We start from the raw sequence: 54777 nt of genomic DNA on the forward strand, positions 1-54777 counted from the left end.
ACTAAGGCAGAACTGGATGGCCGCATCGGAGAAGGTCTCCGGTCGTCCGCGTTTGCCGCATCGCTCGGCGAACCAGGTCATGTCGCGGTCAAACCAGACCAGCAGAGAGCCGCGCTTTCGAAGTGATGCGTTATAGTTGGACCAGTTCGTTGTTCGATAGCGGGAAGAGGCAGGCTTCGGCATGCCGCCGATCTAACCTACGGGATTCGCAAAGTGAATCCTCTACGGCCTTTGTGCAACAACGCCGATCAAATCCGGCAACTACAAGGACTACAGCACTTCTCAGGAGGTCTTCATTGTCCAGTCCTTCATCGGATTCAATATCGAATAAATCGCAAAGTTTTTTTGCCCGCTCAACGACACTTAAAAAGGTATCGAGTGAATTTCCCAAATTTCAATTTCCTTGCTCAAACATCCAACTCCTCCACGAACTTCGCGTTTTCCTGAATATATTGGTAGCGGAGCTCGGGTTTTTTGCCCATCAACTGTTCGACCAGCTCGCCGGTCTCGCCGGGTTCGTCCTCGTCTATGGTGACGCGGATCAGCTTGCGGGTGGTGGGGTCCATCGTGGTCTCTTTCAAATCCTTGGCGTCCATTTCGCCAAGACCTTTGAAGCGGGAGACGTCGATCTTGCCCTTGCCGCCCAGACCCTTTTCCAGCCATTTGTCGCGCTCGGCCTCGTCCAGGCAGTAGACGCGGCGTGCACCCTGGGTCAGGCGGAACAGCGGCGGGCAGGCCAGATACAGGTGGCCGCCGTCGATCAAGGGCCGCATCTGGGTGAAGAAGAAGGTCATCAGCAATGACGCGATATGGGCGCCGTCGACATCCGCATCGGTCATGATGATGATCTTGTCATAGCGCAGATCATCAAGGTTGAATTTGGTGCCGGTGCCGACCCCAAGCGCTTCGCACAAGTCGCGGATTTCGGCGTTGGTGCTGATCTTGTTGGAGGCGGCTCCCAGTACGTTCAGGATCTTGCCCTTCAGAGGCAGCAGCGCCTGGTTGTTGCGGTTGCGCGCACCCTTGCCGGAGCCACCCGCCGAGTCGCCCTCGACGATGAACAATTCGGTGCCGGCGCGGTCTTTGGAGGTGCAGTCCGTCAGCTTGCCGGGCAGGCGCAGCTTCTTGGTGGCGGATTTGCGCTGGGTTTCTTTGTCCTGCTTGCGGCGCAGGCGTTCCTCGGCGCGCAGAACCAGGAAGTCGAGGATGGCGCCGGCCGATTTGGTGTCGGCGGCCAGCCAGTTGTCGAAATGGTCGCGGACCGAGTTTTCCACCATCTTGGCGGCAGCTTCGGTCGACAGGCGGTCCTTGGTCTGGCCGACAAAGGCGGGGTCGGCGATGAAGCAGGAGACCAGCGCGCAGCCGCCCGCCATCAGGTCGTCGCGGTTGATCTGGCCTGCCTTCTTGTTGCCGACCAGTTCGCCATACGCCTTGATGCCCTTGAGGATCGCAGCCCAGAAGCCGGTGACATGGGTGCCGCCTTCGGGCGTGGGGACGGTGTTACAGTAGGATTGGGTGAAGCCGTCGCGTGAGGGGGTCCAGTTGATCGCCCATTCGACATAGCCCGGCTCGCCGAATTTCTCACGGAATTCGATCTTGCCGGCAAATGGCGCGTCTGCATAGACGGCGGATTTGCCAAGGACTTCGGTCAGGTAATCCTTGAGGCCGCCGGGGAAATGGAAGGTGGCCTCTTGCGGGGTTTCACCGTCGTCGATTTCGGACTTCCAGCGGATTTCGACACCCGAGAACAGATAGGCCTTGGAGCGCACCAGGGTGAACAGGCGCTTGGGCTTGAAGCGGTGGGAGCCAAAGATCTGCTCGTCGGCGTGGAAGGTCACGAAGGTGCCGCGCTTGTTGGGCGCTGCGCCGATTTTCTCGACCGGGCCCAGTGGCAGGCCACGGGAGAAACGCTGCTCGAACAGTTCCTTGTTCTTGGCGACCTGCACCACCATGGAATCCGACAGCGCGTTCACCACCGAGGAGCCGACGCCGTGCAGACCGCCGGAGGTCTGATAGGCCTTGCCGGAGAACTTGCCGCCTGCGTGCAGGGTGCAGAGGATCACCTCCAGCGCGGATTTGTCCGGGAACTTGGGGTGCGGATCAATCGGGATGCCGCGGCCGTTATCCGAGATGGTGACGGCGTAGTCAGCATGCAGCGTTACCTCGATCCGGTTGGCGTGGCCTGCGACGGCTTCATCCATGGAGTTGTCGAGGATTTCCGCCACCATATGGTGCAGTGCGCGTTCATCGGTGCCGCCGATATACATGCCGGGGCGCTGGCGGACCGGTTCGAGGCCTTCCAGAACCTCGATAGAGGACGCGTCGTAGGTTTCCGATGCAGGCGTGCTGAGGAGGTCGTCGGCCATGTGCGGGAGCTGCTCTTCCTTGGTGTTGATTGCCAACCATTATGGCAGGTGTTGGGGGTGGGGGGAAGAGGCACGCAAGGGGCTGTGGATAAGATGGAGAGGCGCAGTAGGGGGCGCCGCAAGGCGGAGGCAGGCGGCAGGGCGGCCTGACCGGAACGCAGGGTTAATCGAACCAGAGTTTTCAGAATGCCGCAGTTTCGAGAATGTTGCTGCAGTTGCAGCTGTTGCAGGCTAAACCCCTGCCAAAGGCAGGCAAGAGGAGGGCGCGCAGGTGGCTGACAAAGGGATCAAGACGCAGGATTGGGCGGCGTTCCGGGTGGAGGCGCAGCGGATGCTGGATGCGGCGCTGGACCAGATGCAGGAGGCCGCACAGCGTCCTTGGCAGCCCGTGCCGGAGGATATTGATGCGCGCTATGCCGTGCGTGCCGAGGCGCAGGGGCCGCAGGCCGCGGTGAACCGGATCATTGCGGACGTGCTGCCCTATCATGGCGGCAATACCCATCCAAAGTTCTGGGGCTGGGTGCAGGGATCGGGGCTGGCCTCGGATCTGATCAGTTCGATGGCGGCAGCGGCGGTCAACGCCAATATGGGCGGGCGCGATCACGGGGCGAACTATATGGAACGCGCGGTGGTTGACTGGACGCGGGACAAGATGGGGATGCCAGAAAGCGCCAGCGGATTGCTGGTGACGGGCACCTCGCAGGCGACGGTGATTGCCTTTCAGGCGGCGCGTTTGCGGGTGTTGAAAGATGTGCGCAAGCAGGGCCAGGGCGATGTGCGGCTGACGGCCTATGCGGGCGAAGGCGTGCATAATGCGACGCTAAAGGCGGTGGAGCTGCTGGGCATCGGATCCGACAACCTGCGCAAGGTGCCGCTGAAGGACGGACAGCTGGACTGTGCCGCATTGGCGCGGATGGTGGTGGAAGACAAAGCTGCTGGTGCGCTGCCCTTTCTGGTGGTGGGCACCGCCGGGTCGGTGGATCTGGGGCTTTATGATGATTTGCATGCGCTGGCAGATGCGGCGGCGGATCTGGGGCTGTGGCTGCATGTGGACGGGGCCTTTGGCGCCTGGACGCGGATTGCGGCAGAACCCTACCGGTCTCTGTCCGATGGGATCGGCCGGGCCGACAGTATTGCGCTGGATTTCCACAAGTGGATGTATGTGGGCTATGACTGCGGCATGGCTTTGCTGCGCAACGAAGATGAGCATCGGGCAGCCTTTGCAGCGCGGCCTTCATATCTGGAGGGGGCTGAGCGCGGGCTGGCGGGCGGCGAGCCGTGGTTCTGCGACTATGGCATCGATCTGAGCCGCGGCAACCGGGCACTGAAGGTTTGGACGGCGCTGGAAACCTACGGCGAGACGGCATTCTCGGAGGCGATTACAGGAAATTGCGAGCTGGCGTCCTTTATGGCGGCGGAGGTTGAGGCGCAGTCCGTTATGGAGCTGGGGGCGCCGGTGGTGTCCAATGTCTGCGTGTTCACGGCGCGCAGTGACCTGCCGGAAGAAGCGCAATCGGCAGTGAATGCGCGGGTTGCTCAGACCCTGCAAGAAAGCGGTGAGGCGGTGTTTTCAACCACCAGGGCAGGCGGTCGGGTCATGCTGCGCGCCGCCATCACCAACCACCGCAGCCGCGAGGCAGATGTGCGCGCCGCCATTGCCGCGGTGGCACGTGAGGCGGCACGGTAAGGCTGCGTCCCAATCTTCTGTTGGCGTGGGCTGGCCAGAGCATACTTGTGTCTGCTCTGGCTCAGGACCGCTGCGGCATCCGTGAAGCCTGCGGCAGACCCGGAGCAAATGCCGCGCATAGGCCTGCATCTGGCCTGGCAGACAGGCGTCAGGCCGGTGTGCTTTCGTTGACAACGTCGGCGAAGGATTTGAAAAACTTCGCGGCAAGTTTCTTGGCGGTGCTCTGGATCAGGCGGCTGCCAAGCTGAGCGAGCTTGCCGCCGATTTCCGCCTTTGCCGCATAGCGCAGGATTGTTGTGTCGCCGTCGGCGGTCAATGTGACATCCGCGCCGCCTTTGGCATGGCCAGCTGCGCCGCCATTGCCTTGGCCGGACAGGGAAAAGGCATCCGGCGCGCCCGATTGGTCCAGGACGACATTGCCGCTGAACCGCGCCTTTACCGGGCCCATTTTCAGCACAACCTTTGCCTCCAGCTCTGTATCGGAATGTTTGATCAGCTCTTCACAGCCAGGGATGCATTGCTCAAGCACCTCGGGATTGTTCAGCGCCGCATAGACGCGCTCTTTGGGCGCATTTATGATTATTTCGTCGTTTAATTCCATGGGTTTATCCTTTTAGCAACAGGGGAATCTGATGTTTTTGGCGTGTTCCGGAGTCATTTCAACCTTCTTGAGCAGTCGCCGGATCCGCTTCAGGAATGAAATCATGTTGTCAGCTCCTGTGGCATTTTCATGAGCGTTGCGTTGGTTTGCGGACTGCCAGTATCCGCATGAAACCCGGGTGCGGACAGCGGTGCGCCCTGCAAATGTACAGGGCGGCGGGTGAAACACAGGCAGCCGTGTCAGCCACGGGCCGGGCCGATGTGCTGCCGCCTGACGCGGACCAGTTGCGCAAGAATGGAGAGCGCGATTTCCTCAGGTGTCACCGCACCCAGATCAAGACCTGCCGGTGCATGGACGGACTGGACCGCGTCAGGCGCAATGCCTGCGCCTTCAAGTTTTTCTGCCAGCGCGGCGAACTTGCGCGCACTGCCGACAAAGGCGGTATAGGCAGGGGGCTGTGACAGGACCGACTTCAAAGCCTCAAGATCGCCCTGGCCCTGTGTTGCAATGACGGCATAGCGCGGGCGCTGGGGTGCCGTTTCGGGGGAGAAAGAGGCTGTGACCGACCAGTGGAACTGCGGCGCAATCGCGGTGAGGGCTTGTGCCACAGGAGAGGCGCCCAGAACTGCCAGCTCCGGTATTGGCAGGCAGGGTTCGATAAAGATGTCGACAGTGCCTTTGGACGGGCATCCATTGCGTGCAAAGCGTATTCCGTCAAGCTCATCCCCTGCTGTCAGGCCCTTTTCCTTCAGCAGTTCTTCTGGCGCGACCGATATCAGTTGCGGCTTGCCCTGTTCGAGGGCCACCAGCGCGGCGCGTTTCACCGCCCCGAGGGTGCATCCGCCGCCAAGCCAGCCGTGAAGGAGGGTGCCTTCCGCACTCAGCAGCGCTTTGGCGCCGGGTTTTGCTGCGGTCAAACCGGCGGTGCGGATTATGGTGGCAAAGGCAAAGGGCAAATGCCGGTCGCGCAGTCGCTGCGCGGCATCGGCCAGGTCCGGGTTGAGGATTTCTGCAGGGCTCATAGGGATCCCAATTCTGTTTCAAGCGCGGCAAGGTCCGCAAGCGTGTTGGCTGGCCGGAACAGGTCGAGGTAGGGGATGGCCGCTGCCATTCCGCCGGCAATAGGCGCGTAGTCCTTCCAGGCTTTCAGAGGGTTGAGCCAGATGATCCTGCAGCCGCGCTTCCTGAGCTTTTGGAGCGCCGCCGCCAGATCTTTGGGCGGTTCGGTGTCATAGCCGTCCGACAGGATCATCACGACAGATCGCCCATCCACAAAGCGGCGGGCATATGTGCTGGCAAACTGCTGCAGCGACGGCCCGATTCTGGAGCCGCCGCCGAACCCATCCGCCATCAGTGACATCCGCCCGATGGCGCGCAGGGTGTCATTGTCGCGCAGCGCCTCTGTAATCCGCACAAGCCGGGTGTGGAACACATAGGCGTCGGCGTCCTTGTCGGCGCGCATCAGCCCGGCAAGAAAGGCGAGGAACACCTGTGCGTAGACGCTCATGGAGCCCGACACATCACAAAGCGCGACGATCCTGCGGCGGCGGTCCGGGCGTTTCTTGCGCAGCAGGCGCAGAGGTTCGCCGCCGGTTGCAAGGCTTTGGCGGATGGTCTTGCGAAAGTGCAGCCTGTCGCCTTTGCGAGCTGCGATCCGGCGCCGGGAGCGCCGGTCGCGCAAGGCGGCACCGATCCGGTGGGCCGCTGTTTCGGCTTCGGCAATCTCGCCGACGCCTATCAGATCGCGCAGATCGCAGCGGTTAAGATTGCGCAGCTGGGTTGCAATCAGCTTGCCGGTGCCATCCCCATCCGCATCGCCCTTGGCCGTGTCGGGAGCCGTGGCACTGCCGGAGGCGCCGACATCCTGGCCGGTTGGCTGGCGGGATGAATGCACGCCGCTGTCAATGGATGGCGGCGGTTTTGGCACGGTCTTTTGCTTTACCCGCCCTGCGTCCATCCAATAGCTGTCAAACAGGGCATCGAACCTGTCAGCTTCCTCCTTGCATCCGGTGCAGACCGCACGCAGTGCGCGCCGGCTCTCGTCGGTAGCAACCGGATTGATTTCAGCCAGCGCAGCTAATGAGAGCTCTGCCTCTGCCACCCCCAGACGCAGGCCATTTGCGCGCAGATGCGCAAGGAAGCCGGCAACACGTGCTGCCGGACCCGGGTCGCGCCCGGCGAATTTGGTGACCCGGCTCATGCGGCCTTGCCTGCGATGCGCGCGGCCACTTCGGGGGAGACCTGCGCCCGATCGCTTTGGGTTTTCAGAAGGGTGGTCAGGGTCGCATGCAGGACGGCCGGGTCTGCTGTCAGATCGGCGATGCCCAGCCCCATCAGGGCCGCCGCAAAATCCAGCATCTCTGCGATGCCGGGTGTCTTCTCCAGCTCTTCGCCGCGCAGTTTCTGGACGAAGCCGACCACCTGTTCCCCAAGCCGTGCCTCGATCTGAGGGCAGCGGGCCTGAAGGATGGCAAGTTCGGTCTGGATGTCCGGATAGCCGACATAGCTGTAAAGGCAGCGGCGGCGCAAAGCGTCGGACAAGTCGCGCGTGCCGTTTGAGGTGAGGATGACAATGGGCTTGCTGGTGGCGGTGATGGTTCCCAGCTCCGGCACAGACACCTGATAGTCGGACAAGACCTCCAGCAGATAGGCCTCGAACTCTTCGTCCGCGCGGTCGATCTCATCGATCAGCAGGACCGGTGGTGTGCTTTGCGTGATTGCGGCCAGCAGGGGGCGCTCCAGCAGGAAGTCGCGGGAGAAGATCCTGTCCTCAACTGTCTTGCCGGTTTCACCATCCTCAGCTGCTGCGCGGATCGTCAGCAGCTGCCGCTGGTAATTCCACTCATAGATCGCCTGCGATGCGTCCAGGCCTTCGTAGCATTGCAGGCGGATCAGCTTTGTGCCGCGTGCCGCGCTGAGGGTCCGGGCGATTTCGGTTTTCCCCACACCTGCCGCCCCTTCCAGCAGAAGCGGGCGGCCGAGTGCAAGCGCCAGGTGCAGTGCGACAGACAGGTCGTCCGAGGCAATATAGCCCTGTCCGCCAAGGGTGGATTGTAAGTTGGTCCAGGTCATGCAGGTCTCCTGCAGGGCGGTCGGGGCACCGCCCTGCCATTTGCGCCTAGCCGTGCAGGCCAAGTTCGTTGGCAGTCTTCCAGATGCGCCAGTGATCATGGGGCATGTTGGTGTGGCGCAGACCAAAGGCCCGGAAGGCGTCATGCACCGCATTCGAAAAGCACGGCACGCCGCCAACATGGGGGCTTTCGCCGACGCCCTTGGCCCCGATCGGATGATGCGGCGAGGGGGTGACGGTGTAGTCGGTCTCGTAGTTGGGAACCTCCCATGCCGTCGGCAGGAAGAAGTCCATCAGCGTTCCCGTCTTCACGTTGCCCATGTCGTCATAGGCGATCTCTTGCCCCAGAGCGACGGCGAGCGCCTCGGTCAGGCCGCCGTGAACCTGGCCCTCGATGATCATCGGGTTGATCCGGGTGCCGCAGTCGTCCAGGGCATAAAAGCGGCGGATATCGGTGACACCGGTGTCCACGTCGATGTCCATGACGCAGACATAGGCCCCGAACGGGTAGGTCATATTCGGCGGGTCGTAGTAGCTGACCGCCTCTAGCCCCGGCTCAATCCCCGGAATTGCCTGATTGTAGGCGGCAAAGGCGATTTCCTTCATCGTCTTGAATTTCTCAGGCGCGCCTTTGACCACGAAACGGTCGACATCGAATTCGACGTCATCGTCATGGACTTCCATCAGGTAGGCCGCGATCATCTGCGCCTTGGCGCGAATTTTGCGCCCTGCCATCGCCGTGGCCGCCCCGGCCACCGGGGTTGATCGGGAGCCATAGGTGCCAAGCCCGTAGGGCGCGGTGTCGGTGTCGCCTTCCTCGATGGTGATGCTGTCGGCGGGCAGGCCGATTTCCGATGCCAGGATCTGCGCAAAGGTCGTGGCGTGCCCCTGGCCCTGGCTGATCGTGCCCAGCCGGGCAATGGCGGAGCCGGTAGGGTGGATGCGGATTTCGCAGCTGTCGAACATGCCAAGGCCAAGGATGTCGCAGTTCTTGACCGGACCCGCCCCGACGATTTCCGTAAAGAAGCTGAGGCCGACCCCCATCAGCTTACGGGTTTTGCCAGCCTTGAAGTCCTCCACGCGCTGGGCCTGCTCGGCGCGCAAACCGTCATAGTCCACGGCTTTCAGGGCCTTTTCCCAAGCCGTGTGGTAGTCACCGGAGTCGTATTCCCAGCCAAGCGCCGCCTGATAGGGGAACTGCTCCTTCTTGATGAAATTGATGCGGCGCAGTTCGGCGGCGTCCATGTTCAGCTCAATGGCCAGAACTTCGATCATCCGCTCGATGAAATACACAGCCTCTGTCACCCGGAAGGAGCAGCGGTAGCTGACGCCGCCCGGGGCTTTGTTGGTATAGGCGCCATCGACCTGGAGGTAGGCGGTTGGAATGTCATAAGACCCAGTGCAGATGTTCATGAAGCCTGCGGGGAATTTGGTGGGGTCGGCGCAGGCGTCAAAGCCGCCGTGGTCGGCTGTCACATGGCAGTGAAGCCCGGTGATCTTGCCGTCTTTGGTGGCGCTGATCCGGCCCTTCATCCAGTAATCACGCGCAAAGGCGGTGGTCATGAGATTGTCCATCCGGTCTTCGATCCACTTGACCGGCTTGCCGGTCACAATGGAGGCCACAACCGAGCAGACATAGCCGGGATAAGCGCCCACCTTGTTGCCAAAGCCACCGCCGATATCCGGTGAGATCACGCGGATGTTGTGTTCCTCGATCCCTGAAATCAGGCTGACCACGGTGCGGATCGCGTGCGGTGCCTGGAAGGTGCCCCAAAGCGTCAGCTTGCCGTTGACCTTGTCCATCGACGCCACACAGCCGCAGGTTTCCAGCGGGCAGGGGTGGGTGCGGTGGTAATACATGGTTTCTTCGGCCACCACCTCGGCATTGGCGAGGACTTCTTCTGTCGGGTTTTTGTCACCTGCTTCCCAGGTGAAAATGTGGTTGTGGTGCTTGCGCGGGCCATGGGCGCCGTCCACCGGATTGCCGTTTTCGTCAACCGTGTCTTCGCGCAGCACCACGTCGGATTTCAGCGCCTCGAAAGGGTCCACCAGAACCGGAAGCTCTTCGTATTCGACCTCAACCGCTTCGATGCCATCCGCCGCGGCATAGCGGTCCTCGGCGACGACAAAGGCGACCTCCTGTCCCTGGAACAGCACCTTGCCGTCGGCCAGCACCATTTGCTTGTCGCCTGCCAGGGTCGGCATCCAGTGCAGGCCCAGCGGCTCCAGGTCCTTTGCCGTCAGCACCGCCAGAACGCCGGGAACCTCCAGCGCGGCGGCGGTGTCAATGCGGGTGATCCGGGCGTGCGCGTAAGGCGACCGAACAAAGTCGCCGAACAACATGCCATCCAGTTTCAAGTCGTCGACATAGTTGCCCTTGCCCTGCGTGAAGCGTGCATCTTCGACCCGCTTGCGCGAGCAGCCCATGCCTTTGAGGTTTTCAGCCCGTTCTTTGCGGCTTGCCACTTCGTCTTTCATTCCGCCGCCTCCTTGGCTGCATTCATTTCCGCTGCTGCGGCCTGAATGGATTTCACAATGTTCTGATACCCGGTGCAGCGGCAGATATTGCCCGCCATGCCAAAGCGGATTTCTTCTTCTGTTGGAGTGGGGTTCTCTTCCAGCAGCTTGGTTGCGCGGGTGATCATGCCCGGGGTGCAATAGCCGCACTGCAGGCCGTGATGCTCTTTGAACGCCTCTTGCAGCGGGTGCAGCGCATCCGGGCTGCCAATGCCTTCGATGGTGGTGATGTCCTTGCCGTCTGCCTGGGCCACGAACATGGTGCAGGATTTCACCGACTTGCCGTCAATGGTCACGGTGCAGGCGCCGCAATGGGAGGTTTCGCAGCCGATATGCGGACCGGTGACATTCAGCCGCTCGCGCAGCGTGTAAATCAGAAGCTCGCGCGGCTCGGCGAGGAATTCCTCTTCCTTGCCGTTTACGGTGATTTTGTAGTGTTGTTTCTGTGACATGAAATTTCCCCTCAGGCACGCGACCAGGCGCGTGTGATGGCCCGGCGCAAGATCACGCCTGCAACATGTTTCTTGAAGGCAACGGGACCGCGGTTGTCCTCTGTCGGGTCGATATCATCCAGCATCGCTGCGACGGCAGCGCTGAGCGCCGCATTATCAACCGATGTGCCGGCAAGGGCGGCGCCGGCGGCTTCGCAATAGACCGGTGTGTCGCTGAGGTTGGTCATCGCGATTGAGGCCGAAGCGCAGGCTGCGCCGTCTTTCACGATTTGAACGGCGGCGGCAGCGGTGGCGTAGTCGCCGATTTTCCGCTTCTGCTTTTCATAGGCATAGCCCCCCTTGGGCAGCGGGATGGAGATCGCTGTCAGGACCTCTTGGTCTTCGCGTGCGGTCATATAGGCGGCTTCGTAAAAATCCCGAGCGGCGATCTCGCGCTCGCCATCCGGGCCAACCACGGTAAAGGCTGCATCAAGGCACTGCATCAGGCCGGGCATGTCGTTGCCGGGATCGCCGTTTGCCACATTGCCGCCGACAGTGCCCATGTAGCGGACCTGAGGATCCGCGATTTGCAATGCGGCCTCGCGCAGGATCGGTGCGGTTTGTGCAAGGTCGGGGTGATCGATAATGGCGGCTTGGGTCACCATTGCGCCGATGCGGATGGCATCCGCGCCGATCTCGATCCCGGACAAGCCGTCGACATCCTGCAGGTCGATCAGGTGCTGCACGTCAGCCATGCGCAGTTTCATCATCGGGATCAGGCTGTGACCGCCCGCCATGACGCGCGCCTCATCGCCGTGTTCTTCAAGGATGGACAGCACTGCGGCCATATCTTTGGGCCTATAATATTCAAATGCCGCTGGAATCATTGGCACTCCTCCCTTCATGCGAATGTTCTGGCTGAGGGAGATGACTGCATAGGCCCGTGTGCGAGGGCTTCAGAATTTCAATGAAAACCCGGTAATTCGCACGAAATGCGTCTTAGGTTGCACGAACTGCGCCGGCCTGCGACGCAAGGGCATCCTGAATGGTTCTGAGTTTGGAGCGGCTGACCGGAGCAGGCGGCAGTTCGTCGCCGTCAAAGAGGCAGCGGCCCTTGTCCTTGGTCCGTTCGAACCTGGCAACGCGCTGCGGATTCACCAGATAGCTTCTGTGTGTCTGCAAAAAGCCGGCGGGCAACAGCCGCTTGGCGGCTTCTGTCACGGGCCAGACGCAAAACAGGCGGTCTTTTTCTGTGTAGACTTGGGTGTAATGCCCGTCCGCCCGGACAAACAGAACGTCCTCGGCGGAGATAAAGACTTTGCCGCCATCCCGTTCGCAGGGAATTTGCAGCAGCGGCTGTGCAGCTTCCGGTGCCGGACTGGCTGCGGGCGCGGCATCCTGATGTTTGGGGGCGGGCAGGTAGGTCACGCTGACCCACAGGCAGGCGCCGAACATGATGAAACTGAAGAATATCACGCCGAGCGCGAGAGTCTCATTGCTCATCAATGGGCCGAACTCGGCGCTGCTTGGAACGGCAGCGAACCTGGTGCCGGCCATGGCCAGGAAGTGAACACTGCAGACGGCGGCGGCAAAACAGATCGTTCCCAGGACGATGTGCCTGTTTGTTCGTTGCCCGTAAGCAATCCCGAAGGCCAGCATGCAAAGCGCGATTGCGGCGACAGAAGACAGGATGACGCCAGCGGGCGTATAGACCGCGCGGCACAGTTCCAGCCCGGCCATGCCGATATAATGCATCGCCAGAATCCCAACCCCGACCAGGCCACCCGCCATTGCAATTGTCAGGCGGCTGCGGCCGGTGAAGTGAAGCAGGATGAGAGCGGCTCCGACAATCAGGATTGCCACCAGCGCGGAAACAAGGGTGATCGCGGCATCATAGTAGAACAGGACCGGCATCTGCAGCCCCAGCATCGCTACGAAATGCATCGCCCAGATGCCGCCGCCCAGGGCCACTGCAGCCAGGCTGACCGAAGCCTTCTTGTGGAAGACCGGCTTGGCCGCGAGGTCGCGTGTCATCGACAATCCGGTGAAGCCGGCCACCAGGGCTACCAGGCAGGACATGGCGACGAGTAAGACATTGTGGCTGGTGTCAAGAAGATCCATGTGCGCAAGCTGACCAAAAAAGCCGGTGATTAGCAAACATAACGATGAGCAAGGCGGATCAAATTTACCGTATGCAGGGGCTGCCAGCCGCCTGGGGACATGCCTGCAGTGTTTTTTTGCAGTGTCTTGGGGCTTCTGTGCAGCTGCACGCCGCGGGCTGCAAAGGTGAAATATGGTCTTGCCCGTGCAATAGCCCATTGGGCGCGGTTTTTGTCAGGGCGTCTTTAGCTGCTGAATGATAACGTGTTAAGTTATGTACGATGCAGACAGGGAGAGATGGATGGCTTGGATCAAAACGGTTGAATATGCATCAGCGTCGGGCAAGCTGAAGAAGCTGTATGACCGTCTTAAGGGGGCGGGTCCGGTTGAGCGTATCGACAACATCATGATGGTGCATTCCCTGCGGCCGCATTCGATGGAGGGCCATATGGCGCTTTACAAGAATGTGCTGCATCACTCCGGCAACCAGGTTCCCAAGTGGTTTCTGGAGGTGCTTGGGGTCTGGGTGTCCAGTCTCAATGACTGCGGATATTGTGTTGAACATCACTTTGCGGGCTTGCAGCAGCTGTTGGGCGATGAGCCGCGGGGGCTGGCGATCCGGGCGGCGATCGAGGCGCGCATGCCGGAAACCGCACCGCTGGAGCCTGCGCAGATTCTGGCGATGGGCTATGCGCGCAAACTGACCGAAGCGCCTGCCAGTGTGAGCGAAGACGATGTGGCAGCATTGCGCGCGGCGGGGGTCGAGGATGGTGAAATCCTGGAGATCAATCAGGTGACGGCCTATTTTTCCTATGCCAACCGGACGGTGCTGGGTCTGGGATGTTCGACCAGAGGCGATGTGCTGGGGCTGAGCCCGAATAATTCGGAGAACTCCGATGACTGGGGGCATACCTAGGGGCGCTGCCCCTCGGCCATGGCGGGCCTCACCCCGGGGGATTTGAGACCAGAAAGAAGCAGGCGGCTTGTTGGGCGGTGTTTTTGCTGCGTGAAGGGCGTATCTTTTGTTGCAGGTCAGCCCGGTGTGGCAGCATCTGCCAGCCAGCGGCGAAATCGATTTCAAGGACCGCTCCTGGTATAATCTGGCGAGGGGAAGCGGATGCCGGTATGGTCCGCTATCCGGCTGTAACAAGGCTGTATCTAGCTCATGCAGGCAGAGCAGTGGCGGCGGTTTTCCTTGTACAGGGCCGATCCGCTGAAACAGTGGAAGCTGCCGTTGGTCCGTAGGGCCTTGCTGGATTATCCGGGCAAGAACCCGGAGTTTGCGCAGGCACTGGTGCCCCTGATTGTTGGCCAGGCGTGTCAGGTAATCCAACAGCCGGGTTACATCCTGGGCTAGGTGCTGCACCTGGAGCAAATGGGCGCGCTGATCCTTGCCTGCCGAACGGGCCGACGCTTGCGGGGCTGTGCGGCAAGGCTTAGACCTTGGGCCATGAAACATTTTCTTCCTTTGCTTGCGTTTGCATTTCTGCCCCCGCAGGGAGCCGTGGCACATCCGCATATCTTTGTTGAGACCGGGGTGAAGCTTGAGATTTCGAAGGACGGGCTGTTGCAGGCAGTGGAGATCACCTGGGCCTATGATGAATTTTATTCTCTGCTGATCTTTGAGGACCGGGGGCTGGACGGTGACTATGACGGGACGCTGACCCAACAGGAGCTGGCGCAGCTGCAGGGGTTCGACCTGGCTTGGAGCGCGGGATTTCAGGGGGACACCTATCTGACCCGGGCAGGTGAGGCGCTGGGCTTGGGTGCGCCGGAGCATCTGTCGACCGAAGTGACCGATGGGCGGATCACCACAAGACACCGGCGCAGGCTGGCAGAGCCGCAGGCCGCAGATGGGATCGTGATCAAGGCCTATGATCCGACCTACTACACGGCTTACACCGTGAACCAGGGGCTGGAGATTTCTGGCGGCTGCCAGGGCAGCATTACGCCGCCGGATCTGGACCAGGCGTATACCCTGGTGGAGGAGCTGCTGTACGCGATGCCGACAGATCAGGCCGAGGCGGCCTATCCGGAAGTGGGCGAGGCCTTTGCCGATACAATCCGCTTGAGATGTGGCGCATAAGGTGAAGTTTTTATTAACAATAGCAGCATTCTGCATGGCTGCCCTTGCGGTCTGGCTCTGGGGTTTTGATGGGGCAGGCGCGGTTTCTGCCTGGGCGGCGGAAGGCCAGCGCGAGGTGCAGACTGCGATGGCGCGTGGGCTCAGGGCGTTACGGGCAGGTGAGCCGGGGGCGTTGATGGCGCTGTTGTCCCTGTGCTTTGCCTACGGGTTCTTTCACGCCGCCGGGCCGGGGCATGGCAAGCTGGTGATCGGTGGTTATGGCATGGGCAAGCCTGTGCCTTTGACGCGACTGGCGGGGCTGGCACTGGTGTCTTCGCTGGCGCAGGCGGCAACCGCAGTGTTGTTGGTCGCGGGTGGGCTGATGCTGCTGGATTGGGGGCGCGAGCAGCTGACCAGTGCCGCAGAGGATGTGCTGGCGCCGGTGTCCTACGGGCTGATTGCGCTTGTGGGGCTGTGGCTGCTGGTACGGGGCGGGCGGCGGCTGCTGGCAAGCTGGGCGATTCCAGCGAAAGTGCATGCAGGTCACACTCACCATCACGGTCACAGTCATGACGACGGGGTCTGTACCTCCTGCGGGCACCGGCATGGGCCGACGATGGAAGAGGCTGCCAGTGTTCATTCCCTGCGGGACGCGCTGGCGATTGTCGGTGCGGTGGCGCTGCGACCCTGCACCGGGGCGGTGTTCCTGCTGCTCTTGACCTGGCGCATGGGTGTGCTGTGGGCCGGGATCGCCGGGGCCTTTGCCATGGGGCTGGGTACAGCAACGGTGACTGTGGCGGTGGCAGCTGCCACGGTGACCCTGCGCAAGGGTGCGCTGGCGCAGATGGAAGGAACCGGCGCGTTGCGGGCAGCGGCCCTGCTGGAGATCCTGGCGGGCGCCGTGGTGGCAGTGCTGGCCAGCCAGATCATGCTGCGGGCGTTGTGAGAGGGGCAGGCGAAGGCAGTGGGTGAATGGCACCCACGTGACCTCATCGCTTTGCCGTTTGTGTCGGGCGCGGTTTAGGGAATGCTCTCAACCAGACAACCTTGCTTTGACCTTTTTACTAACCATTGGGCCGGTTACCAGAGAAAGCGAGATGCGGCATCTGAAGCGCGCAGCAAGCAGGGAAATTGGCGGCATTTTTCAGTCCGGTTGTTTTTTGGCAGGGTGATACAGTCCTGCCGTGGCAAGGGGCTGTAAAGAGCCCATCGAGTAGAATGCTGCAGCGCCGCTAAAGGATTGCCTGGTCATGGTTTTGACTGCAGGCGGAACTCTTCAATTTGATGGAAGTTCTTTGTACCCTTTGAAAACCAGCAAAGCACCAACGCCCAAAAGACCCAAAGCACTCAGCTTCTCGATACTGAAACGGCCGGAAAGGGTTTTTTGAAATGCGTACATTGCAATAAGTGCGTATCCGAAGATGAAAGCAGCATCCAGGCCCACAAAAATCGCTCCATAGATCAATGATTGCATTGCAACGCTGTGCTCTGGAGAGATGAAACCGGGGAAAAGCGCAACGAAAAAGACAATGGCCTTGGGGTTCGTCACGCATGCAAAGAACCCGGCAAAGAAAGTTGCCTTGGGAACCGTGCCGACGTGTGCCGGTGCTTGTTTTGTGGTTGCCGAGCTACGCAGCGATTGCCAAGCGAGAAACAAAATAAAGACACCGCCTGCGATCTGGAGATAAGGCAGGATGATTTCAGACATTGCCATCAGCGTTTGAAGACTTGCAACCGCGATCAGTATGTGGATGACCGATCCAAGGGCATCCCCCGCAACCGTAACCGCCGCAGCGCGTGGCCCGAACCTGACCGCCTGCGATGATGCAAGTGCGACAGAGGGTCCAGGAGTGACCACAATCAGCAGTGTCGCTGTCAAAAAGCTCATGAATAGAAGCGTATCCATGATCCCACCTGCCGTGAATGATTTGCGCCGAAGCTATGCCGAACAGGGAACAGGGTCGAGTGGGAAAATTCAAACCTATAAGCCCGGATTCTCTATAGGTAATTTGTGTAGAGGGTTCATAGCCGACAAGCCAGCCGCTTGTTTTAGCGGCAGAAAAGTCCTGCGGTCTGGACATTGACCCTTCGTGCTCCGAAGGTCGGATCTACCTATGGGCCAGCTATGCGGATTTACTCTGTCAACGCATCCTCCAGCATTGCAAACAGCGGCGACAGGGTCAGATGCGCGGACATCAGGGCGGCCATCGGGGCGGCTTGCTCCTGCGCGGTCATTTCGTGCCACAGTGTCAGCGATTTGCGGCGCAGCTGGGGGCCGTGGGGATGCGCTTTGCCATAGGGGGCGGGGACGCGTTTCAGTTCCGGCTCCTTGGCTGCAAAACCGCCAAGCGCCAGCACGCCGAGGAGGGCTGAGACCTCATCCCCCCATGCGCCGTCCAGGGCTGTGCGCCAGCGGGCGGTTTGCTGCGGTGAAAAACCCATGATGCCGCCGCCGACGGTGCAGTAATCGGGGGCGATGCCGAGGAACAGGGCGCAGCCTGCGCCGTTCACCGTCCACATCATGTGCAGATGGGTGTTGTAGGGGGTCTTGTCTTTGGAAAACCGCACATCGCGCTGGGGGCGGAACAGTTTGGTTGCAACCGTGGCGCCGCTGCGTTTGGACACCGCTTGGGCAACCTCGTCCAGCAGCAGCCGGGCGGGTGACTTGAGCTGTGTTTCGTATTGCGCCCTGTGGTCGTTGAACCATTCCCGGCTGTTGTTCTGCGCCAGCCCGGCCAGAAAGGCATGGGCATCGGGGATCAGCTGGGTGAAAACGTCGGGCATCAAGGGCTCCTGCAGAGGGGGTGGTGCCTGTGCAGAATACCACCAATACCTCATGCACTGGCAAGGGAACTCTGCTCTTGCGGTGGGATGTTGGCCGTCTTATGGCTGGCCGTATGAGTATGTTAGCGACCAAAGCTTCCGCAATGTCCGTGGGTGGTCATGTCCGGGCAATTGCCATTCTGGGCCTGCCGTTGATCGGCGGCCATGTGGCGCAGTTTGCCATTGGCCTGACCGATACGGTCATGCTGGGCTGGTACGGGGTTGATGAGCTGGCGGCGGTGACGCTGGGCTCATCCTATTTCTTCTCGATTTTCCTGCTGGGATCGGGCTTTGCCTTTGCGGTGATGCCGATGGTGGCAGCGGCGGCCGGCGCCGGCGAGGAGCAGCAGATCCGCCGTTCGACCCGCATGGGCTTGTGGCTGTCGCTGCTGTACGGAGCGCTCGCGATGCCGCTGCTGTGGTGGTCGGAACCTATTTTGCTGGTGCTGGGGCAGGAGGCAAAGGTGGCGCATGATGCTGCTGAATACCTGCGGATTGCCGGCTGGTCGCTGTTTCCGGCGCTGTTGTATATGGTGGCGAAATCCTATCTGGCGGCGCTGGAACGCACGCAGATCGTGCTGTGGCTGTCTGTCTTTGCCGCAGTGATCAACGCGCTGGTGAACTATGCGCTGATCTTTGGCAACTGGGGGGCGCCTGAGCTGGGGATTGCCGGTGCGGCCATAGCCTCGCTGGTGACCAACGGCCTGTCCTTTGTGGTGGTACTGGCCTATGCGCTGAAGGTGCTGCCGGAGCATGAGCTGTTGAGAAACTTCCACCGACCGGACTGGGAGATGATGGGCAAAGTGTTCCTCATGGGCACTCCGATCGGTCTGACGACCCTGGCAGAGGCCAGTCTGTTTGCAGCCTCGGCCATGATGATGGGCTGGCTGGGCACGGCGCCACTGGCGGCGCATGGGATTGCGATCTCGCTGGCGGGGCTGACGTTCATGGTGCATCTGGGCCTGTCCAATGCTGCCACCATCCGGGCAGGCAATGCCTTTGGTCGCGGCGACCGGGCGCATCTGGCGCGCGGCGGCAAAGTGGTGACGGTGATGTCGCTGCTGGTGTCGGCGGTGGCGATTGTCCTGTTTCTGACCTTCCCGGACGCACTGATGTCGCTGTTTCTGGATGCAGAAGATCCGCAAAGGGACCAAATTCTGCTGATCGGTGGTGTTCTGATGGCGGCGGCGGCGCTGTTTCAGCTGATGGACGGGATGCAGGCAGTGGCGCTTGGGCTGTTGCGCGGGGTGCAGGATACCGGGATGCCCATGGTGATTGCTGCGCTCAGCTATTGGGCGGTTGGCATTCCAGCCTCTTATGTATTTGGCTTTATGCTGGGCTGGGACGGTCTGGGCGTTTGGATGGGGCTGGTTGCAGGGCTGACCTGCGCAGGGCTGTTCCTGATGCTGCGGTTCTGGCGCCGGTCCATCAAGGCCGTGGGCGCGGCCACCTGAGGACGCCAAGGTCGGGTTTGATGGGGGCGGCTGCCCGAACGGCTCGGTGTTTGCGCGGGGCATCCGGCAGGCTGCGGATATGACGCGCAGGATTTTGCCAGGTCTGCATGCGCAGCCGGGCACGCGCGGAAAGCCGCAGAAACCGGAGTTGCATCTGCGCGGACAAAGGCCTGTTTGGTTTTGAAGGCGGTAAACTGCTTGTTTTGATAGAGAAAAACGGCGCTGATGCGCCGGGATGCCTGCCGGATGCGGTTGGGGATGGCGCCGTGCCAGAGCGCGACATAGCTGTTTGCCACGGTCCGCGGGACGCTCCCCGGACCGCAACAAACCAAAGGATGACTGGAGTGTCTCACATGAAAAACTTTGCCCTGACCGCCGCTGCCGTTGCTGCCCTGACTGCTTCTCCGCTGGCTGCAAAAGACCTGGCCGCCGAGCTGGACGCTGACGGCAATGGTACGTTCTCGCTGGATGAGCTTCAGCTGGCGTTCCCGGAACTGACTGCGGAAACTTTTGCCACCATTGATGCCAATGCGGATGGGGAGGCCGATGCGGCTGAGGTCAGCGCGGCGATCGAGGCAGGAGTACTGACCCAGGCAGGCTGATCCCTGCCCAAGCCGCTGATGCGCCATCATGCTGCGCCTCTCTTGCCTTTCAGGGGCAGGCGCATACTCCCTTGCAGCCGCGCAGATGATGGCACAGCGCAGGAGAGGCCCCGTGGATCGCGGGGCCTTTTTGCCTGTGCCGGGTGGCGGTTGTGCAGCATTTTCAGTCGGGTTTCAGGGGGTGGGCCGGGCGTCCTGCCTGTAGGGTCCGCGCAGATCAGAAACACTTGCGCTGGGCATCATCCCGCCCGCGGAATCCGGAGACAGACCCTATGTCCAAACCCATCGTCCTTATCACCTCGGCCACTGGCCGTATCGGCCGCGAATTGGTGGCACGCCTGGCGCAGGCGCAGCAGTTCACGGTGCGCGCCTGCTATTTCAGCGAGTCCAAGGCTGATCAGCTGACGGCGCTGGGAGCGGATGAAGTGGTCAAGTTTGACCTGTCGGAACCCGCCACCTGGGAGGCCGCGCTGGACGGTGTCTCGGCGATCTACTCTGCTTCGCTGGACCCGATGCTGGAGGGGCATCTGAATTTCTGCAAGGGGCTGGGAGCGCGCCAGAATCAGATCAAGCATGTGGTGCGTGTAAGCTGCATGGGCGCGGATACCAATACAGCGGATTACGATGCGGACACCCATGCATCGCGCGCCGGTGCCGGCATTCCGCTGATGCTGCAGCATTACTGGTGGGGCGAGAAGGCGCTGATCGATGCGGGGCTGAATGTGACCGCGCTGCGCAATAACTTCTTTATGAACCACCTGCTGAAGACCGACTGCGAAACCATTGAAACCGAAGGCTGGTTCTCCAATCCCCTGGGCAATATGCGCAATTCTTTCGTCGCCACCCGCGACATTGCAGAAGCTGCAGCGGTGGTGCTGAGCGAAGGGCCTGAGCGCCACGGCAACAAATTCTATGACATCACCGGCCCGGCGCCGCAGTCGATGGCAGAGATTGCCGCAGATCTGGGCCATGCGATGGGCAAGGAGATCGAATACCGTCCGCAGTCGATGGAGCAGTTCGAGGCCGATTTCGGTGCCACCCGCGCCGAGTTCTTTGAATATCTGACCAACGGTTTCTACACCCGCTGCAGTCCGGATTTCTACAACATCACCGGCCACAAGCCGACGTCCTATTATGACTATCTGACCACCAAGGGGGCCAGCGGCGAAACCGGGCTGGAGGAGCTGTGGCAGGGCAACCTGTGGAAGAAGGGCGTGGATGCGATGAAAGACGCGGCAGGTGCCAAGGCATCCTGATCAAGGCAAATGGTGCGGCGGGTGATGTGCCCGCCTCGCCTGACGCTGTGCCGGTCCGGGCAAGCGCAAGTGTGCGTTGAGATCAGCGGCATCGCGCTATAACCTGCAGCCGGTTTCTTCAGTCAACGGCGGGAGGTGGCCCCAGTGGTGGCAAGGGCGCGGATATATGTGGCAGCGGTTTTTCGGGCAGCTGCAGTGTTTGCCTGTTTGATGTTGTGCCAGCCCTATCCAGCCCAGGCCGGTCCTGACACAGGACAGCAGCGGGCCGGGTTATTGTGGAACAGGACTGGGTTGCCCGCGGTGTTTCCGTTGCAGGTGAAGACACCTGCAGGAGCAGATTACTTTCTGACGTTAACAGACCAAAAGACGGGCGAGGATGCTTTGGCTGCCTTCATAAAGGGAGGCGCCTTTTTCAAGGTGCTGGTGCCGCCGGGTCAATTTGTGCTGCGTTTTGCCAGCGGCAAGGAGTGGCAGGGGGAAGACGCTCTGTTCGGTCCTGACACCCGGCATTTCGAGATGCCTGAGCCCTTGGAGTTTGCTGTGCGTGGGTTTGGGGGGAAAGCAGGCCACGTCGTGACCCTGCGCCGGCCGCGCCCCGGGCGCAGCTGGCTGGCAGCCTTGAAATCGCAGTCCATTTGCCAAATTGCCCGCCTGGAGATCCCGCATTCTGCGTTGCCGGACCCGCAGCCAGGTGGCCGCTTACGTCAACTGAGCCTGGACGCGCGAAAGCAGGAGAGGCTGCATTTGAAGAGGCTGCAGGCCGAGCGGTTTCGCCGTCAGAATCTGGTGCAGACGGATGAGACCGGCCAGCTGTATACCAGACATCTTCCGGCGCTTCTGTCTGCATCGCAGAAAAGGCAGAAAACGCACAACAGGATTGAGCCGCGACTGACACAGAGCCTCCGGTCCTACGCTGTCCGTTCACGGTTTTGCGGCTAAGAGAGACACTAGCCGTCGCCACGTACCTTCAACATCAGCCGTCGCCACGTACCTTCAACATCCGGTCTGCCTTTTTGCGCACCAGCACGCTGCGCAGATCGTGCATCGCGAGCAGAAGAGCGTCGGTGACCTCCTCCAGCTGCGCGTCCGTTGCCCGGCTGTTGGCCCAATGGGCGGTCAGGTTCAAATGGTCGACGGCGCGGTGGATGTCGTCCATATCGCGGGCGGCCAGGGTGGCGGTGCGGGCCTGCATCCAGGATTTGATCTCGGCAAGATCCTGTTCGCTGAGCGCGCGCTGGCCATGTGGTTTGATCTCGCCGTTGCGGATGTTCACAACGGCGATCTGGTCCATTTCAATCCGCCGGTTGCGGTTTTCGGTATCCACGCGGAAGACAAACGCGCCGTTTTCACGGACGCGGAAAAAATACTCCGGCAGTTCGGCGCTCATGCTTTGTCTCCTGTTTACGTCAGCGAGGCGCAGAAGTTCTGAATGCGGAGGCAAGCCTCTTCCAGCGCTTCGTCCGATGTAGCGTAGCTGACGCGGAAATTGGGCGACAGGCCGAATGCTGCACCAAAGACCACGGCGACGTCTGCTTCTTCCAGCAGCGCTGTGGCAAAATCCTCGTCTGTTGCGATCACCTTGCCTGCAGGCGTGGTTTGCCCAATCAGCCCGGCGATGGAGGGGTAGACGTAAAAGGCCCCTTCGGGCACCGGGCAGGAGATGCCTTCGATCTCATTCAGCATTTTGACAACCAGATTGCGGCGGCGCACGAATTTTTCGTTATTGGGCGCCAGGAAATCCTGGGTCCCGTTCAAGGCTTCCACCGCGGCCCATTGGCTGACGGAACAGGGGTTGGAAGTGGATTGTGACTGCACCTTGCGCATGGCGCCGATCAGTTTTTCGGGGCCTGCGGCATAGCCGATGCGCCAGCCGGTCATGGCATAGGCCTTGGAGACGCCGTTGCAGGTGAGAGTGCGGTCATACAACGCCGGTTCAACTTCAGCTGGGGTGCAGAATTCGAACCCGTCATAGGCGAGGTGTTCATACATGTCGTCGGTCATCACCCAGACATGCGGATGGCGCATCAGCACGTCGGTCAGCTCTTTCAGCTCTGCCCGGCTGTAGCCTGCGCCGGTGGGGTTCGACGGCGAGTTGAAAATGAACCATTTGGTCTTGGGGGTGATCGCGGCTTCCAGCTGATCTGCGGTCAGCTTGAAATGGGTCTGCAGCGAAGTCTCGGCAATCACCGGCGTGCCGCCGGCCAGCAGCACCATGTCGGGGTAGGAGACCCAATAGGGGGCTGGGATCACAACCTCGTCGCCCTCGTTCAGAGTGGCCATCAGCGCATTATAGAGCGTCTGCTTGCCGCCGGTGCCGACCGAAACCTGCGCAGGCGTGTAGTCCAGCCCGTGGTCGCGTTTCATCTTGGCACAGACCGCCTGTTTCAGCTCCGGGATGCCATCGGGGGCGGTGTATTTGGTCTTGCCTGCGGCGATGGCAGCGACGGCGGCATCCTTGATGTTCTGCGGCGTGTCAAAATCCGGCTCGCCGGCGCTGAGGCCGATGACATCGCGCCCCGCTGCCTTCAGTTCTGCCGCCTTGGCGGTCATCGCAATAGTGGGTGACGGTTTTACACGCGATAGGGTCTCCGACAGGAACGACATGGGGGCTTGGCCTCGGTTTGTATGTTTATCACAACTGTCATAGGGTGCGGCTAGACAGCGATCAAGCTGCGTTCGAAACTGGATTTAGGAGAACTGGCAATGACTGAGCAGACCAACGATTGGTATGGCCCTGATGCTGCGACTTTTGGCGACCGCGTTGCCGCGGCGCGCGAAGCAGCCGGTATGACCCAGGGCCAGCTGGCGCGGCGGCTGGGAATCAAAAAATCCACTCTCAGCGCCTGGGAGCGGGACCTGTCGGAGCCGCGCGCCAACAAGCTGACCATGCTTGCGGGAGTGCTGAACGTATCTATGTCCTGGCTGCTGACAGGCGAGGGTGAAGGCATGTCGGAACCGGCGCCGCTGGAGCTGGAAGCCGGAGATTTCGCCAGCGTTCTGAACGAGCTGCGTTCGCTGCGCAGTGAAATGCGCCAGAATGCAGAGCGGGCTGCAAGGCTGGAAAAGAAACTGCGGGCGGTGCTGCAGGTGAGCGACTCTCCGGCGGCGGAATCTGTCTGAGTCGGGAGGATGCAGGAAGACCGTGCCACTCGCCTGAAACGGCTGCAGATGCGTTCGATGCGCCGGGGTATCAAGGAAATGGATATCCTGCTGTCGGCGTATTCTGCCGCCAGCTTGGAGCATATGGATGCTGAAAAGCTGGATCTTTACGACCAGCTGCTGCATGAAAATGATCAGGATCTGTACCAATGGGTGACGGGCCAGGCGGAGCCGCAGGAGCGGTTCCGCACCCTGATTGCGGAGATAGCGCAAACCCATCAAAAATAATAAAATTCGGGCTTAACAGATTTTTCGGGAATTATTGGCATCTTGCCTCAGAAGCAAATTCGAGTCGGAGATGCGAATGAGTATGGAAATGCCAATCAGCCAGACGGACCGCAAAGGGTTCATGACTGGCTATCTGGAGGCGCTGGGTCTGCTTGAGCGCCTTCATCGTCTGCTGCTGGACGTCATCAAGGACGAGTTTGAACGCGTCGGTGTGCTGGAGATCAATGCGGTCCAGGCGCTCTTGCTGTTCAATATCGGGGACAATGAGGTGACCGCCGGGGAATTGAAGTCCCGCGGTTATTATCAGGGCAGCAATGTCAGCTACAATCTGAAGAAACTGGTCGAGATGGGCTATATGCACCATCAGCGCTGCGAGATCGACCGCCGTTCAGTACGGGTGCGCCTGACCCAGCGCGGCCGTGAGATCCGCGATATCGTGTCGGCACTGTTTTCCCGCCATGCCGAAGGGCTGGAAGGCAAAAACGTGATTTCTTCCGAAGGGATCGAGGATATTACAGCCTCGCTGAAGCGTATGGAACGCTACTGGTCGGACCAGATACGCTACATCTATTAAACTGTCGGCCAGGGAAACGTTCTGGCAGGCAATGGCTGCAGAGCCGGGGAACCCCGGCTGGCCAAAGACGGAGCATAGGGGAAACCGTGCTCTGACCGTTTCGAAGGGTAAAGCGCCGGATCCGGAAAGGGTCACGGCAGAGGGCTGCAGAAGCGGCTGCCCTTTTTCGCGGATACTTGTTCTTGATCATTGGTGCGCATCACCGGCTGCCCATCTGGGCTGCGCCGGTTTTTTGCATGAGCGGGCGCGCTATGCAGGAGACCTGCTGCAAAAGATCCGCAGAGCGGAGCGCGGCTGGCGGCGCCTGGCACAGTGTTGCACAGCGCACCACAGGCCTGCTTTCGGGGCAGCAGGCCGCTGCCCTGTTACCAGTGGCCGGTGTTTTCCATGCTGGCCCAGGGCTCAGCCGGGGGCAGGGGATCGCCGTTTTGCAGCAGTTCAATCGAGATATTGTCGGGAGAGCGCACAAAGGCCATGCGGCCATCGCGCGGCGGGCGGCTTATGGTGACACCGTTGTCCATCAGGTGTTGGCAGGCGGCATAGATGTCATCAACCCCATAGGCAAGGTGGCCGAAATGGCGGCTGTCACTGGGCAGCCCGTCATCACCGTCCCAGTTCCAGGTCAGTTCCACCGGGGCCTCTTCCTGCCCCGGGGGCGCCATGAACACCAGGGTGAAACGGCCTTGTTCATTCTCATAGCGTCGGGTCTCCTGCAGGCCAAGAAGCCGGTAGAAGGCCATGGATGTTTCCAGGTCTTTCACCCGGACCATGGTGTGCAGATAGGTGAGGGGCATCAGCGGTCTCCTGCTTTTGTTTTCGGGAACTTTAGCAGCGCCCGCCGTGAAGGCCAGCAGAAGCACGGGGGCTTTCAGAATTTTGATTCAACGCCGAGAGAGATCGAGAATTCGGAGCTGTCGTAGCGGCTGTGGTTGGAACTGCGCTTGCCTGCCCGGATGCGCATCATCGGTGCGAAGCCTGCGTAGTCGTAGTCTTCGAAAAACACGTTTAAGTCCGCATAGAGAGAGTTGTCCTGTCGGCCGCCGGGAATGGCCTGCCAGCCAAAACCGTTGTGGAAGACGTGACCGGGATAGTCCGCAGCCCCCAGGATCAGCCCGGTGCTGACTTTGGCAGGGCCGATGGCCTGTGCAAGAGCGTAGCCGATCCGCATGGTTGCGGATGTTCCTGCGGAATTGACATTTCTGGTATGGGTGTCCCGCAGGCCGAAAGAAAAGCTGAGACTGTTGCCGTTCTCCAGTTGCCGTGACAGCGAGGCGCCGAGGCCGAATACATCGGCTCTGAGCGCGTTCACGCGCGGGTCGAGCCGGTGTTCGGCGCTGCCATGGACGGTGAGCCGGTTTTGGCTGGAGAGAGACCAGCTGCGGGAGCCGGACAATTTCACAAGATTGTAGTTTCGTTTGCCGCCATACCAGGAGGTCGCGCCAGTCAGGGCGATCCGCGCGCTGCCGCCGCTGTCTGCCTGACCGGCTGCAAAAGCATGGCTCAAGGTGATTTCACCGTAAGTGGACCCAAATTCGCGATTGCGCGGCGTGCTCGTGTGAATCAATTCCGCCAATGCTGCGGCTTCTTCCTTGGCGCTGGAAGACAGCGCAACACGCTGGACATAGAGGCGCCCGCTGAGCGAGGTCAGGCTTGTTTTGCTTTGCCGCAAACGGCGGCCGATGCTGGTGTCCAGCGTGCCGATGAGCCCAGAGAGAGCAATGGCCCGCGGGCCTAGCCTGTTTTGATGCGAACTCAGGCCGTCGATTTCCTGGGTAGCCGCATCCGAACCACTATTTACATTGTTTGATGGTTTCACCCCGCCGCTGATCCGGAAAGACCACGGGCTGATCCGGCGCAAGGTCTTGTAGTCTTTGGCGATCAGGGCGTCGGCCTTGCTGTCCGGAGCGTGAACCGCGGTCCGGCGCAGCCAGTATTGCGACAGCACCGGGCTGCCGCCCTGAAAGGCCAGGCGAGAGGCCAGCTGGCCAATCTGAAACTTGGCGGCACTGTCAGGAGCATAGCGAAAGGCACGGGCTGCAGCCTGGCGTCCCTTTGCGGGCCGACCGGTTTGGGCATAGGCTGCCGCTTGCAGATGCCAGGCGATGTGATTCTTGCGGTTGGCTTCCAACAAGGCGTCCGACAGCTGTAATGCCAGCTTTGGATTGCCGTTTTCCAGAGCATGAGCAGCAAGCGCCTGGCCTTGCCCTAACGTCAAGTGGGCTTGGGTCCGCGAGGACTCCTGAGCTTGGGGTTGACCGCTGAAAACGGCCAACCCGACAAGTGTTGCCAGGACTCTGTGCATTTTTACGGTGCTGGCTGGTCGCAAACCGGATCGCTGTGATCACCGCCGCATTGGCCAAGAACAAAAATGCCGTATTCTTCGATGGTTGCGGGGAGGCCGTCGATATGATTGGTGGCGTGTACACTGCCTGCAACGGATTGGGCATTTGCGCCGGAAAAGATCCCGCCATACTCGCCGACTGCCACTTGATCGATGGTTGCCGTGCCTGTGAACGTGCCGTCTTCGGTAATTGCGTCAGGGGAAAGTTCCAAATCGGCCGGCGAAGCCTCACCTCTATCTGGTACTACACGGTTGTAGATCACCCCGTTTACAGTGTTGTCCCTGAAGTCAGCGTTGATGAAAACGTCGCCGGTAATCTCCGCACCCTGACTAGGGAGAAGTTCCGCTGGGGTTCCAGAGGCTACCGGAAGCAAATCTTCGCTGCTGCCAGCGGTGTTCAGCAGTCCGACGTAGGTCCCTGCATAGCTGACAAGCCCACCGGAGCCCTGATCGGTTACCGGCGCAGAAAAGGCGCCTGTGCGGCCGTAGTTGGTGCCGGCAAAGTAATAGTTGAACTGACCGCCTGTTGCGACAACGACGGCATAGCCGCCCTCGATCTCGCGAACGTAAGCGGTGGAATGGCGGTCGAGAGACGAGTCTTGAACTGTGTATGCCTCGTATCCGTTCCGGTCGAGCGCAGGTTTGCGCACGTAAGAGGATGAGAATGGCGTTTCGTCCAAGCTAACGCCAGAAACACTCAGCGTTTGATTGGAAGCATTATAGCTAACGCTTTCAAGATCGTTTGCCAAAGCCTCTGGAACAATCGATTCTGTATCGGTTCCGGTCTCTGTGCCATCATCTGTTGTGGCGAAAGGGTTACCCCCGCCGCATGCGGACACCACGGACGCAGCCGCAAGTCCTAGCCAAAAGCGCCTCATCTGCCTCTACCTCAATAAGCTTTTATCGTTTTGCGCCACATTCGGCTGCGGCGCTTCAGTTGTCAATTCAACAGCTCTGTTTTGGCCGCAACCGTGGCGGATGCGCTACCTGTATTTGGTTTGCTATATCGCTTTGGGTGGCAAATATGGTATATTTGCAGTGTGTGAAGGGCGGTGATTTCTGCCTTGGCGCGCGGCGTGCCATTGGGTATGCCGGGTGCGGTATTCCCGGCGGCGGCAGAGGGCAGTGATGCAGCAGTATCTCGATCAGCTACAGTATATTCTGGATCATGGGGAGCCGTCCGGGGATCGGACTGGAACCGGCACGCTGTCCTGTTTCGGGATGCAAACACGCTATTCCCTGGCGGATGGTTTCCCGCTGGTGACCACCAAAAAACTGCATTTGCGTTCGATCATCCACGAGCTGCTGTGGTTCCTGTCCGGCGACACCAATATCCGTTATCTGAAGGAAAACGGGGTGTCGATCTGGGATGAATGGGCCGATGAGAACGGTGACCTTGGCCCGGTGTATGGCCATCAGTGGCGCCAGTTTCCAAAGCTGCAGCTTGCAGAGGGCACAATTGGCGATGAACCCTTGTACCGCGCAGGAAGCGTTGACCAGATTGCGGATCTGGTTGAAATGATACGCAAAAGCCCGGACAGCCGCCGCCTGATTGTGTCGGCCTGGAACCCTTCGGATGTGCCAGATATGGCGCTGCCGCCTTGCCATACTCTGTGGCAGGTGCGGGTGGTGGGCGGCAAGATGCATCTGCAACTGTACCAGCGTTCCGCCGATATGTTCCTGGGGGTGCCGTTCAACATCGCCTCCTATTCGCTGCTGTTGGCAATGCTGGCACATGTGACTGGCTATGAAGCCGGGGATTTCGTGCATACGATGGGGGACGCGCATATTTACTCCAACCACGTAGAGCAGGTGCAGCTGCAACTGTCGCGCACCCCCAAGCCGCTGCCGCAGTTGCGGATCAAGCGGCAGGTTGGATCGATTTTCGATTTCAAGTTCGAGGATTTCGAGATCCTCAACTATGACCCTGATCCGGTGATCAAGGCACCGGTCGCGGTCTGAGAGACAAGGACAACAGGCATGATTACCCTGATCGCGGCGCGGGCGCGCAACGGTGCCATTGGCAAGGACAACGATATTCCCTGGTTTGCACCGGAGGATTTGAAGGCGTTTCAGCGCGAGACCCTGGGAGGGGCCATCATCATGGGCCGCAACACCTGGGACAGCCTGCCGGTGAAGCCTTTGAAGAATCGGCTTAATCTGGTGGTGTCCTCCAACCCGCGGGCAGCAGAGAATGTGCTGCCGTCAATTGAGGCTGCGGTGCAGGAGGCCTATGCCAAAGGGTACCGTCGCGTCTATGGCATCGGCGGCGAGAGGATTTATCGCGGTATGCTGGAGATTGCGGACCGGCTGCTGGTCACTGAGGTTGACCTGACCATCGAGGACGCAGATGCCTATTTTCCCGATTTCGAAGCGGACAGCTGGACCAGGGCCGGGGAAACGGTGCTGCGCGACAGCGATCCGGCCTGCGTGATGGTGGAATATCTGCGACGGGGCTAAGGCGGCCCTTATTGCCTGCGCAGCGCCGGGTCAAAGTCCGGGCGCTGCGCAGACATCGACCTTACACCGTTTTGATGTCAGCCGCCATTTGCCGACCGTCCCGGCCCTCGGTCAGCTGATAGCCGACCTTCATATTGTCGGCGAGACTGGTCATGCCCGACCGTTCCACCGCTGAAATGTGCACGAACACATCCTTGCCGCCTTCATCGGGTTCAATAAACCCGTACCCTTTTGTGGTGTTGAACCACTTCACGGTGCCGCTTGGCATTTCCCGCGTCTCCTTCTACTTTGTGCGTCGTCCCGGGATACCCCGGTGTATCCGGCCCGTTCGCCAATTGCGGAGAACGGAGTCAATCCGAACAACCTAGAGTTTTACACGGGCCGAACGAAAATCAAGAGAAACCAGTGAATTCTACCATAAATTGTGTAGGTTCCGGTTGGGGAGCAACAGGCATCATGAAAATCTACGGGCTCAAGAATTGCGATACCTGCCGTAAGGCGCTGAAACAGGTTCCGGGTTCCAGCTTGATCGATATCCGCGCCGAAGGAATGCCGGACGGCCTGCTGGAAGCAGCTCTGGCGCAGTTCGGCGCCAAGCTGGTCAATACGCGGTCTACGACATGGCGGGGTCTCAGCGAGGAAGACCGTGCCAATGCGCCGCTGGATCTGTTGCAGGCACACCCGGCACTCATGAAGCGGCCGCTGATCGAGCGTGACGGGGAATTATTCCTGGGGTGGGATCAGAACACCAAAGCGGCCCTTGGCGCGGGTTAAGGCGCCGCCTATGTCTGAACCGCAGTTTTTGGGAGACGGATAATGCGCAATGCAGCCCTTGTTCTGGGGATCATCGCCGGGGTTTTCGGCATGGTGGTGGGCTTCTTCGGTTATGGCTATACCGCCGCAGTAGAGCATTTCGGCGAGGTCGACGGACTGGCCGAGCAGGTCGAGAATGTCGAGCAGCTTCGCCTGCTTGCGGTGTTGTCGCCGCTGTTGGCGATTGCCGGCGGTGCGATGGCCCGGGCCCGGGCCTTGTGGGGCGGTATCCTGCTGCTGGGATCGGCGGCGGGGATGTATGCGGGCTTTGGCCTGAATGTCTTCACCATCTTCCCGCTCAGCTTTGCCGCTGTGGGCGGTCTGATGGCGCTGGCGGCCGGCAAACCGGATGAGCCCAAGGCGCATTTCTGATCCATTTACTGACCGCATGAAAAAGGCGCCGCTGCCGGGGCAGGGCGCCTTTTGTAATTGCCAGTTGGCTGCGTCAGGCCATGGCGGGTTCCATACGGGTGCGCAGCAGGGCGTCGGCAGACAAGGCACCTGCGCCTTTGACCACCAGAACCGCCAGCAGGAAGATCCAGAACAGCCGCTGGTCCAGGATGACCGCGTCGGGGAAGCGGTCGAACAAGGCGCCAAGGGTTTTATCATCGGTGGCGCCATGGCCGTAAACATCGGTGAGCGACTGCACAATGACAAAGCCGATCATGCCCAGCGAGGCGAGGCGTGTGAACAGGCCGACTACGATCAGCAGCGGCAGGATGAATTCAGCGTAAGTGCCGGCCAGAACGACCAGCTTTTGAAACAGTCCGAACTGCGAGACGTCATAGCCAACGGCCTCCAGCTGTTTCGGAAAGATCTGGCTGTAGGCGCCGATCGACGGGCTGAACAGCCCGAAAATGCCGTCGCCCAGCTTGGTCAGCCCTGATTTCCAGAAATAGAGCAGCAGTGTGGAGGCAAAGACGAAGCGGGCCGCCAGCGGCAGCAGCCAGCTGCCGCCTCTTTCCACCTGGCGGAAGATGGCGTCGTGAATGGTGACAAATGCGTGCATGGATTTACCCTTTGCTGTCCAATCCGGTGATTGCGCCGCCCTGCAACAGCAGAGCCAGCGTGGCACCCAAGTCGAAGGTTTCGTCTTCGGCGGCGGCCTGTTCCAGCGCTTCGCCGATGGTTGCGCCCCCCATCAGGGCGCGGATCCAGTAGGCGCCGCCTGGCGGCAGAACCTGGGGAATGGGGTCGAATTCGGGGCGGGTGATCAGCACGTCCTGCGCCTGGGGGGCCGGTTTGGGCGCGCCGTCCTCAGTGTTATAGAGCCAGATGGCGTGAACGGGCCAAGCAGAGCATAGAGCCTGCACCGCAGGTGCCAGCGTTACCCTGGTGTTCATCAGCTGGTCTGGCGACAGGGCGGCAAGCGCGTCAGGCGCAATGGGGGCTGCATCGGCGGCGTGGTAGGCGCGGCGCAGGGCCAGCTCCAGCCGGGCGACATCGCCGAGGTAGCCCAGATGTTTGAGCTGCTCCATGCCTGCAAGGAAGGCCGGGAAATGTTCACCGTAGAACATCATCAGCGGGGATGATGGCGGATGCTGGCGCAGGTAGATGCCTGCCAGTCCGTCCATGTTCTGTTTGCCAAGGAGTTTGGCGATCACCGGAAAGGCGCTGTGCATCGCTTCGGTCAGGGAAACGGCCACATTGTTGCGATAAACGCTGAAGCGGCGCCCGGCAGGCTGGGCCAGTTGATCAATCAGACCGTCCGGCACCGGCTGGCCCGCATCCATCATGGCGCGGGTGAAGTCTGTCTGGGACACGCTCATGCCGGCAGGCGCTCCAGCGCGGTTGCTGCACGGGCGGCCTCAGCCTCCAGAACTTGCCAATCGGGAACGTCGTTGTCCCATTCAATCAGCACCGGCTTGGGGCCGGACTTGGACAATGTGTAGTCCAGCAGGGCCCAGACAGGATCCACAACCGCGCGGCCGTGGCTGTCGATCAGCAGCGGATGCCCGTGATCGACCTCATCCTCGTCATGGCCGCCAAGATGAATTTCGCCGACCTTTTCCAGCGCGAAGGCGTCGATGTAACCCTGAGGCGAGAAGTCAAGGTTGGTGGCCGACACAAAGACGTTGTTTACATCCAAAAGCAGCCCGCAGCCGGTGCGCCGGGAGATTTCGGCAAGGAAGTCAGGTTCCGACCATGTGCTTTCGGCAAAGGCGAGGTAGCTGGAAGGGTTTTCCAGCAGCATCCGGCGACCGATTGCGTTTTGCAATTCATCGATATGAGTGCAGATGCGCTGCAGGCTGGTGTTCGTGTAGGGCAGCGGCAGCAGGTCGTTGTAAAAATGGCTGTCGTGGGTGGACCAGGCCAGATGTTCGGAGAAGCTGGCAGGGTTCAACCAACCCACCAGATGCTTGAGCCGGGCGAGGTGGTCCTTGTCCAGAGGGGCTTCGCCACCGATGGACAGGCCGACACCGTGCACTGACATGGCAAAGCGTTCCGACAGGTGGCGCAGCTGCGCAAGCGGGCGGCCGCCGTCGCCCATATAGTTTTCTGCGTGAATTTCCAGCCATCTGACGCTGCCCGCATCTTCGGTGATCTGGGCAAAATGCTGCGGTTTGTAGCCCACACCAGGAGCGGCGGGCAGCCTGTCATATGCAGCAGTATCCAGCATGTCGGTTCCTGTGGCGCGGGTGCAGAAGGGGCGGGAATTGACACTCCCGCCCCGGACTTCAGTCAGTTCTTAGGCTGGCAGGTCACGCTCCAGCGGCTCCAGCGAGCCTTTGCGCGCGGTGCCGTCTGCCATTGCAGGCAGCTCCATGCCTTCGCAGCTGCCGGCATCAACCAGAGTCCAGGCGTTGCCCTGGTAATCGGTGGTTGAGGTGCCTGCGCAGGTGGTGCCGGGGCCGGCGGCGCAGTCGTTCTGGCCGGCCAGCGAAACGCCGTAGCATTTTTCCTTGGTGGCAGCAGCAGCGGGGATGGTCGAAGCTGCGGTCAGAGCGGCGGCAACGGCGCTGGCAACGGCCAGGGATTTTGCAGTGGTCGACATCTCGTGAATTCCTTTCGGTTTAACATGCGGTGTCGTGTTGACAGGAAAAGACTAACCCGAGGTTCTCAGGAATTTAAGTCACGAGGCCGTGTCTCACAGCTGCGTCAGCAGGGGTTGCGCAGGTTTCTGGGGTAAACCGTTGTTTTTATGGTGATTCACGGTCCTGAAAATGAAAACGGCCCCTGACCGGGGGCCGTTTGTGTTGCAAATTGAGCGAAATGTTACAGAAGGTCCGGCGGCGTGGATTCGACTGCCAATGCCTTTGTAACATTTTCGAGGCTATCAACCTTGGTCTGCTTTTCGCCAAGACGGCGGACAGAGACGGTGCGCTCCTCAACTTCGCGGTGGCCGACAGCGAGAATGACCGGAACCTTGCCCACCGAATGCTCGCGGACCTTGTAGTTGATCTTCTCGTTGCGGATGTCGGCTTCGGCCCGCACGCCGGCGGCGCGCAGGGTTTCGACCACTTCGGTCACGTATTCGTCGGCTTCCGAGGTGATCGAAGCAACCACAACCTGACGCGGGGCCAGCCAGAACGGCAGCTTGCCTGCGTGCTCTTCGATCAGGATGCCGATGAAGCGTTCAAAGGAACCGAGACAGGCGCGGTGTAGCATGAAGGGGCGGTGTTTGTTGCCGTCAGCACCGATAAAGCTGGCCTCCAGCCGTTCCGGCAGGTTGGGGTCAACCTGCAGGGTGCCGCACTGCCAGTTCCGGCCGATGGCATCGGTCAGGGTGAACTCCAGCTTGGGGCCGTAGAACGCGCCTTCGCCTTCGAGGAGTTCGAAGTCATAACCGGCCGCCTTGCAGGCATCCCCCAGCGCTTTTTCCACCAGATCCCAGCTTTCATCCGAGCCGATGCGCTTTTCCGGGCGGGTCGACAGCTTGATGGTCCAGTTGTGAAAGCCGAGGTCGGCATAGACCTTGGACAGGAAGGCGATGAATTTTGCGGTCTCGGATTCGATCTGATCCTCGGCGCAGAAAATATGGCCATCGTCCTGGGTAAAGCCGCGCACCCGCATGATGCCATGCAGCGCCCCCGAAGGTTCATAGCGCGCACAGGAGCCGAATTCTGCCATCCGCAGCGGCAGGTCGCGGTAGGATTTAAGGCCTTGGTTGAACACCTGCACGTGGCAGGGGCAGTTCATCGGTTTCAGCGCATTGATCGCTTTTTCGCGGGCATGATCCTCGTCGACTTCGACGATGAACATGTTTTCCTGGTACTTGTCCCAGTGGCCCGAGGCCTCCCACAGTTTGCGGTCCACGACCTGCGGCGTGTTTACCTCGACATAGCCGTCACGCTCCTGCATGCGGCGCATGTAGTCCTGCAGGGTGGTGTAAATCTTCCAGCCATTGGGGTGCCAGAAGATCTGTCCCGGCGCCTCTTCCTGCATGTGGAACAGGTTCATTTCACGGCCCAGCTTGCGGTGGTCGCGCTTGGCGGCCTCTTCCAGCATGTGCAAATGCGCTTTCAGCTTCTCCTTGCCGGTGAAGGCAACGCCGTAAATCCGCTGCAGCATCGCGCGGGAGCTGTCGCCGCGCCAGTAGGCGCCCGCGATGCTCATCAGTTTGAAGGCATCGCCCGGCAGCTGGCCGGTGTGCTGCAGATGCGGGCCGCGGCAAAGGTCCTGCCAGTCGCCGTGCCAGTACATGCGCAGCGGTTCATCGCCCGGGATGCTTTCGATCAGCTCGACCTTATAGGGTTCGTTCAGATCGGTGTAGTGCTGGATCGCGCGGTCGCGTTCCCACACTTCGGTGCGGACCTCATCACGCTTGTTGATGATGTCCTTCATCTTTTTTTCAATGGCGCCGAGGTCTTCGGGCGTGAAGGGCTCGGCACGGTCAAAGTCGTAGTACCAGCCGTTTTCAATGACCGGGCCGATGGTGACCTTGGTGTCGGGCCAGATTTCCTGGACGGCACGCGCCATCACATGGGCCAGATCGTGGCGGATCAGCTCATTTGCCTGTTCTTCATCCTTCAGGGTGTGGATGGCGATGGAGGCATCGGCGTCGATTGGCCACTGCAGGTCCCAGTGCTGACCGTTGACGGTGGCAGAGATGGCCTTCTTGGCCAGAGAGGTGGAAATGCTGGACGCCACCTGCGCAGGCGTTACGCCTGCGTCAAAGGATCGTGCATTGCCATCGGGAAAGGTGAGAGAGATTTCGGCCATCTGTTGGCTCTCCTCGTCGGTTTGGCGCCCACTGAACGCCCGGTTGCGGGTATATGTTTGGTCTGCGCCTTTTGCTGTCAAAGCGGCGGCAAGTCAAGCAGGGTTCGCATGTGGCTGTTATTGCGCAGGAAAAATGCGTTGTGTGCCAATGCATGCCATTGCACATATTTGTATACAGCTAAGCTTTTGAAAAATAACATAAAAATATTGCATTGAATTTCAGCTTGGGGCAGGGTGTGCGAAAGACGAAATGCAATGGACATACCCGAGGAGTGTTCCAATGACCCGCCCGAACCCGAACTTTGACCTGACAGTCGAAGATATGGATCTGATCGAAACCGCGTTGCAGCAAAGCCGGAATATCCTGTCGGACCGCCAGATGACCTATGAGTTCTGCGCGGATCTGGAAGGGACGCCGGACCGGGAAAAGGCGCGGCGGGTTGGAGAGACCCTGGGTCGCATCCAACAGCTTCTTGGGCGGCTGAACACTCAGAAAGCGGTCTGCGGCGCAGCGGCAGGCGCTTCGTAAACCAGTCCCGGTTTCGGATACCGGCCGAGGCGGCAGGCGAGGGGCCGGCCCCTCGCGCTCCCCGGGGTATTTCGAACCAGAAAGAAGCCGGATCAGTTCTGCGCAGCTGTCGGCACGCCGTCGCGGATCATTGCGGAATAATCCGGCCCGATGCCATGGGCTTGTGCAATCGCGGTGATACTGCCAAGCGCCCGCAGGTCTCCGATGCTTTGGCTTTGATCCAGAACGCCCTGTTCCCAGGCATAGTCCGGCAGGTAGCCGTTGGCCAAAAGCCGCCAGTCCAGCGGGACATCTTCAGCAAAGCTGCGGATCAGCGCCATGACCACAGTGGTGCAATTGGTGGTCAGGGAATTGTACCATTGGGGCCGGGCTGCCAGACTGTTGGCGGTGTCGACATATTTCAGTAGCAAGTCGCGGCTGGTGTCGGGGCGCACGTTGGTGCGAAACAGCTGCACGTCCTCGCCGCGGGCATTGGTGCGTGTGCCCACAAGATCACGCTCATCGGCGGCAATCAGCACCAGAGTGTTGGATTTGAACAGATCGGCAATGGGAGAAAAGCCGCCATCGGCCTGGCGCCGCACTTCGACTGACCAGGCGATGTGTTCACCGCCTTCAAAGCCGAAGCTGACGATCATATGCGCCATCTGCGGCCCGGCCCAGTAGGACATGAACAGATCCGTGGTTGCGAGTTTGGTCAGGTCGTAGCTGCGGGTTTCCCAGTTTTCGGCAAATTCTTCCGGGGTTTCCCAGTTGAAATTCCGCACCCCCGCCAGGGTCAGAATGTCGCCTTCCACTTTGCCGGTCACCTGCCGGGTGACATCCGGCGCCCAGTTGCCAGTTGCCGGAGGGGTAAGGGTTGACCACCACAGGATCACCGCGGCCAGGGCCAATGTTATGGTTGTCAATGCCCGCAGGGCGCCGCGGCGGAACAGTCCTGCGATGACTGCAATACCCAGGAGGGCAAAGCCGCCTGCAAGTACAACGCGCCCCAGCGGTTCAAACGGCAACCGGTACCACAGGGCCAGAACGGCCCAGATGGTGGCCAGCAAAACGGCAAGTGCCACGGCGCCGGTGAAAATGCCCTTGATGAACTTGAACATGCTCCGGGTCCTCTGAAAAATTTCTGCGGACCATAAGGAAGCCGGAAGGGGAGTTGCAAGCCGCCAATGCAGCGACTTGCGAGGCAGGCGGTGCCATGCCACACCTTGGGAAAAGCACAGGAGAGCAAAGACATGCCAGCCGCATCTTACCTTGAAACCGCCAAGGGCCGCCGCATCGCCTATCATAGGATCGAAGGGCAGGGGCCTTGGGTGGTGTTTCTGGGCGGGCTGAAATCCGACATGGAAGGCACCAAGGCTGTGCATCTGGAGGCCTGGGCCAAGGCGCGCGGGCAGGCTTTTTTGCGGTTTGATTATTCTGGCCACGGCGAAAGCTCTGGCAAGTTTGAGGATGGTTGCATCGGCGACTGGCACGAGGACACGCTGGCGGCGGTGGCACAGCTGACCGAGGGGGAGATTGTGCCGGTGGGCTCTTCCATGGGCGGCTGGCAGGCACTGCTGCTGGCGCGTGCCGTGCCGGAGCGGATCAAGGGATTGGTGACTGTTGCTGCGGCACCGGATTTCACCGAGGATGGCTGGTGGGCGCAGTTTTCAGATGCGCAGAAGGTGGAGCTGGAGACCAAGGGGTTTGTCGAGCTGCCAAGTGATTACATGGAGCCTTATTACGTGTCCAAGCGGATGGTTGAAGATGGGCGGACGCGGTTGGTGCTGCGTTCCCCCCTGGCGCTGCCTTTCAAGGTGCGCTGCTTGCAGGGGACGGCCGATACAGCCGTTTCCACAGAGACCGCTTTGCGGCTGATGGATCACGCAACCTGCCCTGACATGCGGCTTACCTTGGTGAAAGATGCGGATCACCGGTTTTCGGATGAAGCGTGCCTGAGGATGATCGAGGATGCTGTGTTGGACGTTCTGGGCGGCAGTTGAGCTGCAGGCCACGGGCAGGACTTCCGGCAAAGGCGGGAGGCCATTGGCGCATTTTGTGAAAAGGAATTGAAATTGGAACAAAGAGTAAGCCTGATCACGCTGGGCGTGCCTGACATGGAGAAGTCTGCCGAGTTTTATGAAGCTTTGGGATGGAAACGGGCAGACAGCCCGGATGGTGTGATTGCTTTTGATCTGATTTCCCAAACTCTGGGGCTGTACCCTCTGGCGGCGCTTGCAGAGGAAATTGGCCTGCCAATCGGCGCCTTGGGCACCGGGGCGGTGACGCTGAGCCATAACACCCGCAGCAAGGCAGAGGTGGCACAGCTGCTGGCGGCGGCGGAGCGGGCCGGGGCAGATGTGCTGAAACCTGCGCAGGATGTGTTCTGGGGCGGGCATCACGGATATTTCCGCAGCCCGGACGGACATATATGGGAGATTGCTTTCAATCCGTTCTCCCCCCTGGACGGGAACGGCGCGTTCCGCTGGAACGGCTATTGATCGTGGCAGGGGCGCGGCAGATGTTTTGTAAATTGCTGCCGCGCAGAGGTTTTCCTTGATCCTGGCAGCTGTTGCCCTCAAGGTTGAGGAACGGGTGGAAGGCAAACCGCGAGGGCAGAACATGCCTTATGACCAGCAACCGTGCCGCGAACCCCTGGTTCTGCTGCCGGGCATGATGTGCGATGGCCGGATCTTTTATGCTCAGGTCAGAACGTTCTCCGGCAGTATGCCGGTGATGGTGCTGCCGCTGGTCGGCGGTGATACGGTTGAAAAGATCGCCGCCCGGATGCTGTGCCATCTGCCGCCGCGTTTTGCTCTGGCAGGATGTTCAATGGGTGGCGTTCTGGCGATGGAGCTAATGCGCCGGGCACCTGAACGGATCAGCCGCCTGTGCATTATCGGGGCCAGCCCACTGGCCGAGACGCCGGATCAGGCGGCCAGCCGGGAGCCGCAGATCGTGGCTGCGCGTGCCGGCCGGCTGGAAGACGTGCTGCGCGAGACGATGCCGACGGACTCCCTTGCGCCCGGTCACTTGCGGCTGGAGGTGCACAAGCTGTTTTGCCGGATGGGAATGGAACTGGGACCGGAAATGTATGTGGCGCAGGCGCGTGCTTTGCAGCGTCGGCCGGACCAGCAGGCCGCGATGCGGCGGGTGCATGTGCCAACGCTGGTCTTGGGCGGTGAGCATGACACGATCGTGCCGCCTGCAAAGCTTGACCTGCTGGCACAGCTGATCCCGGAGGCGCGTTTGGAAATCTTGCCCGATGCCGGTCATTTTCCGGTTTTGGAACAGCCCGATGCTGTGAACCGCGCGCTTCTGCACTGGTTGGCAGCGCCGGAAGCCGACTCGTCTTCGGCCTCTGTGCTGAGTGCCTAAGGGGTGAGCTTGGCGCGCTCTTCTTTGCTGATCTGATGAGGTTCGGCCACCGGCTTGCCGGTATTGGCATCAAAGAATGGTGTTTCCTTCCAGCGGCCTGACAGCCGTGCAGTGATCATCCGGCTGATGATGCCCCAGGCCATAACGCCGCCGCCTTTGGTGCGGGTTTGCTTACCGGGGGCAGACAGGAAGGCTTTGGCGCGGATCTTGCCCAGAGCAGAAATGTCCTCGAACAGGTCAGAACGCATTCCGGCGAAGGGCAGGCCGGGTTTGGCCAGCGTGTTGGCAAAGGGTGTGCCGCAGCAGTCAGCGTACCAGCGCAGCGGGCCGCGCGGGCCAAGACGGATGGCTTTCAGATGCGCGGCCCCCTGCGTGATGGTGATGCTGTCCGGCGACACCTGGAGCAGGTCGACCGGGTCCGGGGCCGGATCTGGCTGCCCGTGATACAGTTCATTGGCGCGGCAGTCAGAGCAATAGCAGACGACACGGGTTCCGCCTTTGATCCCTGCTGCGGAAACCACGCCGCACACGGCGCCGCAATTGCAGGAGAACCTCTGCGCTCCCGCCATCCGCTCAGGCGGCCGTGTTCTTGTTGGCGGGCTTGCTGGGGGCCGGTTTCTTGCGGCTGTTGGCGTTCATGAAATCAATCACCAGCGGCCGGATGTTGTTGCGCCAGCTGCGGCCGGCAAAGATGCCGTAATGGCCAGCGCCGGGTTCGACATGGCTGGCTTTCTTCTCATCCGGCAGGCCGGTGCACAGCTCCAGCGCCGCGATACATTGGCCGGGTGCAGAGATGTCGTCCTTGGCGCCTTCGACGGTTTTCACAGCCACGTCGGTGATCTTGCTGAAATCCACCTTATGGCCGTTCACGACGAAGGCGTTGCGGGCGATTTCGCGATTTTTGAAAACGCGTTCGACGGTGGACAAGTAGAATTCCGCTGTCATGTCCATCACCGCCAGGTATTCATCATAGAAACGGTTGTGGGCGTCATGGTCCGAGGCTTCGCCTTTGGAGACGCGGTGGATCTGGTCCATGAAGGCCTTGGAATGCCGTTCGCCGTTCATCGACATGAAGGAGGCCAGCTGCAAAAGGCCCGGATAGACCTTGCGGCCGACCCCTTTGAATTTGAAGCCAACGCGCTGGATCATGGTTTCTTCCAGCTGACCCATGGTGACGCGGCGGCCAAAGTCGGTGACCTCGGTCGGGGTGGCGTCCGGATCCACCGGGCCGCCGATCAGCGTAAGCGACGAAGGCTGCGCCTTGGGGTCGCGTTCAGCCAGATAGGCAGTTGCGGCCAGTGTCAGCGGCACCGGCTGGCAAACAGCGATTACATGGGTGTCGGGGCCAAGCTCACGCATGAAGTCGACGAGGTACAGCGTATAGTCCTCGACATCGAATTTCCCCGCGGAAACAGGAATGTCGCGGGCATTGTGCCAGTCTGTCACATAGACTTCACAATTCCTGAGCAGACTTTGCACGGTGGAGCGCAGGAGGGTGGCATAATGGCCGGACATCGGGGCAACCAGCAGCACTTTGCGCGGCTGTTCCTCGCGGCCGTTGACCTTGAAGTGGATGAGGTCGCCAAAGGGGCGCTCGATCACGGTGGTGATCTCGACCAGATGGTCTTTGCCGTCCTCGCAGGTGAAGGAAGGGATGCCCCAGTCCGGTTTCACAACCATGCGCTGGTAAGTACGTTCCGTCACTTCGCCCCAGGCGGCCATCCAGCTGAGCGCAGGGTTTGGCAATGCGGAAAAGACAGGGTAAGATGCCATGGAGAGGGCGGTGGCGCCCAACCATTGGTTGGTGTTCCGGACGGTCTCCATCAGGTCGTAGGTCATCATGTATCGCATGCGCGTCTCCTTCGGGCTTTGCCCCAGCGTCAACGGACCAACACGTCCGGACTATCGGACCAATCGCCGCTTTGCCCTGAAATACGCAGAAGCGTATTCTGCATAGCAGAAAGCCTATGAGGGATTCATTTATATGACAACTAGTGACGAACTATCCACCGAGCCCAATTCGGAGAGCGTTGAAAAGCTTAAAGAAAACATGACCCGTGTGGAGGAGTTAAGCAAGCGTCTGGCGGATGTCATGTCCCGGAAGGTGCCGCATAACCCGGCATTGGACGGTCCGAATCAAGAACTTTATGCACGTGCAGCAACCGCCTATTGGGCGGAAGCGGTGCAAAACCCGGCCAAATTCCTGGAGCAGCAGGTCGAATATTGGAGCCAGTCGGTGCTGAATTTTGCCGAAGCACAGAAAGCCTTGGCAGGAAAGGCGGAGAGCGTGAATGACGGCGGCCCCAGGGACCGCCGTTTTTCAAATCCGCTTTGGGAGAGCAGCCCTTACTTCAACCTGATAAAGCAGCAGTACATGACCAATGCCGATGCGATCCGCAAAGCGGTGCAGGGTGCGGCGGATCTGGACCGCAAGGACAAGCAGCGGCTGACCTATTTTGCCGATCAGATCATTGAAATGATGGCGCCGACCAATTTCCTGCCCACAAACCCGGATGCGCTGGAAAAGGCGGTGGAAACAGAAGGCCAGTCGCTGATCGACGGGCTGGAAAACCTGGTGACGGATCTGGAGGCCAACAATGGCGAGCTGGTGGTGCGGCTGGCGGATGAGAGTGCCTTTGAGCTGGGAGAAAACATTGCCACCACACCCGGGGATGTGGTGTACCGCAACCGGATGATGGAGCTGATCCAGTACCAACCAGCCACGGAAACCGTGCATGAGACACCCATCGTTCTGTTCCCGCCCTGGATCAACAAGTTCTACATTCTCGACCTCAAGGCACAGAACAGCCTGATCAAATGGGTGACCGAGCAGGGCTATACGCTGTTTGTGGTCTCCTGGGTCAATGCCGACGCCAGCCATGCAGACGTGGGCATGGAGGATTACATTCAGGAAGGTTTCCTGACTGCGATTGAGACCGCCAAGGAGATCTGCAAGGTCAAACAGGTCAATGCGGTGGGCTATTGCATTGCCGGCACCACGCTGAGCCTGTCGCTCTCGCTGTTGAAGCAGCGCGGTGATAAATCGGTGAAATCAGCGACATTCTTTACTACGCTGACAGACTTCGGTGAGCAGGGGGAGTTCACTCCGTTCCTGCAGAATGACTTTGTTGATGGCATCGAGGCGCAGGTGGAAGAAGAGGGGCTGCTGCGCTCCTGGGTGATCGCGCGCACCATGTCGTTTCTGCGCTCCAAGGATCTGATCTATGGCCCGGCTGTCAAAAGCTACATGATGGGAGAGACCCCGCCGGCGTTTGATCTGCTGTACTGGAACGGCGACGGCGCTAATCTGCCGGGCCGGATGGCGATCCAGTACCTGCGGGGCCTCTGCCAGAACAACGAATTTGTCGGCGAAGGTTTTGAGCTGATGGGCCACAGGCTGCACATCAAGGACGTGGATGTGCCGGTGATGGCAGTGACCTGCGAGACTGACCATATTGCCCGCTGGAAGGACTGTTACGCGGGTGTGCAGCAGATGGGCGCGCGCAGCAAAACCTTCATCGTCTCGCAGTCCGGCCATATCGCTGGCATCATCAATCCGCCGAGCAAGAAGAAATACGGCCATTACACCAATGATGATTTGAAAGGCGATCAGGAGGCCTGGATGGTGGCGGCAGCGTTCCACGAGGGCTCCTGGTGGCCGCGCTGGAATGAGTGGCTGAAGAAGCGCTCAGGCAAACAGGTTCCGGCCCGAAACATCGGGGATTCGGGCTTTCCATCCTTGGTTCCGGCCCCGGGGACTTATGTGAAAGTCAAGGCAAGTCGTTGAATTTATGAGTTTTACGATATTTTTTCTGCATTGCAGCGAGAAAAATCTTGAAATGCTGCGATGCAGAAACGATATTCCCCTCATGCTGAAGAGCGCAGGATGGTCCTGCTGCAGCTTTCTGAGGAATTAGAACTATGGCAAAGACCCAAGACTTCACCGCGATGATGAAAGACTTCATGGGCGCATTCCCGGTCGACACCAAAGCGATGGAAGACGTGTTCAAGAACACCGCAGCCCTGAACGAGAAACTGTCCGCTGTTGCGCTGGACGCAGCTGGCAAGTCCGCTGAGATTTCCAACAAGTGGACCAAAGAAACCCTGTCCAAGCTGGGCACCGTGTCCAAGGTACAGGAAGATCCGGCTGATTACGCCAAAGTCGCAACCGATTTCGCTTCCGCTTCCGCTGAAGTGGCTGCCGAAAACATGGCTGCCTTTGCTGAGATCGCCAAGAAGGTTCAGATGGACACCGTCGAACTGATGATGGCTGCCGGCAAAGACGCAACCGAAGAAGCCAGCGCGGCTGTGAAAAAGGCCACTGCTGACGTGACCACCGCAGCCAAGAAAGCGGCTGCGAAGTAAGAATATCCGCGGACCGGCTTTGGTTCTCCTCCCTGACAGGCGCCGGATCGTGAAGAAGGGCAGGCCGCAAGGCCTGCCCTTTTGCATGTCTGCTGATCCGGCTCGTCAAAGGCGGCGCTGACCACCCCGCGGACCGGGCGCTGGAGGGGGGCGAGACACAGATCTCGCCGGGGGTTGCAAGGGTTTTCGCTGCTTCAGAATTGCGCCTTGCGGAAGTCCCTGTGGCGGGGGTGCCAGCCTGTCAGGCTGCGCAGCCTATGCGATGCCATCTGCTGGTCCAATGTGGGCCCTTCTGCCCAATCGCCGTATTTGTTCAGAACATGTTTCAGGCTGCGCACCACATAGCCGGCGTCATGGCGGTGGCGGCGGGCGATTTCAGCGGTGATGTCCCCCACCGGCACACCGTGTTCCGCGCTGGCGTTGAAGTGTCCGGTCAAGGCCGGGGTTTCGAGCAAAAGCCGGTAGGCGCGGGCCAGGTCGTCGCGTTGCACCAGGGGCCAGCGGGTGGCGATGCTGCCCCAGATTTCAATTGGTGCAGCCCTGCGGGCGGCCTCCAGATAGCGCGAAAACACGCCCCCCTCCTGATGGTAGACCATGGCGGGATGGATCACCGCCGCTGAAACTGAGGGGCAGGCCAATATTCTGGCGGCGTTGTCTTTCATCCAGACAAATGGAGAGATCGGGCGCATCAGGCTGGTTTCATCTGCGACCCGGGGGCCGGTGGCGCCATACAGCCAGCCGCCGCCGGTGTAGATCATTCGTAGGGGATCGGGTCGCAAGCCCGCCTGCCTGAGGATGGCGTTGACTGTCAGGCTGTCCGCCTCCCCCATATCGGGAGCAAAAGTTGCGGCAATCTGGATGAGGCCATCGCATCGGGCAATTGCACGCACCCATGTCCCGGGATGCCGCAGATCACCGCGCAAGGGGCGTGCCCCCAAAGCGGTGAGAGCCGCATCGGAGCTTTCCGACCGGCTCAGCCCTGTGACCGAATGCCCGTGCCGGACCAGTTCCCGGGTAACGGCGGTGCCAATGGAACCCGTTCCGCCTAGGATCAGAATGTTCATTTCTGGTGTTCTCCTGCTGCTGGAGTCTGACTGCAGGCTGTATCTCTAAAATCTCAAGCCGGGTTGAGGTCAAGCGGTTTGGCAGTGATTTTGGGCAGGCTGCCGAGAACAAATGTTGCGGGAAACGCTCTGAGGCTTCCCTTTTGTTCTGCGCTGGCATAGGCTTTGCTGCAATGCATCATTGCCGGGAGGGAACGGATGGCGGAACAGGAAAAACCCTTGCTGATCAAACGGTATGCGAGCCGCAGGCTCTATAACACCGAGACCAGCGATTATGTCACGCTGGAGGATATTGCAGGGTTCATCCGGGAAGGGCGCGAGGTGCAGATCGTTGATCTGAAAACCGGCGATGACCTGACTCGCCAGTATCTGCTGCAGATCATTGCCGAGCATGAAAGCCGCGGCGAAAACGTGCTGCCGGTGAATGTGCTGAACGATCTGGTCCGCAGCTATATGGTGCCGGGCGGCGGGGTGATGCCGCAGTTTTTGCAGACGTCCTTTGATATGCTGCGTGAAAGCCAGTCGAAGATGGTGGAAAACATGAATGCTATGAACCCGATGGCAAGCATGCCCGGGTTTGAGGCGATGAAGGCGCAGCAGGAAGCGTTTTTGAAAGCGATGACCGGCGGATTTGGCGCCGGGGGCTGGACCGGCGGCGCGCAGCAGGAAGAAAAGCCTGAAAGCGGCGGCGAAGATCTGGATGACATCAAAAAGCAGCTGGCCGCGCTGCAGGAAAAACTGTCGAAGATGAAGTGACCGCCGCAGGTCCGGGCGCATCCGGGCTTCCGGGGCGCTCCCGCCTGTTCAGAGGCATTCGGGGAATGCCTTTCACAGTTGGGCGTGGCACCGCTGGCGCGGTGCCTGTTCTTCTGCCGCTGGCGAAAGACGTTCAAGTGCAGGGCGGTCGCGCAGGAAGCAAGGGGATCAGGAAGCACCGGAGGCGGGAAGCACCGGGATCAGAGAGCACCGGGTGCAGGAATTGATTTTCAGGACGATTTGATTTTCAGGACGTTGTGCAGCCTGTGATAGGGGGCATTCTGAATGAGATCCTCCAGATCCCCGGTTTCAGGCTGGGGCCGTGCCCGGTAGACCAGATAGACACTGGCAGCAAAAGACAAGGTGCAGGCCCCGGCAATTGCGCTGACGATGACAGTCTCCAGTCCCATGTTTACTCCCAAGGCTTCAAACATGCTGTTCTCCGGCTTCTCTGCCAATATAGGCAGGATGGATTGAAATTTCCATATCACTTTTTGCTTTCGCTGGCTCTGGCAGCTTCCAGGACGTGGCGGGCGAGGGTTTCGGCGGTTTCACGCTCTTTTGCGTTCACGCGCATGCGGCCTTTGCCGCCAAGCCGGGACGCCGCGGCAAAGATGAAGCCCGAAAAGGAAAGCAGGGTCAGTCCGAAGGCATGGCCGCCTGTCACCGTGCCTGCAATGGCGGCACCAAAGCTGGCCAACAGCGCACCGGCGGCCAAACGCTGCGCCCATTGGCCAATGATCTGATCCGCGTCACGGTCCTGCGCTTCGGCCTCGCCGGCTTCGGCTGCAAAGGCGCCTAGAAGGTCGGCAACAGTCAGGCCGCTGTCTGGATCGTTTGAGGCCCGGACCGCAGCCAGAAGCGCGGCCCGCTCGGCACGGCTGGTCACAACAGCGCGGATGATCCTTGCCAGATCCTGATCCGGAACTGCATCGCCCATGCTGAGCGCATTTGCCATAGCCACCAGGGCTGTTGCCGGGCGGCGTTCAAATTCGGGACGCGGTGTCATTGCCGCAAACTGGCGGCTGCACGCAAGGATTGCAATCACGAAAAACTCCGGCGCGGGGCCGGGGCTGCATGGGGGCGGAGACAAAGGGACTCAGGCGGCGGCCTTGCCCATGGTTTCTGCCGCAGCTTCCAGCAGGATGCCGACAATCACGTCCAGTTCCGCCCGGGTCAGCCGCACCGGCAGGCGCACATCGCAGGCCTTCATCAGCATGGCGCGGGTCTGCGGCAGGTCGGGTTGGGGGCGCAGGAACTGCCAGTTCCAGAAGGCACGGGCGTTGTCCATAGAAAGGCCGAAAACCTGAACCTTGACGCCCTTGGCTTCGGCTGCAGCTGCAAAGGCGCGTGTTTGATCCTCGTTGAGGTCCGTGAGGTTGAACTGGATCGAATCCGGTGCCCGGCGTTCCGGGGCCAGCGGTGCCGGCACGTCAAAAAACGACGCGGCATTCAGCCGCTCTGCCACATAGTCATGGTTGGCAAGGCCGTCGCGGACCCGGCGCGCCAATTCCGGCAGCTGCGGGCGGATCACGGCGGCGGACAGGTTGTTCATCCGCAGGTTATAAAGCGGCAGCAGATTCTGCCATTTGGCAAAGGCCTGCTCCAGATCCGGAGTGTTTTCCCCCTGCGGGCCTCGGTGTTTTTTCCAGTTGTGCTCATAGGCGCCGGACATGATCACGGCCCGCGCGATCAGGTCGGCGTCGTCGGTGATCAGGATGCCGCCTTCGCCGGCATTGACCATCTTGTAGGACTGAAAGGAGAAACACCCCAGCTTGCCGATGGTTCCGATATTGCGACCGTTCCAGGTGGTGCCAAGCGAATGGGCTGCGTCTTCAATCACCGGGATGCCACGGGCATCGCACAGCGCCATGATCGCATCCATGTCCGAGGTGTGGCCGCGCATATGGCTGATGATCACGGCTTGCACATTGTCCAGCTTGGCTTCGAAATCAGCCATGTCGATCCGGTAGTTGTCCGCCACTTCGCACAGAACCGGCACACAGTCCGCATGCACCACCGAGGATGGCACCGCCGCAAAGGTGAAGGCGGGGATCAATACCTGCGCGTCGCGGGGCAGGCCAAGCGCCTTTAGCGACAGAAACAGTGCCGCCGAACAGGAGGAGACAGCCAGCGCGTATTTGCTGCCCAGAAGTTCTGCATATTCCCGTTCCAGCAGGGTCACGGGCGCGTTTTCAGGCGCGGTGTAGCGAAACAGATCGCCAGACTGCAGCAATGTGTCGATGGCCTCGCGGGCGGCAGCGGGAATGGGTTCAGCGTCATGAACGTTGGGCGGCAGAGCCATATTTCAAAATCCTGAATGGTTTATTTTGAAAATTTAAAACTAACTTTGCAGGATGCCAAGAGCAGACGCCGCGGAATTTGCGGCGTCTGGAAAGTTTTACTGAATTGTTGCGGAGTTGCGCGGAAATCGGCCGGACAGGAATTAAATGCCAAGCCTGTCGCGCAGGGCAAACCAGGTCATCGCCAGCATCAAAAGCGGCGAGCGCATCCGCGGTCCGCCCGGAAAGCGCGGGGCAGGGACGCGGGACAGAGTGTCGAACCCTTCGGCCTGCCCCTGGATGGCCTGCGCCATCAGCCAGCCCGCATGGGTGGCAGAGCCGACACCGTGGCCGGAATAGCCAGAGGCGGTCAGCACATTGGGCGCCAGCCGGGCAAGATAGGGCATCCGTTTCATGGTGATGGCCAGTGTTCCGCCCCATGCATAATCGACCTTAACGTCCTTGGTGTGCGGGAAAATCTTCTGCATCGGTTTGCGCACCGTGGCCTCGATATCGGCGGGGAAACGGTAGCCATAGCTTTCGCCGCCGCCGAACAGCAGCCGCTTGTCATGGCTGAGCCGGAAATAATTGACGACAAATTTGGTATCCGCAACCGCCACATCGCGGGCGAGAACACGCGCGGCGTCATCTCCCAGCGGTTCAGTGGCAACGATGAAATTGTTGATCGGCATCACCCGCGCGGCGACCTGTTGGTTCAGCCCGCCCAGATAGCCATTGCAGGCCAGAACAAGGTGTTGTGCTGTGACTGTGCCGCCAGCAGTCCGCACCCGGATCTGCGGGCCGTCCTCGATGTCCAGAACTTCGCTTTGTTCGCAGATCGTCGCTCCGGCGGCCGTTGCGGCCCGGGCAAGGCCCAGAGCGTAATTCAACGGGTGCAGATGTGCAGCCCCCATATCCAGTGATCCCCCCTTGTATGCGGGGGACGGGCAGATGGCGTGCAATCCGGCCTCATCCAGTAGCTGGATCTGATCGTAGCCATAGCGGCGTTGCAGGTGTTCTGCATAGGCGTGCTCATGGGCGGCTTCGCTCTCGGAAAAACAGGCGTGCGCAATGCCGGGCTTCAGATGGCAGTCGATAGCATGCCGCGATATCAGGGATTTCACCAGGTTCTTGGCATCTTCGCTGAGCTGCCAGAGTTTGCGGGCATCAGAGACGCCCATCAGCATTTCCAAGCCGTCCTGATCCATCCGCTGGCCGCTGCCAAGCTGGCCGCCATTGCGGCCCGAAGCGCCAAACCCGGCCCGGTGGGCCTCCAGCAGCACAACCCGTAATCCGGCCTCGGCCAGATGCAGGGCTGCAGACAAACCGGTATAGCCGCCGCCGACAATGCAGACATCAGCGGTCGCATCCCCGGAGAGCGCCGCAAAGCGCTCAATCGGGGTGGCCGTGGCTGCGTACCAACTGTCTGGATATTCGCCCTTGCGGTCATTGGAATAGAGCAGGTTCATGCCCATAACACACCTCTAACGGTTACAGGCGCCTCTGCGGGCGGCCTGCAATTCTTCTATGTCCCAATATTCAATTGCAGGGGCGCTGCGCCGCAGCACAGCGCCAAAAGGATTACACGTTCATCAGCAGATGCTCGCGCTCCCAGGGCGAGATCACCTGCAGAAACTCCTCATATTCTGCGCGTTTAACGATGGAGTAGACGCGGGCAAAGTCCGGACCCAGCACTTCGTGCAGCTCCGTTGCCGCGTCAAACAGATCCAGCGCCTCGCCCATCACCTTCGGAATATCGCCGTCGCCTTCGTAGGCATCGCCCTTGAACTGCTTGCGGGGACGTTCTTCCTTGATCAGGCCGAGGTAACCGCAGGCAAGGGACAGGGCAATGCCCAGATAGGGGTTGCAGTCCATGCCGGCGATGCGGTTTTCCACGCGCCGTGCCTCTGGGCCGGACAGCGGGACGCGGATGCCTGTGGTCCGGTTGTCGCGGGCCCATTCCAGATTGATCGGAGCGGCTTGCTCCTTCACATAACGGCGGTAGGAGTTCACATAAGGCGCCATCACCGCAAGCCCGGCGGGCAGATGGTTCTGCAGGCCCGCGATAAAGTGGTAAAACGCATCGGTCTCACCGCCCTGAGGGCCGGAGAAGATGTTTTCACCGGTCTCGGTATCCAGGATCGAATGGTGAATATGCATCGCCGATCCGGGTTCATTCTCGATCGGCTTGGCCATGAAGGTGGCAAAGCAATCATGGCGCAACGCCGCCTCGCGGATCAGCCGTTTGAAGTAAAAGACCTCATCCGCCAGTTTGACCGGATCTCCATGGCGCAGATTGATCTCCAGCTGGCCAGCGCCGCCCTCCTGGGTGATACCGTCGATCTCAAAGCCCTGCGCCTCGGCAAAGTCGTAGATGTCGTCGATCACCGGGCCAAATTCATCCACCGCAGTCATCGAATAGGCCTGCCGCGCCGCCGCGGGGCGGCCGGAGCGGCCCATCATCGGCTCGATCTCCTTGGCCGGGTCGATGTTGCGGGCGACCAGGAAGAATTCCATCTCCGGTGCCACAACCGGTTCCCAGCCTTTATCGTGATAAAGCTGGACCACCCGCTTCAGCACGTTGCGCGGAGAGAAAGGGATCGGCTTGTCATCGCGGTCATAGGCGTCGTGGATCACCTGCAGGGTCCAGTCGCCGGTCCATGGCGCCGCCGTCGCAGTGGACATGTCCGGCTTCAGGGTCATGTCCTTTTCGATCCAGCCGTCCTCATCCGCGGCATCAGCCCAGTCACCGGTGATGGTCTGGTAAAAGATGCTGTCGGGCAGATGAAAGTAATCGGTCTTTGCGAATTTCGAAGCCGGTACCGCTTTGCCACGGGCGATACCGGGGAGGTCCGAGATAACGCATTCGACTTCGTCGAGACGACGCCCCTCCAGATAGGCTTTTGCTGCTTCGGGCAGGGTGTCGATCCAGGCTGACATCAGGTCCTCTCTTTCCGGTAAAACTTTGCGAGGAAGGTTGCGATTTCAGGGTTGTCCACGGGGGCGTCCAGCTCGGCGGCTGCACGGTCCAGCAGGTCATCGGGCACCACGCCGCGGCCGCGTTTTTCAATCAGGCCGCCGACAAAGGCGCTGGGGAATTCAGGGTGAGGCTGCCAGGAGATAATGTGGTCGCCATAGGCAAGGATGCCGTTTTCACAGAACGCGTTGCCGCCCAGCACGCGGGCGCCTTCGGGGCGTTCAACCACCTGGTCCTGGTGCCAGGCGTTAAGGGTGAGCGGCTTGCCGTCAACCTCATAGGTGACGCGGCCCACGGCCCAGCCGCCGTCGAATTTTTCGACCCTGCCGCCAAGCGCCTGGGCGATGATCTGATGACCAAAACAGATGCCGGCCAGCGGCTGTTTCCTGGCGTTGATCTCGCGGATCAGATCCTCCAGCGGCGGGATCCAGGCGTGGTCCTCATAGGCGCCGTGGCGCGAGCCGGTAATCAGCCAGGCATCGGCCTCATCGGCGCTGGAGGGAAGAACGCCATCGACAACAGCCCAGGTTTCAAACTCAAAACCATTGCCATCCAGCATGTCACGGAACATTGCGTCATAGTCGCCAAAGGACCCGAACAGGTCTTTGGGGGAGTGGCCGGTTTGCAGAATGCCGATTTTCATGTGTCACCAAATTTGATCAAATTGAGCCTAGCCGAGGATGCTTGACCGGGCAAGAGCCAAACACGCGCCTCGGGCAAAGCGGTTCTATACCGCTTCCAGCCAGGACAGCCAGTGGGTCTCTGGCGGGCGCTCCGCAAAGCCCGCCAGTTCCTGTCGCTTGGTCATCACCAGATTCCGGATGGCAGTCTGGGGTAAAATGCGGGCAATCAGGGGATCTGTCTCGAACCAGTTGATCGCGGTTTCCCAATCAGCGGCCAGCTGCGGCAGCCCTTCGATTTCGTAGATGTTTCCGTCAGAGGGGGCAGGAGGCTGCATCCCGTCTTCGATCCCGACCATCGCGGCACCCAGCACAGCCGAGAGCATCAGATAGGGATTGATGTCGCCACCAGCCACCCGGTGTTCGATCCGGCGCGCCTTTGGACTGCCGCCGGGGATGCGGATTGCCGCGGTGCGGTTTTCATAGGCCCAGGCGGCGCTAATGGGCGCATGGGCCCCTGGCACCAGCCGGTCATAGGAATTGCCGTGCGGTGCGAAGATAAGCGAGCTGGCAGGCATGGCTGCCAGGCAGCCGGCCACTGCCTGCCTTAGCAGGTCGGAACCTGTTGCGCTGCCGTCATCAAAGATGTTCTTTCCGTCCTGATCCTCAACCGAGAAATGCACATGCATTCCGTTGCCGGCTTCCTGCGCATAGGGTTTGGCCATGAAGGTCGTCGCAAACCCATGCTTGCGTGCAACCCCTTTGGCCAAAGCCTTAAACAGCCAGGCATCATCCGCGGCGCGCATGGCGTCTTGATGGTTGAGGTTAATCTCGAACTGGCCCAGACCAGCCTCTGAGATCGCTGCCTGAGCCGGAATGCCCATGCTTTCGGCGCCGTCGTACAGATCGGTAAAGAACGCGTCAAAAGCATCAAGTTCGGAAATCGAAAGCACCGATTGCTGGTCCAGCTTGCGGCCGGTCAGCGGATCGGCCGGCGGCGCCGGGGCGGGGCCGCTGTCATCCAGCAGGCAGAACTCCATCTCGGTTGCGGCTAGGACAGTCCAGCCGCGCGCGGTGTAGCGCGACAGAACATCGGCCAGCACGTGGCGCGGATCCCCTAAAAAGGCTGCGCCATCCTCCCAGTACATAGACATCGGCACCAGCGCCGAGGGCGTTTTGAGCCAGGGCATCGGAACAGCGCCCCGGTCCGTTGGGGTAATCACGCCGTCGGCATCGCCGGTTTCGAAAACCAGCGGGCTGTCTTCGATATCACGACCCCAAAGATCAACATTGAGCGCCGAAACAGGCATCCGTGCGGCGCCGCTGTCCAGCTTGCCGGCCAGGCTGGCAGGCATCCGCTTGCCACGCATCTGGCCATTCATGTCACAGGCAGCAATACGGATGGTCTTCAGTCCGGACAGGTCCATTGGGGGCTCCATGAATACGTTCCGCCAACCCTAGCGTAAGGAGATCCATTCGCCAAGATAATTTGATCAAAAGTTTTGAGCGATGTTCTAGAGGCTGGCTTTCCCAATTGAAGACGCTGTTTCGGCCGAACTATTGCGGGGGCCAAAACAAAGAATGGCTCCCGTAGGAGCCATTGCCAGAGTTCAGCGGATCAGGTTTGCGCGCCAGCGGATTTTCTTGCGCCGTTCCTGCGGCAGGTGCCTGTTCAGCTGCCTGTTCACAAAGCCAAACAGGAGAATGATCACCAGCGTCAGCAGGATGAAGTAGAACGCCAGGATCGGGTAGGGGACAAACGGGTTGAAGGTTTTGTCCGCGAAATAGCTGGCGTAGTAAAGCGCATCGCCCTTTTGCCGCCAGGCGGGAAAGCCCGAGAAGAACACCAGCGTGGTCGCATGGAACAGAAAGATTGCCTCGTTCGTATAGGCGGGCCATGCCAGCCGCATCATGGTCGGGAAAGTGATACGGCGAAACCGCTTCCAGCCGGTCATGCCATAGGCGTCGGCAGCTTCGATGTCGCCTTTGGGAACCGACAGCAGCGCGCCATAAAAGATTTCGCCTGAATAGGCGGCGGTGTTGCAGAACAGGACGATCAGCGCACCCAGCCATGCCGAGGTGAACGGGTCAAAGAAGCTGGAAACGCCCTTGAGATTGAGAAAGCAGGCATAGGCAAAGAAGAACTGAATGAACAGCGGGCTGCCGCGGAAGATGAAGATGAACCACTCAGCCGGTTTGCGCCATGCCGGATTGGCGCTATTTTTGCCGACGGCCAGAGCTACCGCAAAGAAAAAGCCGGTCAGCAGAGCCACGAAGCCAAAGTAAATGTTCCAGATCATGCCGGAGCCGATCAGGGTGAAATGTTCGCACAGGGTGTATTCGCCCTTGGGCAGCAAACGTTCGCCAAAGCCGATAGAGCGGAAGGCATAGGCCTGGATGGTTTCGACGCAACTCATGCCGCTGCCTTTCTTTGTGCTTCGCCTGCTGCGGTGGCCTGCCCCTTGGTCAGGCGGGCCATGATCCGGCCCAGAACGACCTCGGACACTTTGGTGAAGCAGAGATAGAAGACCAGCAGGGCAGCAAAATACCAGACGTGCCAGTTCGGGTGCGGGTAAGCGGTGAATTTGGCAGCTTTGGTGCCGCCCAGTTCGCGGGCCCAATAGACAATATCTTCGACACCCAGCAGGAACAGGAGCGGCGTAGCCTTGATCAGCACCATCCAGAGGTTGGAGAGACCCGGCAAGGCATAGACCCACATCTGCGGCACCAGAATACGCCAGAAGGCCTGGCGGTTGGACATGCCATAGGCCTCGGCGGTTTCGATCTGGGCGCGTGGCACCGCCTGCATCGCACCGTAAAGCACATTGGCAGCAAAGGCGCCGAACACGATGGAGAATGTCAGCACCGCCAGGAAGAACCCATAGGTTTCATGAACCCACTGGGGGGACGAGGAGAGCGGCAGCTTGGCCGCGTCGCAGACCACAAAATCGATACCCTGACGGATCGGCTGATCCCAATCCGGGCATTTCACCTTGTGGCGCATCCACTCAAACGCCTGATCGAGCGCAATGACAAAGAAAAGAAAAAAGGCGATATCAGGTACACCGCGCACGATGCTGGTGTAGCCCTTGCCAAACCAGCGCAGCGGCAGAAACT

General features: G+C 60.3%; 58 protein-coding genes (1 of these 58 only partly in view). 21 read left to right on the forward strand and 37 right to left on the reverse strand.

What is annotated here, in order from left to right; translation table 11 throughout:
- A partial coding sequence (locus ACP151_RS10460; protein WP_424976771.1) for a transposase occupies positions 1-183 on the reverse strand: 183 nt, incomplete at its 3' end.
- A gap of 224 nt (positions 184-407) precedes the next feature.
- Entirely contained in the window at positions 408-2366 is a 1959-nt protein-coding gene (gene parE, locus ACP151_RS10465; RefSeq protein WP_424978847.1) for a DNA topoisomerase IV subunit B, read from the reverse strand.
- Positions 2367-2637: 271 nt separating this feature from the next.
- On the opposite strand from parE, the gene ACP151_RS10470 reads away from it, so the two are divergent.
- Entirely contained in the window at positions 2638-4053 is a 1416-nt protein-coding gene (locus tag ACP151_RS10470) for a pyridoxal phosphate-dependent decarboxylase family protein (RefSeq protein ID WP_424978848.1), read from the forward strand.
- Positions 4054-4201: 148 nt separating this feature from the next.
- Here ACP151_RS10470 and ACP151_RS10475 read toward each other — a convergent pair whose 3' ends face one another.
- The 8 genes from ACP151_RS10475 to ACP151_RS10510 all read right to left on the reverse strand — a co-directional run bounded on the left by ACP151_RS10475 (position 4202) and on the right by ACP151_RS10510 (position 12793).
- On the reverse strand, positions 4202-4654 hold the full coding sequence (locus ACP151_RS10475; RefSeq protein ID WP_424978849.1) for a CoxG family protein: 453 nt from the start codon (positions 4652-4654) through the stop codon (positions 4202-4204).
- Between the two features lie 239 nt (positions 4655-4893).
- Positions 4894-5676: an XdhC family protein gene (locus ACP151_RS10480; protein WP_424978850.1), complete on the reverse strand. Its 783-nt coding sequence runs from the start codon at positions 5674-5676 to the stop codon at positions 4894-4896.
- Complete coding sequence (locus ACP151_RS10485; protein ID WP_424978851.1) at positions 5673-6854, reverse strand: vWA domain-containing protein; 1182 nt, start codon at positions 6852-6854, stop codon at positions 5673-5675. Before ACP151_RS10485 ends, ACP151_RS10480 begins: the two co-directional genes overlap by 4 nt.
- A complete protein-coding gene (locus ACP151_RS10490; RefSeq protein ID WP_424978852.1) occupies positions 6851-7726 on the reverse strand; it encodes an AAA family ATPase in 876 nt (291 codons plus the stop codon). The genes ACP151_RS10485 and ACP151_RS10490 overlap by 4 nt, the downstream gene beginning before the upstream one ends.
- A 46-nt stretch (positions 7727-7772) precedes the next feature.
- A complete protein-coding gene (locus ACP151_RS10495) occupies positions 7773-10202 on the reverse strand; it encodes an aerobic carbon-monoxide dehydrogenase large subunit (protein ID WP_424978853.1) in 2430 nt (809 codons plus the stop codon).
- Positions 10199-10693, reverse strand: coding sequence for a (2Fe-2S)-binding protein (locus ACP151_RS10500; RefSeq protein WP_424978854.1), 495 nt, complete (start codon positions 10691-10693; stop codon positions 10199-10201). The genes ACP151_RS10495 and ACP151_RS10500 overlap by 4 nt, the downstream gene beginning before the upstream one ends.
- Positions 10694-10704: 11 nt before the next feature.
- Positions 10705-11559 (reverse strand): FAD binding domain-containing protein, encoded by an 855-nt coding sequence (locus tag ACP151_RS10505; protein WP_424978855.1) that lies wholly within the window; start codon positions 11557-11559, stop codon positions 10705-10707.
- Positions 11560-11671: 112 nt separating this feature from the next.
- A complete protein-coding gene (locus tag ACP151_RS10510) occupies positions 11672-12793 on the reverse strand; it encodes an MHYT domain-containing protein (protein WP_424978856.1) in 1122 nt (373 codons plus the stop codon).
- Between the two features lie 280 nt (positions 12794-13073).
- Between ACP151_RS10510 and ACP151_RS10515 the strand changes: the two genes are divergently transcribed.
- The 3 genes from ACP151_RS10515 (at position 13074) to ACP151_RS10525 (ending at position 15783) form a co-directional block, all read left to right on the forward strand.
- Complete coding sequence (locus tag ACP151_RS10515; protein ID WP_424978857.1) at positions 13074-13688, forward strand: carboxymuconolactone decarboxylase family protein; 615 nt, start codon at positions 13074-13076, stop codon at positions 13686-13688.
- A 534-nt stretch (positions 13689-14222) separates the two neighbouring features.
- Entirely contained in the window at positions 14223-14858 is a 636-nt protein-coding gene (locus tag ACP151_RS10520) for a DUF1007 family protein (RefSeq protein ID WP_424978858.1), read from the forward strand.
- A 34-nt stretch (positions 14859-14892) separates the two neighbouring features.
- Positions 14893-15783, forward strand: a complete 891-nt coding sequence (locus ACP151_RS10525) for a nickel/cobalt transporter (RefSeq protein WP_424978859.1) — start codon at positions 14893-14895, stop codon at positions 15781-15783.
- A gap of 330 nt (positions 15784-16113) precedes the next feature.
- Here the strand turns inward: ACP151_RS10525 and ACP151_RS10530 are convergent, their stop codons facing one another.
- Together ACP151_RS10530 and ACP151_RS10535 are read right to left on the reverse strand one after the other, a co-directional pair.
- Positions 16114-16743, reverse strand: coding sequence for a LysE family translocator (locus ACP151_RS10530; protein WP_424978861.1), 630 nt, complete (start codon positions 16741-16743; stop codon positions 16114-16116).
- 227 nt (positions 16744-16970) lie between these two features.
- A complete protein-coding gene (locus ACP151_RS10535; protein ID WP_424978862.1) occupies positions 16971-17621 on the reverse strand; it encodes a TIGR02453 family protein in 651 nt (216 codons plus the stop codon).
- A gap of 113 nt (positions 17622-17734) precedes the next feature.
- Between ACP151_RS10535 and ACP151_RS10540 the strand changes: the two genes are divergently transcribed.
- From ACP151_RS10540 to ACP151_RS10550, 3 genes are all read left to right on the forward strand, one after another.
- On the forward strand, positions 17735-19114 hold the full coding sequence (locus ACP151_RS10540) for an MATE family efflux transporter (protein WP_424978863.1): 1380 nt from the start codon (positions 17735-17737) through the stop codon (positions 19112-19114).
- Positions 19115-19467: 353 nt separating this feature from the next.
- Positions 19468-19716, forward strand: coding sequence for an EF-hand domain-containing protein (locus tag ACP151_RS10545; RefSeq protein WP_424978864.1), 249 nt, complete (start codon positions 19468-19470; stop codon positions 19714-19716).
- A gap of 272 nt (positions 19717-19988) precedes the next feature.
- Positions 19989-20972, forward strand: a complete 984-nt coding sequence (locus ACP151_RS10550) for an NAD(P)H-binding protein (protein WP_424978865.1) — start codon at positions 19989-19991, stop codon at positions 20970-20972.
- A gap of 973 nt (positions 20973-21945) precedes the next feature.
- On the opposite strand, the gene ACP151_RS10555 is transcribed toward ACP151_RS10550, so the two are convergent.
- Together ACP151_RS10555 and ACP151_RS10560 are read right to left on the reverse strand one after the other, a co-directional pair.
- Complete coding sequence (locus tag ACP151_RS10555) at positions 21946-22359, reverse strand: hypothetical protein (protein WP_424978866.1); 414 nt, start codon at positions 22357-22359, stop codon at positions 21946-21948.
- Between the two features lie 14 nt (positions 22360-22373).
- Positions 22374-23576 (reverse strand): pyridoxal phosphate-dependent aminotransferase, encoded by a 1203-nt coding sequence (locus tag ACP151_RS10560; RefSeq protein ID WP_424978867.1) that lies wholly within the window; start codon positions 23574-23576, stop codon positions 22374-22376.
- A 99-nt stretch (positions 23577-23675) separates the two neighbouring features.
- Here ACP151_RS10560 and ACP151_RS10565 point away from each other — a divergent pair, with 99 nt between their 5' ends.
- The 3 genes from ACP151_RS10565 (at position 23676) to ACP151_RS10575 (ending at position 24933) form a co-directional block, all read left to right on the forward strand.
- A complete protein-coding gene (locus tag ACP151_RS10565) occupies positions 23676-24092 on the forward strand; it encodes a helix-turn-helix domain-containing protein (RefSeq protein ID WP_424978868.1) in 417 nt (138 codons plus the stop codon).
- A gap of 9 nt (positions 24093-24101) precedes the next feature.
- A complete protein-coding gene (locus ACP151_RS10570) occupies positions 24102-24359 on the forward strand; it encodes a succinate dehydrogenase assembly factor 2 (protein ID WP_424978869.1) in 258 nt (85 codons plus the stop codon).
- 76 nt (positions 24360-24435) lie between these two features.
- The gene (locus tag ACP151_RS10575; protein WP_424978870.1) at positions 24436-24933 is read left to right on the forward strand and encodes a MarR family winged helix-turn-helix transcriptional regulator; all 498 of its coding nucleotides are present in this window, start codon (positions 24436-24438) and stop codon (positions 24931-24933) included.
- A gap of 365 nt (positions 24934-25298) precedes the next feature.
- Here ACP151_RS10575 and ACP151_RS10580 read toward each other — a convergent pair whose 3' ends face one another.
- From ACP151_RS10580 to ACP151_RS10590, 3 genes are all read right to left on the reverse strand, one after another.
- A complete protein-coding gene (locus ACP151_RS10580; RefSeq protein ID WP_424978871.1) occupies positions 25299-25727 on the reverse strand; it encodes a VOC family protein in 429 nt (142 codons plus the stop codon).
- 74 nt (positions 25728-25801) lie between these two features.
- Positions 25802-27148, reverse strand: a complete 1347-nt coding sequence (locus ACP151_RS10585) for a tetratricopeptide repeat protein (protein WP_424978872.1) — start codon at positions 27146-27148, stop codon at positions 25802-25804.
- An 89-nt stretch (positions 27149-27237) separates the two neighbouring features.
- The gene (locus ACP151_RS10590; protein ID WP_424978873.1) at positions 27238-28152 is read right to left on the reverse strand and encodes a thymidylate synthase; all 915 of its coding nucleotides are present in this window, start codon (positions 28150-28152) and stop codon (positions 27238-27240) included.
- A 250-nt stretch (positions 28153-28402) separates the two neighbouring features.
- Between ACP151_RS10590 and ACP151_RS10595 the strand changes: the two genes are divergently transcribed.
- A complete protein-coding gene (locus ACP151_RS10595) occupies positions 28403-29236 on the forward strand; it encodes a thymidylate synthase (RefSeq protein WP_424978874.1) in 834 nt (277 codons plus the stop codon).
- Positions 29237-29254: 18 nt separating this feature from the next.
- The gene (locus ACP151_RS10600; protein WP_424978875.1) at positions 29255-29734 is read left to right on the forward strand and encodes a dihydrofolate reductase; all 480 of its coding nucleotides are present in this window, start codon (positions 29255-29257) and stop codon (positions 29732-29734) included.
- Between the two features lie 61 nt (positions 29735-29795).
- On the opposite strand, the gene ACP151_RS10605 is transcribed toward ACP151_RS10600, so the two are convergent.
- Positions 29796-30002: a cold-shock protein gene (locus ACP151_RS10605; protein ID WP_424978876.1), complete on the reverse strand. Its 207-nt coding sequence runs from the start codon at positions 30000-30002 to the stop codon at positions 29796-29798.
- Positions 30003-30190: 188 nt separating this feature from the next.
- On the opposite strand from ACP151_RS10605, the gene ACP151_RS10610 reads away from it, so the two are divergent.
- Positions 30191-30508, forward strand: coding sequence for an arsenate reductase family protein (locus ACP151_RS10610; protein ID WP_424978877.1), 318 nt, complete (start codon positions 30191-30193; stop codon positions 30506-30508).
- A 42-nt stretch (positions 30509-30550) separates the two neighbouring features.
- Positions 30551-30919: a hypothetical protein gene (locus tag ACP151_RS10615; protein WP_424978878.1), complete on the forward strand. Its 369-nt coding sequence runs from the start codon at positions 30551-30553 to the stop codon at positions 30917-30919.
- Between the two features lie 73 nt (positions 30920-30992).
- Here ACP151_RS10615 and ACP151_RS10620 read toward each other — a convergent pair whose 3' ends face one another.
- The 6 genes from ACP151_RS10620 to ACP151_RS10645 form a co-directional block, all read right to left on the reverse strand.
- On the reverse strand, positions 30993-31556 hold the full coding sequence (locus tag ACP151_RS10620; RefSeq protein ID WP_424978879.1) for a DoxX family protein: 564 nt from the start codon (positions 31554-31556) through the stop codon (positions 30993-30995).
- Between the two features lie 4 nt (positions 31557-31560).
- Entirely contained in the window at positions 31561-32316 is a 756-nt protein-coding gene (locus ACP151_RS10625) for a DNA-binding domain-containing protein (protein WP_424978880.1), read from the reverse strand.
- Positions 32313-33167, reverse strand: coding sequence for a DUF692 domain-containing protein (locus ACP151_RS10630; RefSeq protein ID WP_424978881.1), 855 nt, complete (start codon positions 33165-33167; stop codon positions 32313-32315). The genes ACP151_RS10625 and ACP151_RS10630 overlap by 4 nt, the downstream gene beginning before the upstream one ends.
- A 69-nt stretch (positions 33168-33236) precedes the next feature.
- Positions 33237-33542: a DUF2282 domain-containing protein gene (locus ACP151_RS10635; protein ID WP_424978882.1), complete on the reverse strand. Its 306-nt coding sequence runs from the start codon at positions 33540-33542 to the stop codon at positions 33237-33239.
- A 221-nt stretch (positions 33543-33763) separates the two neighbouring features.
- Entirely contained in the window at positions 33764-35710 is a 1947-nt protein-coding gene (gene thrS / locus ACP151_RS10640) for a threonine--tRNA ligase (RefSeq protein ID WP_424978883.1), read from the reverse strand.
- A 77-nt stretch (positions 35711-35787) separates the two neighbouring features.
- On the reverse strand, positions 35788-35973 hold the full coding sequence (locus ACP151_RS10645) for a hypothetical protein (RefSeq protein WP_424978884.1): 186 nt from the start codon (positions 35971-35973) through the stop codon (positions 35788-35790).
- 17 nt (positions 35974-35990) lie between these two features.
- Here ACP151_RS10645 and ACP151_RS10650 point away from each other — a divergent pair, with 17 nt between their 5' ends.
- Positions 35991-36239, forward strand: a complete 249-nt coding sequence (locus ACP151_RS10650; protein ID WP_424978885.1) for a hypothetical protein — start codon at positions 35991-35993, stop codon at positions 36237-36239.
- A gap of 92 nt (positions 36240-36331) precedes the next feature.
- Here the strand turns inward: ACP151_RS10650 and ACP151_RS10655 are convergent, their stop codons facing one another.
- A complete protein-coding gene (locus tag ACP151_RS10655) occupies positions 36332-37339 on the reverse strand; it encodes a DUF4105 domain-containing protein (protein WP_424978886.1) in 1008 nt (335 codons plus the stop codon).
- Between the two features lie 132 nt (positions 37340-37471).
- Between ACP151_RS10655 and ACP151_RS10660 the strand changes: the two genes are divergently transcribed.
- From ACP151_RS10660 to ACP151_RS10670, 3 genes are all read left to right on the forward strand, one after another.
- Positions 37472-38221 carry an alpha/beta hydrolase gene (locus tag ACP151_RS10660; protein ID WP_424978887.1) on the forward strand — a complete coding sequence of 250 codons (750 nt, stop codon included), beginning with the start codon at positions 37472-37474 and terminating at the stop codon, positions 38219-38221.
- A gap of 72 nt (positions 38222-38293) precedes the next feature.
- Positions 38294-38719: a VOC family protein gene (locus tag ACP151_RS10665; RefSeq protein ID WP_424978888.1), complete on the forward strand. Its 426-nt coding sequence runs from the start codon at positions 38294-38296 to the stop codon at positions 38717-38719.
- A gap of 121 nt (positions 38720-38840) precedes the next feature.
- Positions 38841-39596: an alpha/beta fold hydrolase gene (locus ACP151_RS10670; RefSeq protein ID WP_424978942.1), complete on the forward strand. Its 756-nt coding sequence runs from the start codon at positions 38841-38843 to the stop codon at positions 39594-39596.
- On the opposite strand, the gene ACP151_RS10675 is transcribed toward ACP151_RS10670, so the two are convergent.
- Complete coding sequence (locus ACP151_RS10675; RefSeq protein ID WP_424978889.1) at positions 39593-40165, reverse strand: DUF6151 family protein; 573 nt, start codon at positions 40163-40165, stop codon at positions 39593-39595. The two genes, ACP151_RS10670 and ACP151_RS10675, sit on opposite strands and share 4 nt — an antisense overlap.
- 4 nt (positions 40166-40169) lie before the next feature.
- Positions 40170-41447, reverse strand: a complete 1278-nt coding sequence (gene phaZ / locus ACP151_RS10680; RefSeq protein ID WP_424978890.1) for a polyhydroxyalkanoate depolymerase — start codon at positions 41445-41447, stop codon at positions 40170-40172.
- 133 nt (positions 41448-41580) lie between these two features.
- Here phaZ and ACP151_RS10685 point away from each other — a divergent pair, with 133 nt between their 5' ends.
- Positions 41581-43383 (forward strand): PHA/PHB synthase family protein, encoded by a 1803-nt coding sequence (locus tag ACP151_RS10685; protein ID WP_424978891.1) that lies wholly within the window; start codon positions 41581-41583, stop codon positions 43381-43383.
- 134 nt (positions 43384-43517) lie between these two features.
- Positions 43518-43961, forward strand: coding sequence for a phasin family protein (locus ACP151_RS10690; protein WP_424978892.1), 444 nt, complete (start codon positions 43518-43520; stop codon positions 43959-43961).
- A gap of 194 nt (positions 43962-44155) precedes the next feature.
- Here the strand turns inward: ACP151_RS10690 and ACP151_RS10695 are convergent, their stop codons facing one another.
- Complete coding sequence (locus ACP151_RS10695) at positions 44156-45025, reverse strand: NAD-dependent epimerase/dehydratase family protein (RefSeq protein WP_424978893.1); 870 nt, start codon at positions 45023-45025, stop codon at positions 44156-44158.
- Between the two features lie 198 nt (positions 45026-45223).
- On the opposite strand from ACP151_RS10695, the gene phaR reads away from it, so the two are divergent.
- Positions 45224-45781 carry a polyhydroxyalkanoate synthesis repressor PhaR gene (gene phaR / locus ACP151_RS10700; protein WP_424978894.1) on the forward strand — a complete coding sequence of 186 codons (558 nt, stop codon included), beginning with the start codon at positions 45224-45226 and terminating at the stop codon, positions 45779-45781.
- 230 nt (positions 45782-46011) lie between these two features.
- On the opposite strand, the gene ACP151_RS10705 is transcribed toward phaR, so the two are convergent.
- The 9 genes from ACP151_RS10705 to ACP151_RS10745 form a co-directional block, all read right to left on the reverse strand.
- Positions 46012-46215 (reverse strand): hypothetical protein, encoded by a 204-nt coding sequence (locus ACP151_RS10705; RefSeq protein WP_424978895.1) that lies wholly within the window; start codon positions 46213-46215, stop codon positions 46012-46014.
- A gap of 53 nt (positions 46216-46268) precedes the next feature.
- The gene (locus tag ACP151_RS10710) at positions 46269-46790 is read right to left on the reverse strand and encodes a hypothetical protein (RefSeq protein WP_424978896.1); all 522 of its coding nucleotides are present in this window, start codon (positions 46788-46790) and stop codon (positions 46269-46271) included.
- A gap of 90 nt (positions 46791-46880) precedes the next feature.
- Positions 46881-48086, reverse strand: coding sequence for a DegT/DnrJ/EryC1/StrS family aminotransferase (locus ACP151_RS10715; RefSeq protein WP_424978897.1), 1206 nt, complete (start codon positions 48084-48086; stop codon positions 46881-46883).
- Between the two features lie 141 nt (positions 48087-48227).
- Positions 48228-49538, reverse strand: coding sequence for an NAD(P)/FAD-dependent oxidoreductase (locus ACP151_RS10720; protein ID WP_424978898.1), 1311 nt, complete (start codon positions 49536-49538; stop codon positions 48228-48230).
- 106 nt (positions 49539-49644) lie between these two features.
- The gene (locus ACP151_RS10725; protein WP_424978899.1) at positions 49645-51003 is read right to left on the reverse strand and encodes a glutamine synthetase family protein; all 1359 of its coding nucleotides are present in this window, start codon (positions 51001-51003) and stop codon (positions 49645-49647) included.
- Positions 51003-51683 (reverse strand): type 1 glutamine amidotransferase, encoded by a 681-nt coding sequence (locus ACP151_RS10730; RefSeq protein WP_424978900.1) that lies wholly within the window; start codon positions 51681-51683, stop codon positions 51003-51005. Before ACP151_RS10730 ends, ACP151_RS10725 begins: the two co-directional genes overlap by 1 nt.
- A gap of 84 nt (positions 51684-51767) precedes the next feature.
- Positions 51768-53087, reverse strand: coding sequence for a glutamine synthetase family protein (locus ACP151_RS10735; RefSeq protein ID WP_424978901.1), 1320 nt, complete (start codon positions 53085-53087; stop codon positions 51768-51770).
- Positions 53088-53270: 183 nt separating this feature from the next.
- A complete protein-coding gene (locus ACP151_RS10740; protein WP_424978902.1) occupies positions 53271-54077 on the reverse strand; it encodes an ABC transporter permease in 807 nt (268 codons plus the stop codon).
- On the reverse strand, positions 54074-54777 hold the 3' portion of the coding sequence (locus tag ACP151_RS10745) for an ABC transporter permease (RefSeq protein WP_424978903.1). The gene runs 181 nt beyond the window's last position; 704 of the gene's 885 nt are visible here — the last part of the coding sequence; the start codon falls outside the window, past its right edge; its stop codon occupies positions 54074-54076. Before ACP151_RS10745 ends, ACP151_RS10740 begins: the two co-directional genes overlap by 4 nt.

The organism is Leisingera sp. S232 (genome assembly GCF_049800895.1).
Lineage (GTDB): Bacteria > Pseudomonadota > Alphaproteobacteria > Rhodobacterales > Rhodobacteraceae > Leisingera.

Bases quoted from the DNA above. Each gene is read 5' to 3' on its own strand.
- parE (WP_424978847.1), bottom strand. From the start codon at position 2,366: ATGGCCGACGACCTCCTCAGCACGCCTGCATCGGAAACCTACGACGCG.
- ACP151_RS10475 (WP_424978849.1), bottom strand. From the start codon at position 4,654: ATGGAATTAAACGACGAAATAATCATAAATGCGCCCAAAGAGCGCGTC.
- ACP151_RS10480 (WP_424978850.1), bottom strand. From the start codon at position 5,676: ATGAGCCCTGCAGAAATCCTCAACCCGGACCTGGCCGATGCCGCGCAG.
- ACP151_RS10485 (WP_424978851.1), bottom strand. From the start codon at position 6,854: ATGAGCCGGGTCACCAAATTCGCCGGGCGCGACCCGGGTCCGGCAGCA.
- ACP151_RS10490 (WP_424978852.1), bottom strand. From the start codon at position 7,726: ATGACCTGGACCAACTTACAATCCACCCTTGGCGGACAGGGCTATATT.
- ACP151_RS10495 (WP_424978853.1), bottom strand. From the start codon at position 10,202: ATGAAAGACGAAGTGGCAAGCCGCAAAGAACGGGCTGAAAACCTCAAA.
- ACP151_RS10500 (WP_424978854.1), bottom strand. From the start codon at position 10,693: ATGTCACAGAAACAACACTACAAAATCACCGTAAACGGCAAGGAAGAG.
- ACP151_RS10505 (WP_424978855.1), bottom strand. From the start codon at position 11,559: ATGATTCCAGCGGCATTTGAATATTATAGGCCCAAAGATATGGCCGCA.
- ACP151_RS10510 (WP_424978856.1), bottom strand. From the start codon at position 12,793: ATGGATCTTCTTGACACCAGCCACAATGTCTTACTCGTCGCCATGTCC.
- ACP151_RS10515 (WP_424978857.1), top strand. From the start codon at position 13,074: ATGGCTTGGATCAAAACGGTTGAATATGCATCAGCGTCGGGCAAGCTG.
- ACP151_RS10520 (WP_424978858.1), top strand. From the start codon at position 14,223: ATGAAACATTTTCTTCCTTTGCTTGCGTTTGCATTTCTGCCCCCGCAG.
- ACP151_RS10525 (WP_424978859.1), top strand. From the start codon at position 14,893: ATGGCTGCCCTTGCGGTCTGGCTCTGGGGTTTTGATGGGGCAGGCGCG.
- ACP151_RS10530 (WP_424978861.1), bottom strand. From the start codon at position 16,743: ATGGATACGCTTCTATTCATGAGCTTTTTGACAGCGACACTGCTGATT.
- ACP151_RS10535 (WP_424978862.1), bottom strand. From the start codon at position 17,621: ATGCCCGACGTTTTCACCCAGCTGATCCCCGATGCCCATGCCTTTCTG.
- ACP151_RS10540 (WP_424978863.1), top strand. From the start codon at position 17,735: ATGAGTATGTTAGCGACCAAAGCTTCCGCAATGTCCGTGGGTGGTCAT.
- ACP151_RS10545 (WP_424978864.1), top strand. From the start codon at position 19,468: ATGAAAAACTTTGCCCTGACCGCCGCTGCCGTTGCTGCCCTGACTGCT.
- ACP151_RS10550 (WP_424978865.1), top strand. From the start codon at position 19,989: ATGTCCAAACCCATCGTCCTTATCACCTCGGCCACTGGCCGTATCGGC.
- ACP151_RS10555 (WP_424978866.1), bottom strand. From the start codon at position 22,359: ATGAGCGCCGAACTGCCGGAGTATTTTTTCCGCGTCCGTGAAAACGGC.
- ACP151_RS10560 (WP_424978867.1), bottom strand. From the start codon at position 23,576: ATGTCGTTCCTGTCGGAGACCCTATCGCGTGTAAAACCGTCACCCACT.
- ACP151_RS10565 (WP_424978868.1), top strand. From the start codon at position 23,676: ATGACTGAGCAGACCAACGATTGGTATGGCCCTGATGCTGCGACTTTT.
- ACP151_RS10570 (WP_424978869.1), top strand. From the start codon at position 24,102: ATGCAGGAAGACCGTGCCACTCGCCTGAAACGGCTGCAGATGCGTTCG.
- ACP151_RS10575 (WP_424978870.1), top strand. From the start codon at position 24,436: ATGAGTATGGAAATGCCAATCAGCCAGACGGACCGCAAAGGGTTCATG.
- ACP151_RS10580 (WP_424978871.1), bottom strand. From the start codon at position 25,727: ATGCCCCTCACCTATCTGCACACCATGGTCCGGGTGAAAGACCTGGAA.
- ACP151_RS10590 (WP_424978873.1), bottom strand. From the start codon at position 28,152: ATGAGGCGCTTTTGGCTAGGACTTGCGGCTGCGTCCGTGGTGTCCGCA.
- ACP151_RS10595 (WP_424978874.1), top strand. From the start codon at position 28,403: ATGCAGCAGTATCTCGATCAGCTACAGTATATTCTGGATCATGGGGAG.
- ACP151_RS10600 (WP_424978875.1), top strand. From the start codon at position 29,255: ATGATTACCCTGATCGCGGCGCGGGCGCGCAACGGTGCCATTGGCAAG.
- ACP151_RS10605 (WP_424978876.1), bottom strand. From the start codon at position 30,002: ATGCCAAGCGGCACCGTGAAGTGGTTCAACACCACAAAAGGGTACGGG.
- ACP151_RS10610 (WP_424978877.1), top strand. From the start codon at position 30,191: ATGAAAATCTACGGGCTCAAGAATTGCGATACCTGCCGTAAGGCGCTG.
- ACP151_RS10615 (WP_424978878.1), top strand. From the start codon at position 30,551: ATGCGCAATGCAGCCCTTGTTCTGGGGATCATCGCCGGGGTTTTCGGC.
- ACP151_RS10620 (WP_424978879.1), bottom strand. From the start codon at position 31,556: ATGCACGCATTTGTCACCATTCACGACGCCATCTTCCGCCAGGTGGAA.
- ACP151_RS10625 (WP_424978880.1), bottom strand. From the start codon at position 32,316: ATGAGCGTGTCCCAGACAGACTTCACCCGCGCCATGATGGATGCGGGC.
- ACP151_RS10630 (WP_424978881.1), bottom strand. From the start codon at position 33,167: ATGCTGGATACTGCTGCATATGACAGGCTGCCCGCCGCTCCTGGTGTG.
- ACP151_RS10635 (WP_424978882.1), bottom strand. From the start codon at position 33,542: ATGTCGACCACTGCAAAATCCCTGGCCGTTGCCAGCGCCGTTGCCGCC.
- thrS (WP_424978883.1), bottom strand. From the start codon at position 35,710: ATGGCCGAAATCTCTCTCACCTTTCCCGATGGCAATGCACGATCCTTT.
- ACP151_RS10645 (WP_424978884.1), bottom strand. From the start codon at position 35,973: ATGTCCATTGCATTTCGTCTTTCGCACACCCTGCCCCAAGCTGAAATT.
- ACP151_RS10650 (WP_424978885.1), top strand. From the start codon at position 35,991: ATGACCCGCCCGAACCCGAACTTTGACCTGACAGTCGAAGATATGGAT.
- ACP151_RS10655 (WP_424978886.1), bottom strand. From the start codon at position 37,339: ATGTTCAAGTTCATCAAGGGCATTTTCACCGGCGCCGTGGCACTTGCC.
- ACP151_RS10660 (WP_424978887.1), top strand. From the start codon at position 37,472: ATGCCAGCCGCATCTTACCTTGAAACCGCCAAGGGCCGCCGCATCGCC.
- ACP151_RS10670 (WP_424978942.1), top strand. From the start codon at position 38,841: ATGCCTTATGACCAGCAACCGTGCCGCGAACCCCTGGTTCTGCTGCCG.
- ACP151_RS10675 (WP_424978889.1), bottom strand. From the start codon at position 40,165: ATGGCGGGAGCGCAGAGGTTCTCCTGCAATTGCGGCGCCGTGTGCGGC.
- phaZ (WP_424978890.1), bottom strand. From the start codon at position 41,447: ATGCGATACATGATGACCTACGACCTGATGGAGACCGTCCGGAACACC.
- ACP151_RS10685 (WP_424978891.1), top strand. From the start codon at position 41,581: ATGACAACTAGTGACGAACTATCCACCGAGCCCAATTCGGAGAGCGTT.
- ACP151_RS10690 (WP_424978892.1), top strand. From the start codon at position 43,518: ATGGCAAAGACCCAAGACTTCACCGCGATGATGAAAGACTTCATGGGC.
- ACP151_RS10695 (WP_424978893.1), bottom strand. From the start codon at position 45,025: ATGAACATTCTGATCCTAGGCGGAACGGGTTCCATTGGCACCGCCGTT.
- phaR (WP_424978894.1), top strand. From the start codon at position 45,224: ATGGCGGAACAGGAAAAACCCTTGCTGATCAAACGGTATGCGAGCCGC.
- ACP151_RS10705 (WP_424978895.1), bottom strand. From the start codon at position 46,215: ATGTTTGAAGCCTTGGGAGTAAACATGGGACTGGAGACTGTCATCGTC.
- ACP151_RS10710 (WP_424978896.1), bottom strand. From the start codon at position 46,790: ATGACACCGCGTCCCGAATTTGAACGCCGCCCGGCAACAGCCCTGGTG.
- ACP151_RS10715 (WP_424978897.1), bottom strand. From the start codon at position 48,086: ATGGCTCTGCCGCCCAACGTTCATGACGCTGAACCCATTCCCGCTGCC.
- ACP151_RS10720 (WP_424978898.1), bottom strand. From the start codon at position 49,538: ATGGGCATGAACCTGCTCTATTCCAATGACCGCAAGGGCGAATATCCA.
- ACP151_RS10725 (WP_424978899.1), bottom strand. From the start codon at position 51,003: ATGTCAGCCTGGATCGACACCCTGCCCGAAGCAGCAAAAGCCTATCTG.
- ACP151_RS10730 (WP_424978900.1), bottom strand. From the start codon at position 51,683: ATGAAAATCGGCATTCTGCAAACCGGCCACTCCCCCAAAGACCTGTTC.
- ACP151_RS10735 (WP_424978901.1), bottom strand. From the start codon at position 53,087: ATGGACCTGTCCGGACTGAAGACCATCCGTATTGCTGCCTGTGACATG.
- ACP151_RS10740 (WP_424978902.1), bottom strand. From the start codon at position 54,077: ATGAGTTGCGTCGAAACCATCCAGGCCTATGCCTTCCGCTCTATCGGC.